General features: G+C 58.0%; 45 protein-coding genes (1 of these 45 running past the window's edge). 30 read left to right on the top strand and 15 right to left on the bottom strand.

Annotated features, from left to right (window positions below; all coding sequences use genetic code 11):
- The 4 genes from BLR44_RS11195 to BLR44_RS11180 all read left to right on the top strand — a co-directional run.
- A protein-coding gene (locus BLR44_RS11195) for a DMT family transporter (protein ID WP_143017239.1) crosses the window boundary here: on the top strand, positions 1 to 813 show its 3' portion. 99 nt of this gene lie to the left of the window's left edge; the window shows 813 of its 912 coding nt (coding positions 100–912); its start codon lies beyond the left edge, outside the window; its stop codon occupies positions 811 to 813.
- A 72-nt stretch (positions 814 to 885) separates the two neighbouring features.
- Complete coding sequence (locus tag BLR44_RS11190) at positions 886 to 3,177, top strand: DUF2339 domain-containing protein (protein ID WP_089681817.1); 2,292 nt, start codon at positions 886 to 888, stop codon at positions 3,175 to 3,177.
- Between the two features lie 457 nt (positions 3,178 to 3,634).
- Entirely contained in the window at positions 3,635 to 5,815 is a 2,181-nt protein-coding gene (locus BLR44_RS11185; protein WP_176955996.1) for a T9SS type A sorting domain-containing protein, read from the top strand.
- Positions 5,816 to 6,343: 528 nt separating this feature from the next.
- Positions 6,344 to 8,536 carry a S8 family serine peptidase gene (locus BLR44_RS11180; protein WP_089681815.1) on the top strand — a complete coding sequence of 731 codons (2,193 nt, stop codon included), beginning with the start codon at positions 6,344 to 6,346 and terminating at the stop codon, positions 8,534 to 8,536.
- Positions 8,537 to 8,619: 83 nt separating this feature from the next.
- Here BLR44_RS11180 and BLR44_RS11175 read toward each other — a convergent pair whose 3' ends face one another.
- Both BLR44_RS11175 and BLR44_RS11170 read right to left on the bottom strand, forming a co-directional pair.
- A complete protein-coding gene (locus tag BLR44_RS11175) occupies positions 8,620 to 11,253 on the bottom strand; it encodes an ABC transporter permease (protein ID WP_089681814.1) in 2,634 nt (877 codons plus the stop codon).
- Positions 11,254 to 11,256: 3 nt separating this feature from the next.
- On the bottom strand, positions 11,257 to 11,592 hold the full coding sequence (locus BLR44_RS11170) for a PadR family transcriptional regulator (protein ID WP_089681813.1): 336 nt from the start codon (positions 11,590 to 11,592) through the stop codon (positions 11,257 to 11,259).
- A 160-nt stretch (positions 11,593 to 11,752) separates the two neighbouring features.
- On the opposite strand from BLR44_RS11170, the gene BLR44_RS11165 reads away from it, so the two are divergent.
- Both BLR44_RS11165 and BLR44_RS11160 read left to right on the top strand, forming a co-directional pair.
- Positions 11,753 to 12,247 (top strand): RNA polymerase sigma factor, encoded by a 495-nt coding sequence (locus BLR44_RS11165; RefSeq protein ID WP_089681812.1) that lies wholly within the window; start codon positions 11,753 to 11,755, stop codon positions 12,245 to 12,247.
- Positions 12,234 to 13,529 (top strand): CPBP family intramembrane glutamic endopeptidase, encoded by a 1,296-nt coding sequence (locus BLR44_RS11160; protein ID WP_089681811.1) that lies wholly within the window; start codon positions 12,234 to 12,236, stop codon positions 13,527 to 13,529. Before BLR44_RS11165 ends, BLR44_RS11160 begins: the two co-directional genes overlap by 14 nt.
- 2 nt (positions 13,530 to 13,531) lie before the next feature.
- On the opposite strand, the gene BLR44_RS11155 is transcribed toward BLR44_RS11160, so the two are convergent.
- From BLR44_RS11155 to BLR44_RS11140, 4 genes are all read right to left on the bottom strand, one after another.
- Positions 13,532 to 14,278, bottom strand: coding sequence for an SDR family oxidoreductase (locus BLR44_RS11155; RefSeq protein WP_089681810.1), 747 nt, complete (start codon positions 14,276 to 14,278; stop codon positions 13,532 to 13,534).
- 7 nt (positions 14,279 to 14,285) lie between these two features.
- Positions 14,286 to 14,633 (bottom strand): cupin domain-containing protein, encoded by a 348-nt coding sequence (locus BLR44_RS11150; RefSeq protein WP_089681809.1) that lies wholly within the window; start codon positions 14,631 to 14,633, stop codon positions 14,286 to 14,288.
- Positions 14,634 to 14,645: 12 nt separating this feature from the next.
- The gene (locus BLR44_RS11145; protein WP_176955995.1) at positions 14,646 to 15,122 is read right to left on the bottom strand and encodes a DinB family protein; all 477 of its coding nucleotides are present in this window, start codon (positions 15,120 to 15,122) and stop codon (positions 14,646 to 14,648) included.
- Between the two features lie 126 nt (positions 15,123 to 15,248).
- Entirely contained in the window at positions 15,249 to 16,121 is an 873-nt protein-coding gene (locus BLR44_RS11140; protein WP_176955994.1) for a helix-turn-helix transcriptional regulator, read from the bottom strand.
- A gap of 181 nt (positions 16,122 to 16,302) precedes the next feature.
- Between BLR44_RS11140 and BLR44_RS11135 the strand changes: the two genes are divergently transcribed.
- The 9 genes from BLR44_RS11135 (at position 16,303) to BLR44_RS11090 (ending at position 23,675) form a co-directional block, all read left to right on the top strand.
- Positions 16,303 to 17,382: a T9SS type A sorting domain-containing protein gene (locus BLR44_RS11135; protein ID WP_176955993.1), complete on the top strand. Its 1,080-nt coding sequence runs from the start codon at positions 16,303 to 16,305 to the stop codon at positions 17,380 to 17,382.
- Between the two features lie 96 nt (positions 17,383 to 17,478).
- On the top strand, positions 17,479 to 18,021 hold the full coding sequence (locus BLR44_RS11130; protein ID WP_089681805.1) for a hypothetical protein: 543 nt from the start codon (positions 17,479 to 17,481) through the stop codon (positions 18,019 to 18,021).
- A gap of 368 nt (positions 18,022 to 18,389) precedes the next feature.
- Entirely contained in the window at positions 18,390 to 19,280 is an 891-nt protein-coding gene (locus tag BLR44_RS11125; protein WP_089681804.1) for an EboA domain-containing protein, read from the top strand.
- A 1-nt stretch (position 19,281) separates the two neighbouring features.
- Positions 19,282 to 19,866, top strand: a complete 585-nt coding sequence (locus BLR44_RS11120) for an LOG family protein (RefSeq protein WP_089681803.1) — start codon at positions 19,282 to 19,284, stop codon at positions 19,864 to 19,866.
- Between the two features lie 268 nt (positions 19,867 to 20,134).
- The gene (locus tag BLR44_RS11110) at positions 20,135 to 21,055 is read left to right on the top strand and encodes a TatD family hydrolase (protein WP_089681801.1); all 921 of its coding nucleotides are present in this window, start codon (positions 20,135 to 20,137) and stop codon (positions 21,053 to 21,055) included.
- Positions 21,056 to 21,079: 24 nt separating this feature from the next.
- Positions 21,080 to 21,667, top strand: a complete 588-nt coding sequence (locus BLR44_RS11105) for an O-methyltransferase (RefSeq protein ID WP_089681800.1) — start codon at positions 21,080 to 21,082, stop codon at positions 21,665 to 21,667.
- Positions 21,668 to 21,724: 57 nt separating this feature from the next.
- A complete protein-coding gene (gene eboC / locus BLR44_RS11100) occupies positions 21,725 to 22,618 on the top strand; it encodes a UbiA-like protein EboC (protein WP_089681799.1) in 894 nt (297 codons plus the stop codon).
- Positions 22,619 to 22,628: 10 nt separating this feature from the next.
- Positions 22,629 to 23,153, top strand: coding sequence for a DUF2628 domain-containing protein (locus BLR44_RS11095; RefSeq protein ID WP_089681798.1), 525 nt, complete (start codon positions 22,629 to 22,631; stop codon positions 23,151 to 23,153).
- Between the two features lie 3 nt (positions 23,154 to 23,156).
- A complete protein-coding gene (locus BLR44_RS11090) occupies positions 23,157 to 23,675 on the top strand; it encodes an alpha-ketoglutarate-dependent dioxygenase AlkB family protein (protein WP_089681797.1) in 519 nt (172 codons plus the stop codon).
- 126 nt (positions 23,676 to 23,801) lie between these two features.
- Here BLR44_RS11090 and BLR44_RS11085 read toward each other — a convergent pair whose 3' ends face one another.
- Positions 23,802 to 25,382, bottom strand: coding sequence for an aldehyde dehydrogenase (NADP(+)) (locus BLR44_RS11085; protein ID WP_089681796.1), 1,581 nt, complete (start codon positions 25,380 to 25,382; stop codon positions 23,802 to 23,804).
- 224 nt (positions 25,383 to 25,606) lie between these two features.
- Positions 25,607 to 26,461, bottom strand: coding sequence for a fumarylacetoacetate hydrolase family protein (locus tag BLR44_RS11080; RefSeq protein WP_089681795.1), 855 nt, complete (start codon positions 26,459 to 26,461; stop codon positions 25,607 to 25,609).
- Positions 26,462 to 27,106: 645 nt separating this feature from the next.
- Between BLR44_RS11080 and BLR44_RS11075 the strand changes: the two genes are divergently transcribed.
- The 5 genes from BLR44_RS11075 to BLR44_RS11055 all read left to right on the top strand — a co-directional run bounded on the left by BLR44_RS11075 (position 27,107) and on the right by BLR44_RS11055 (position 35,361).
- Entirely contained in the window at positions 27,107 to 30,082 is a 2,976-nt protein-coding gene (locus BLR44_RS11075; protein ID WP_089681794.1) for a SusC/RagA family TonB-linked outer membrane protein, read from the top strand.
- 13 nt (positions 30,083 to 30,095) lie between these two features.
- Positions 30,096 to 31,589: a RagB/SusD family nutrient uptake outer membrane protein gene (locus tag BLR44_RS11070; RefSeq protein ID WP_089681793.1), complete on the top strand. Its 1,494-nt coding sequence runs from the start codon at positions 30,096 to 30,098 to the stop codon at positions 31,587 to 31,589.
- Positions 31,590 to 31,631: 42 nt separating this feature from the next.
- Positions 31,632 to 32,906 carry a LamG-like jellyroll fold domain-containing protein gene (locus tag BLR44_RS11065; RefSeq protein WP_176955992.1) on the top strand — a complete coding sequence of 425 codons (1,275 nt, stop codon included), beginning with the start codon at positions 31,632 to 31,634 and terminating at the stop codon, positions 32,904 to 32,906.
- Positions 32,907 to 32,980: 74 nt separating this feature from the next.
- Entirely contained in the window at positions 32,981 to 35,020 is a 2,040-nt protein-coding gene (locus tag BLR44_RS11060; protein WP_089681791.1) for a glucoamylase family protein, read from the top strand.
- A gap of 101 nt (positions 35,021 to 35,121) precedes the next feature.
- Positions 35,122 to 35,361 carry a hypothetical protein gene (locus BLR44_RS11055; protein ID WP_089681790.1) on the top strand — a complete coding sequence of 80 codons (240 nt, stop codon included), beginning with the start codon at positions 35,122 to 35,124 and terminating at the stop codon, positions 35,359 to 35,361.
- 79 nt (positions 35,362 to 35,440) lie between these two features.
- Here the strand turns inward: BLR44_RS11055 and BLR44_RS11050 are convergent, their stop codons facing one another.
- The 3 genes from BLR44_RS11050 to BLR44_RS11040 all read right to left on the bottom strand — a co-directional run bounded on the left by BLR44_RS11050 (position 35,441) and on the right by BLR44_RS11040 (position 39,400).
- Complete coding sequence (locus BLR44_RS11050) at positions 35,441 to 37,144, bottom strand: T9SS type A sorting domain-containing protein (protein WP_176955991.1); 1,704 nt, start codon at positions 37,142 to 37,144, stop codon at positions 35,441 to 35,443.
- A 201-nt stretch (positions 37,145 to 37,345) separates the two neighbouring features.
- Positions 37,346 to 38,797 carry a PAS domain-containing protein gene (locus BLR44_RS11045; RefSeq protein ID WP_089681789.1) on the bottom strand — a complete coding sequence of 484 codons (1,452 nt, stop codon included), beginning with the start codon at positions 38,795 to 38,797 and terminating at the stop codon, positions 37,346 to 37,348.
- Positions 38,798 to 38,998: 201 nt separating this feature from the next.
- A complete protein-coding gene (locus tag BLR44_RS11040) occupies positions 38,999 to 39,400 on the bottom strand; it encodes a GlcG/HbpS family heme-binding protein (RefSeq protein ID WP_089681788.1) in 402 nt (133 codons plus the stop codon).
- A 145-nt stretch (positions 39,401 to 39,545) separates the two neighbouring features.
- On the opposite strand from BLR44_RS11040, the gene BLR44_RS11035 reads away from it, so the two are divergent.
- Positions 39,546 to 40,106, top strand: coding sequence for an RNA polymerase sigma factor (locus BLR44_RS11035; RefSeq protein WP_089681787.1), 561 nt, complete (start codon positions 39,546 to 39,548; stop codon positions 40,104 to 40,106).
- Positions 40,107 to 40,208: 102 nt separating this feature from the next.
- Positions 40,209 to 40,562, top strand: a complete 354-nt coding sequence (locus BLR44_RS11030) for a thioredoxin family protein (RefSeq protein ID WP_089681786.1) — start codon at positions 40,209 to 40,211, stop codon at positions 40,560 to 40,562.
- Positions 40,563 to 40,700: 138 nt separating this feature from the next.
- Here the strand turns inward: BLR44_RS11030 and BLR44_RS11025 are convergent, their stop codons facing one another.
- Together BLR44_RS11025 and BLR44_RS11020 are read right to left on the bottom strand one after the other, a co-directional pair.
- Positions 40,701 to 41,198 carry a toll/interleukin-1 receptor domain-containing protein gene (locus BLR44_RS11025; RefSeq protein ID WP_176955990.1) on the bottom strand — a complete coding sequence of 166 codons (498 nt, stop codon included), beginning with the start codon at positions 41,196 to 41,198 and terminating at the stop codon, positions 40,701 to 40,703.
- A complete protein-coding gene (locus BLR44_RS11020; RefSeq protein ID WP_089681784.1) occupies positions 41,191 to 43,554 on the bottom strand; it encodes a COR domain-containing protein in 2,364 nt (787 codons plus the stop codon). The genes BLR44_RS11025 and BLR44_RS11020 overlap by 8 nt, the downstream gene beginning before the upstream one ends.
- Before the next feature lie 342 nt (positions 43,555 to 43,896).
- Between BLR44_RS11020 and BLR44_RS11015 the strand changes: the two genes are divergently transcribed.
- The 8 genes from BLR44_RS11015 to BLR44_RS10975 all read left to right on the top strand — a co-directional run bounded on the left by BLR44_RS11015 (position 43,897) and on the right by BLR44_RS10975 (position 54,682).
- Complete coding sequence (locus BLR44_RS11015; protein ID WP_089681783.1) at positions 43,897 to 44,226, top strand: PadR family transcriptional regulator; 330 nt, start codon at positions 43,897 to 43,899, stop codon at positions 44,224 to 44,226.
- A gap of 4 nt (positions 44,227 to 44,230) precedes the next feature.
- Positions 44,231 to 46,834, top strand: a complete 2,604-nt coding sequence (locus BLR44_RS11010; protein WP_218127053.1) for an ABC transporter permease — start codon at positions 44,231 to 44,233, stop codon at positions 46,832 to 46,834.
- 148 nt (positions 46,835 to 46,982) lie between these two features.
- Complete coding sequence (locus BLR44_RS11005; protein WP_089682797.1) at positions 46,983 to 48,485, top strand: aminotransferase class V-fold PLP-dependent enzyme; 1,503 nt, start codon at positions 46,983 to 46,985, stop codon at positions 48,483 to 48,485.
- A 241-nt stretch (positions 48,486 to 48,726) separates the two neighbouring features.
- Positions 48,727 to 50,169 (top strand): T9SS type A sorting domain-containing protein, encoded by a 1,443-nt coding sequence (locus BLR44_RS11000; protein WP_089681782.1) that lies wholly within the window; start codon positions 48,727 to 48,729, stop codon positions 50,167 to 50,169.
- Positions 50,170 to 50,480: 311 nt separating this feature from the next.
- Complete coding sequence (locus tag BLR44_RS10995; protein WP_089682795.1) at positions 50,481 to 52,682, top strand: S9 family peptidase; 2,202 nt, start codon at positions 50,481 to 50,483, stop codon at positions 52,680 to 52,682.
- A gap of 105 nt (positions 52,683 to 52,787) precedes the next feature.
- Complete coding sequence (locus tag BLR44_RS10990; RefSeq protein ID WP_143017237.1) at positions 52,788 to 53,111, top strand: hypothetical protein; 324 nt, start codon at positions 52,788 to 52,790, stop codon at positions 53,109 to 53,111.
- 314 nt (positions 53,112 to 53,425) lie between these two features.
- The gene (locus BLR44_RS10980) at positions 53,426 to 53,923 is read left to right on the top strand and encodes a hypothetical protein (protein WP_089681779.1); all 498 of its coding nucleotides are present in this window, start codon (positions 53,426 to 53,428) and stop codon (positions 53,921 to 53,923) included.
- Between the two features lie 6 nt (positions 53,924 to 53,929).
- Entirely contained in the window at positions 53,930 to 54,682 is a 753-nt protein-coding gene (locus BLR44_RS10975; protein WP_143017236.1) for a hypothetical protein, read from the top strand.
- Positions 54,683 to 54,787: 105 nt separating this feature from the next.
- On the opposite strand, the gene BLR44_RS10970 is transcribed toward BLR44_RS10975, so the two are convergent.
- Both BLR44_RS10970 and BLR44_RS10965 read right to left on the bottom strand, forming a co-directional pair.
- Positions 54,788 to 56,263, bottom strand: a complete 1,476-nt coding sequence (locus BLR44_RS10970; protein ID WP_089681777.1) for a DUF1593 domain-containing protein — start codon at positions 56,261 to 56,263, stop codon at positions 54,788 to 54,790.
- A gap of 104 nt (positions 56,264 to 56,367) precedes the next feature.
- Positions 56,368 to 57,249: an alpha/beta hydrolase gene (locus tag BLR44_RS10965; RefSeq protein WP_218127052.1), complete on the bottom strand. Its 882-nt coding sequence runs from the start codon at positions 57,247 to 57,249 to the stop codon at positions 56,368 to 56,370.
- Between the last annotated feature and the right edge of the window lie 422 nt (positions 57,250 to 57,671).

The following is a 57,671-nucleotide window of genomic DNA, read 5'->3' as shown; positions in this document are numbered from 1 at the left end:
AAACTACTGCCGGGAGTGTCGCTGCTGGGCGTCGTGACGGGCCGTCTGTTTGTGGCGTTGCTGGTGATGTTGCCCCTGTGGCTCTGGCAGCGGCGGCAATCGTTCTACCCACAGCACGCGAATCTGCGCCTCACGTGGGGCCTGAGCCTGATGATGGTGTTTTATTACGGACTGGCGGTGGTGGCCTTTCAGGCCGCGCCGGTGGCCGAAGCAACGCTGCTGATCAATTCCTCGCCTTTGTTTGCAGTCGCCTATCAGCTGCTGCGTGGCGTGCCGACCTCGCGGAACGAGAAAGTGGGCGTCACACTGGCGATGATCGGGGTAGGAGTGATTGTACTACCCGAACTGGCAAAGGCCAACGGCGGCGGGCAGAGTCGTCTGATCGGCGATGCGTGTGCGCTGGCTTCGGCCGGGGTGATGGCGGCATACTCGATCCTTTACCGTCGGGGAGCGGAGCGCGGCGAAGATCCGGCGCCGACGGCAGTGGCGACCGGCACCTTTGCGGCCGGAGCACCGCTTCTGGGGATGTGGCTGGCGCAAAACCCGGAGGAGGTAGCGCGGGTGAGTTCGCAGGGACATCTACTGGCGGCACTGCTGACGCTGGGGGTGATCTCGACGGTGGTGCCTACGTTCAGCTACAGTGCGGCGTCGCGGCGCTTGCCGGTGGTGCTGACCACCACGACCCGCCTGATGACGCCGGTCTTTGCGGCCATTTTTGCGCTGGTGGTGCTGGGCGAAGTGCCGTCGGTGTGGCTGGTGCCGGGCGGATTTCTGGTGTTGGGCGGTCTGTACCTTACAACCCGTCGCCGGTAGAGCCGCGTTCGTCGTGTTGAACTTGTCAGGATTCCGGCTATTTTTGAAGGATACCTACGAACCACCGTGCCGATGTCGGACGAATCCTCTCAGGAAGAATTACGCGAAACCCTGGCCAGACTGATCCGGCAACAGGAAACGCTGCAACGCGAGGTGCAGGCGCTTCGGCAGGAAGTCCACCAGTTGAAAAACGGGGCACCCCACCCGGTTGCGCCGGTCACAGGACCTCGCCCCGGGTCGGCTCCTACTCTGCAAAAAGATCAGCCAACTGCCGTTCTGCCTCAGCGCGTCCCCCTGGCGGCGTCGGTAAAGGACCTGACGACTGCCGATCCGCCGCCGTCCGATGCGTTTGCTGATAAGACTTGGCAGTTCAGCCTGAAAAACCTGGAGTCGTTTGTGGGGGGCAACCTGATCAATAAAATCGGCATCCTCATTCTGGTGATTGGCGTGGGCATCGGCGCGAAGTACGCCATCGACCAGGAGCTGATCAGTCCCTGGGGGCGCATCGGCCTGTCGTATGCCGTGGGGGCGGGGTTGCTGGGCGCAGCGTTCTGGCTGAAGTCCAGGTACTTGGCATTCAGTGCGGTGCTGCTCAGCGGTGCCATGGCAATTCTGTATTTCGTCACCTACTTCGCCTTCGACTATTACCACCTGATGCCGCAGGGCGTGGCGTTTGGCCTGATGGTACTCTTTACGGGGTTTACGGTGGGGGCGGCACTGCGGTACGATCAACAGATCATCGCGCACCTGGGCTTGGTCGGCGCGTACGGAGTGCCTTTTCTGCTCAGCGACGGCTCCGGGCGGGTCGTGGTCTTGTTCGTGTACATGACCATCCTGAACCTGGGCGTGTTGGCGCTATCGCTCAAAACGTACTGGAAACTACTCTATTATGCTGCGTTTCTGTTGACGTGGCTGGTGTTTGCGGGCTGGGTGGAAACGCGCTACACCCCGGCCGATTTTGCGCTGGCGTTCGGCTTCCTGACGTTGTTTTACCTGCTGTTCTACCTGACATTTCTGGGGTATAAGCTCCTGCGCAACGAACCGTTTCAGAAAGACGACGTGCTGCTGCTGATGCTGAACTCGTTCGTCTTTTACGGATTGGGCTACCAGTTGCTAGACGTGCCGGCCTATACACAGGGGCTGGGGCTTTTCACGCTAGCGAATGCCGCGGTGCATGCGGTGGTCAGTGGGCTGCTGTATCGCCGCCGGGGCGCCGACACCCACCTGTTTTACCTGGTGACCGGCCTGGGGCTGGTATTTGCCGCCATTGCAGTGCCGGTACAATTCGACGGCCACTGGGTAACGCTCCTCTGGGCGGCCGAAGCGGCCCTGTTGGCGTGGATCGGCCTGAAGCGGGGCGTGACGTTCTACGCCAAACTGGCCTACCCGCTCTACTTCTTTACTTTCGGTAGTCTGGTCTACGACTGGCTGACCTACCTGGGACGTGACCTGATGCCGTTCCTGAACCTGCGGTTTATGACGTCGCTGTGGGTGCTGACCTCTTTCGGCGCGATCACCGCCTTGGTCAGGTCCGCGAAGACGCCGACGACCGGACGAACCTGGTTGCCATACGCGCTGGGGGGCATGGCGCTGGTGGTGGCTTACCTGGCTTTCGAAATCGAACTGACCACGGGCCTGAACCGCTGGCTGCCGTCGGTGGCGGTGTATGCGCCGGATTACCTGGTGTACGAGCACCTGCACGACTTCTGGATTTTCAACTACACGTTGCTGTTTGTGGCCGTTTGCGTAGGGCTGAACCGCCGGTACCTCACGAGCGAACCGCTGCGCGTCGTTACGGTAGGGGCGGGCTTTCTGCTGCTGGTGGGCGTCGTTATAGCTGCTTGGCCCGCCTGGGAACAACTGCGCGTCGCCCTGACCGAACTGCCGGACGGGGAACGGTGGCGCCCGTGGTATTTCCTGACACGGTACACCCTGCTGCTGTTGGTTGTGGGGCTGCTGGTTCTGTTGAGGTCGGCCACCCGCGTTCCCCTCGGGCGGGTGTCGTGGCGACCTGCCTTTGAAGTGCTGCTGCACCTCAGCGTGTTGGCCGCCCTGAGTAGCGAGCTAGTACAGTGGATGTCGCTGGCGGGGTTTGCCGGCCCCCGCCGGTTGGGACTGAGTGTGCTCTGGGGAACTTATGCGCTGGGGTTGAGCGTCCTGGGCATCCGGCAACGCCGTAAACTGCTTCGCATCGGCGCAATCGTGCTGTTCGCCATCACGCTGCTCAAGCTGTTTCTGTACGATTTGTCCAGGGCGTCTACCCTCGGGAAGACCCTGGTCCTGGTCGTGCTGGGCGTACTGATGCTGATGGTCTCGTTTCTGTACAACAAGTACCGCCACGTCATCACCGAAGAAAAACCATAGCGAATCTCGGGGGGGCGGCACGAAATACTGAAAAATCAGTATTGAGGTTGTTAGCGTGTTTCGCTTCATTTGCTTCGACAACCTCCACACGATGAGGTTCCTGGTCGAATCGCAGGCCTGCCGGAGCGTTCCCGACGCCTGATCGTCTTGCTCTGATCTACACGAGCGCTTCTTCGTCGCTTCCTGCCGTGCTGCTTTCAGGGACGTCGTGCACCGGATGCTAGCTCCCGCGGTCTTATCTTCCGTCCGCTCTTCTGCCGAACGAGTTGCCGCTGCACGGTCCGGCCCGAGCGACCCTTGTAAAAACGCAAGTCCCTGAACGTGAGTGTGCTTTTAACAATCATGAATAAATAGGATTTATCGACTAATGTGCCGGGTCGGGTGCCAACCCATACGCGAAACGAGTATATTCCCTCCTGAGAATCTTCAATTTTTTCCTAACCTCACTTCCATCCTCATGCAACAAGCTTACTTCTGGAAGCGCTTCCCGCTGGCCGGGATAGTCGCTTTGCTCGTACTCACCCATGCGCCAGCGCCGTTGCAGGCCCAGACGCTTCTCGGGCCAAAGGCCAAAGCGTCGAAAGTGGCCCCCGCGTTGGTCGATCTGGCGCAGCCGCAAAAACCAGCCGCTCCTTCCCCCAAACAAAGCCTTCGTACGCTACAGGTTGTTCCGTTTCAACCAAAAACAGGCCTCTTGCAGGTGGTAGACGGATACGTGGTGGTCGAAGCGACCGCAGAAGGCTCCGGCGCTGACCTACTGGCCGATCTGCAGGCGAAAGGCCTGAAAAATGGCGTGCAATTCGGCCGGATGGTATCGGGACTGATGCCCATCGAGGCCCTTACGTCGCTGGACGAGGTAACCTCGCTGCGCTTCATGAGTCCTGCCTACAAACCGTCTACCAACGTGGGATCGGTCACGAGCCAGGGCGATGCCGCGCAACGTTCTGCACTGGCCCGCCAACTGTACAGCGTAAAAGGGCGCGACGTGACCATCGGCATTCTGTCCGACAGCTACAACACGCTGAACGGCGCGGCGGCGGGCATTGCCAGCGGTGACCTGCCCGGACCGGGCAACCCGAACGGTAACGAAACGCTCGTCAATGTGCTGGAAGAACTGCCCGGCGCGGGCTCGGACGAAGGACGCGGCATGGCCGAAATCGTGCTGGACGTGGCGCCAGCCAGCAGCCTGGCGTTTAGCTCGGCGTTTCTGGGACAGGCCAATTTTGCGCAGAGCATTCTGAACCTGGCCAGCGCAGGCAGCGACGTAATTGTGGACGACGTCTTCTACTATGCCGAGCCGATGTTTCAGGACGGCATCATCGCGCAGGCGGCCGATGCCGTCAGCCAAAACGGCGTGCCGTACTTTTCGGCGGCGGGCAACAACTACAACTATTCGTACGAGTCGTTTTTCCGCTACGGGGGGACTCATATGTTGAACGATGTGCTGTCTGGCGATACGCTGGGAACCTACTACCTGCACGATTTCGATCCGGGACCGGGTGTGGATCTGTTTCAGCAGTTCACCATTCCGCCGGGCGGCGACATTCTGCTATCGTTTCAGTGGGACCAGCCCTTTGCGTCCGTATGTGAAGGATGCCCCGGTTCGAGCACCGATCTGGACATTTTGCTGGTGCTGGAAGACGGCAACTTTGCCAGTGTCCTTAGCGTGCTTTCCGGCATCAACAACAACCTGAACAGCGATGCGGTCGAGATTCTGTCGGCCGCTTCCGCTTCCGGCGCTACCGGCTATCTGGCCATCGGCAAGTACATTCCCGAGGATGCCGGCTTTGTGGAGAAACTTCTGCTCAAGTACGTGCCCAGCTACATCAAATACATCAACTTCGGGTTTTCGGACGTAGACGAGTACTTCACCAACAGCAGCACCGTGTATGGCCACGCCAATGCCGAACATGCCATTGCCGTTGGGGCGGTGCGCTACGACCGCACCCCCGTATTCGGGGTAAATCCCCCCACGCTGGAGGTGTTTTCTTCGTTGGGAGGCACGCCCACGCTGTTCAACACGCAGGGGCGCCGCATCTTCCCGAAAGTGCGCAAGAAACCGGAGTTACTGGCTCCGCAGGGGGGGAACACCACCTTCTTTGGCTTCGATTACGAAGGCGACAGCCTGCCGAATTTCTTCGGAACATCGGCTTCGGCCCCGCATGCCGCCGGGGTAGCCGCGCTGATGCTGGAAGCCTCCGATTACTCGCTGTCGCCCAAGCAGATTCTGAAGGCGATGCAACTGACCGCCATCGACATGGACAACCCGTTCACGCCTTATCCCGACCCCGGGTTCGATTTCGCGACGGGTTACGGGCTGTTGCAGGCACACCGCGCCGTGGGCGCAGTACTGGCGGCCCGGTCGCCCTGGCAGGCCAGCACCAACGCGTCGCAACAGGTCGAGGGGCTGCTGGTGTATCCCAACCCGGTGCGCAATCAGTTGAACGTAGACTGGCTCGACCTGGAAGGACCGGCTTCGCTCAAAATGTACGACCTGACGGGTAAGCTGCTGTTGCAGCAGGAGACACAGGCTGGGGTGAGTACTTCGTTCGACGTATCGGACCTGTTGCCCGGCATGTACGTGTTGCAGGTGAATACAGCGCAAGCGCAGCATCAGGTGCGGGTGCTAAAACAATAAAAAGACCGCGTCGGCCTGAGGAGCCGCCTCGGTTGCCACAGGTCCACACAGCGAAAAGGGAAATCTCCCTAACCTGCTGAAAACGCCAAACGGAAGTCCTGCAACGGGCTTCCGTTTTTTTATGCGCACGCTTGCGGCCGAAGCGACAGTTCGGGCTGAAATTCAGAAGAATTGTGGCGGAGCCTAATCTTCTCGGCTTTTTCTCCGTAAGAGGTAGAGAGCCCTACAACGCTGCCGCTGAAAAAGGCGCTCAGGGACCAGGAACTACCGTTTACTAACTCAACTCCTCGTAAAAACGTGACGCACCCACTGCACCGGAAAAGCCATGTGATGTTACTCTGATGTGATTATTTCATGATTTTTTTGGCAAAGTGCGGCCTACTTGAGCAAAGGCTCTTTTTTGGTTGCAATTGCTTTGTATTTTTTAAATTAATAATAAAATATAATTTACTTGCTGCGGGTTATTTGTAACTTAGATCCAGATTTTCAGGGGATTAGTCATATTCAAACTCCAGCCAATTTTTCACTATGCTTCAACGCTACGCTACTCCGCATCACTGTTTCGTCTGGCTGGCCGCATTCTCTCTTTTATGGGCGAATGCCAGCGCACTGAGGGCACAAACTACGGTGACCAAGTCGATTAAGATATCGGGCGATTTGTTGCGACTGGCCCAAACCAATGCCGCGCAACGTGGAAAAAACACACCACCGCCCACGGGCCAGCAGCTTTCGCCGTTGCGGCAAAAAACCGATTTGTTACAGGTCGTAGAGGGCTTCGTGGTGATCGATGCGGTGGCCGAAGGCAGCAGTGCCGACTTGCTGGCCGATCTGGAAGCCAAGGGATTGCAAAAAGGAGCGCGGTTCGGACGGCGCGTATCGGGCCTGATGCCCATCGCCAACCTGTCGGCCCTGGAGCGCGTGCAAACGCTGCGGTTTGTGCGGCCTGCCTACAAACCGCTCACCAATCTGGGCAAGGCTTATACGCAGGGAGATGGCGCTCAGCGTTCGAACGTCGCCCGCAGGAAATACGGCGTCATGGGGCGCGGCACCACGGTGGGCATTCTGTCCGATAGCTACAACAACCTGGGCGGTGCCAGCAAGTCGGTGCGCGACGGCGATCTGCCCGGCGAAGGCAATCCGCAGGGCGACCGCACACCCGTCAAAGTGCTGGAAGACTATCCGGAAGGGGGCACAGACGAAGGACGCGCCATGGCCGAAATCATCCACGACATTGCCTTTTCGTCGAAACTTCAGTTCACCACTGCCTTCATGGGTCAGGCCAGCTTTGCCCAGGGCATCATTAATCTGGCCAATGCGGGCAGCACCATCATCGTCGACGACGTGGTGTACTACGACGAACCCATGTTTCAGGACGGCATCATTGCGCAGGCCGTCAATCAGGTGCAGGAGCGGGGCATTCCCTATTTTTCGGCCGCCGGGAACGTAAACGACAACTCGTACGAAAGTGAGTTTCGGTACGGCGCTACCAAGCTTCTCAAAAACTACGACGTCGGCGACATCATTGGCGAGTACTACCTGCACGACTTCGATCCGGGACCGGGCGTAGACCTGTTTCAGGAAATCACCATTCCGCCGGACGGTGACATTGTGTTGTCGTTTCAGTGGGACCAGCCCTTTGCGTCGGCCTGTGAGACCTGCCCCGGGGCAGAGTCGGATCTGGATATTTTTCTGGCCATGAAAGACGGCGATTTCGGGAGCATGTTTTCGATGTTGTCCGGCATGGAATACAACGTAGGCGGCGACGCCGTCGAAATTCTGGCGGCCGGTGCGTACCAGGAAGAACCCGAAACGGCCTATCTGGTGATTGGCAAGCGGATTGAACGCAACATGACGACCGCCGAACGGGATAAGCTGAAAAAACTGCCTACGTACATGAAGTACGTCAACTTCGGCAACGCGACGATCGAAGAGTATCGCACGCACAGCAGCACCAGTTACGGCCACACCAACGCGGCCGGCGCCATCACCATCGGGGCGGTGCGTTACGATCAGACGCCTACCTACGGCGTGTATCCTCCCACCCGCGAGAGCTTCTCGTCTACCGGCGGTACGCCCATTTTGTTCAATTATCAGGGGAAACGCATCAGCCGGACCGTACGGCGCAAACCCGACGTGCTGGCGCCTCAGGGCGGGAACACCACGTTTTTCGGAGAAGATTACGAAGGCGACGGTCTGCCGAACTTCTTCGGAACCTCTGCCGCCGCTCCCCACGCCGCCGCCGTGGCAGCATTGATGCAGGAGGCGAGCAAACATCAGATCACCGGCCAGCAGATCAAAGACATTTTGCGGAACACGGCGCTGGACATGAACGACGAACGCACCAAAGGATTCGACACCGGGTTCGATTACGCCACCGGCTACGGCATGTTGCAGGCAGAACCCGCCGTCAAAGCCGCCAAGGCTCTGGCCCCGCGCGCGCAAGTGAATGCCCAACCGCTGGCCAATGCCAACGTCAGAGGCTTGCAGGCCTACCCGAATCCGACACGCAACCGCCTGACGGTCATGCTGCTGGAAGAAGGTCAGGATCTGTCTCCGATCTCGATCACGCTATTGGACGTGACGGGCAAACGGTTGCGGAGTCATCAGACGGAAGCGGGAGTTCCGCTTGACCTCGACCTGTCACCGCTGCCCGCGGGCGTTTACATTCTGGAGGCGCAATCGCCCCACTACCGCACACAAATGCGGGTCATGAAAGAATAAGATATAACGAAAAAGAATAAGATAATAGACCGTTAGCGTTGGAAAGGCCATCCTCAGGATGGCCTTTTTTGCTAGCCAAACGTTTACTCGTTGCGAAGCGAACGGACCGGATTGGCCAGCGCCGCCCGCAAGCTCTGTGAACTACAGGTCAGCCACACCAGCAGCAGGGCCGATGCCCCGGCCAGCACAAAGGGCCAGGCGGTCAGGTTGATGCGGTAGGCAAAATCGTCGAGCCACTGTCGCATGAAGTACCACGCCAGCGGAACGGCGATGAGAAACGCAAGAAGCACCAGCCACAGAAACTCCCGGGTAAGCAGCAACACAAGATCGGCCAGTGAAGCACCCAGCACCTTGCGGATGCCGATTTCTTTGGTCCGCTGCCGTACGGCAAAGGCCGTCAGCCCCAGAAGTCCCAAACAGGCAATCAGAATGGCCAGCCCGGAAAACAGACTGAATACCTGTAGAAAGCGCGCCTCGGCCCGGTACTTCTCGGCCAGTTCCTGATCGACAAACGAGTAGTGCCACAGTAGCTCGGGATCAAACTGCTGCCAGGTGGTTTCCAGAAAACCCAACGCCTCGCTCACATCCTCGTTGCGGAGGCGTACGGACACCCAGCGCAACGGAAACGTTTGCGTAGTATAAAGACTGAATACCACCGGCTCGATTTTGTTGTGCAACGACGCAAAGTGAAAATCTTTCACCACGCCGATGACAATCCCGTCTTTGCCCGACCATTGTGCCCCGTTGAAAAGTGTACCCTGCAAACTAGCACCGACCGGATCATCCAGTTCCAGGAAGCGGGCGGCTGTTTCGTTCAAAATGTAGGCATTGAGGGTATCGGCGGGGCGGTCGGACGAGAAGCTACGGCCGGCCACCATCTCCGCCTCGATGGTCTGGAAGAAGTCGAAGTCGACATCGATGGTGGGTATGTTGAGGCCACTCTCTGGCGTACGCCCCGCCATGCGGTATTGTCGCCACCCGCCGACGCGTTCGGTCAGGGGGGAATTCGAAGCCGTGACGGACGTCACCCGAGGGTCGCGCTGCAATGCTTCTTTCAGCGCCCCGAAACGCTGAAAACCCTCAGGCGAAAGCGGCATGGTCACCACCTGATGGGTGTTGAATCCCAGGCGTTTGTGATGCAGGAAATGCAGTTGCTGACCGATGACCAACGTAGCGATGACCAACGCAATGGAGAGCACAAACTGGCCCAGCACCAGGATTTTCCGCGTCCCCAGCGACCGCCGCCCGGGAGAGACGCTGCCTCCCTTCAGCACCTGCACCGACCGAAAGGCCGACAGTACCAGCGCCGGATAGCTACCGGCCAGCACGCCGATGCTCACCGCGCAGAGCAGGAGACCTCCCAGAAGCGGGAAGTTCGAAAACGGACGAAACGCCAGTTGCTTGTCGGCAAGCTGGTTGAAGAGAGGCATCGCCGCCCAGACCAGTACGGCCGTCAGTACGGAGGCCAGCAACACAATCAGGAGCGATTCACCCAGAAATTGCCCGATCAGTTGTGACCGGTGCGCCCCGACTACTTTACGCAGACCGACCTCTTTGGCGCGCTCGGTGGCACGGGCGGTCGCCAGGTTCACGTAATTGACGCAGGCCAGCAATAGAATAATCAGCGCCACGGCCATGAACATATACACGTAAGTGATGCTACCGTTGGGCTCAATCTCCTGTCCCAGATCAGAGCGCAGATGAATATCGGCAAGCGGCTGCAGGAAATACTGCGTTTCGTCGACCGCTTCCGGTCCGTCGTGTGTGGCTACGAAGTTTTCCAGTTGTGCCTCCAGTTGCTGCGGATCGGTCCCTTCCTCCAAAAGGACGTACGTATACTGCGTCAGGGCTCCCGTTCGGTAGCGAACTACGTAGTCGGGATAGAGCGGCACTTGCGTTGCCATCGAAAGCACCAGATCGGCGTGGAAATGGGTGTTGGTCGGTATGGCCTCCATCACGCCCGTAACCAGGACAGGTTGGTCGTCGATCTCCAGCGTTTGCCCCATCGGATCCTGGGTACCGAAATACTTCTGTGCGGTAACCTCAGTCAGCACCACCTGTTGAGGACCCGACAGCGCTGTGGCGGGACTTCCTTGCACCAGACGGAAAGAAAACAGTTCGAAGAAGCTGGAATCCGCCACCAGGACATTCGTTTCCTGATGCTTTTGCGCTCCGTTGGCCACCACTTTGCTCATAAAATCCAGCCGTACCCACTGCTCTATTTCCGGAAAATCGTTTTCCAGAAGGGGCGCTAACTGAAAATTAGTGAGGGCCAGTCGCTGCGGTTCATCTCCACCGTGTCGGTAGTTGCCTGCCACGCGGTACAGGCGATCGCCGTGCGCATGGTAGCGGTCGTAGCTCAGTTCATCGGCCACATACAGCGAAATCAGGAGACAGGCGGCCATGCCGACAGCCAGTCCCAGAAGGCTGACGGTGGCGTAAAATTTATGGCGCAACAATTGCCGGAGGCCGACTTTAAAGTAGTTCTGGAGCATGGGTACAAGAAAGAAAGAGAGTGAGACATGACGGATGAGGGACGGACGAAACAGCACCAGCGCATCGCGGACGTAGTACCAGCGGGCCCGCCGCGTTCCCAGCGTGGTGAGCCGTTCTTCGAACAGTTCGTGCAGATCGCCCTCGACGGCTTCCAGCAGTTCGGGACGGCAGAAGCATCGGAGAAACCAGTGGGCGATATGGGGAGGGCGCGGTGTGGACATACCTTACTGACTAAAGTCGAAGGCGAGGCGAGGAATGGCGTTCCAGAGTTGCAGGCGCGTCTCTTTCGTTTCGCGGAGCACCTTGTAGCCCGCCGGCGTCACGGTGTAGTAGCGCTTGCGCTTGCCGCCGCGTTCGGGCGTGGCGTCGCCGAGGCGGGAGGAGAGGTAGCTCTTTTTCTCCATCCGGGCCAGGGCCGATTGCAGGGCGCCGACGCTCACCGACCGCTCCAGCCGCTCTTCCATCTCTTTTTTGATGGCGATGCCGTAGGCCTCTTCGTACAGCACGGCGACGGTCAGTAAAACAAGTTCTTCAAACTCACCCAGGTACGTTCCTTTCATCGGCGGAGGTATAATTTTCCTAAATGTAGTTTTTATGAAGTATCAGACCAAATTCCGCCTCTTCGAAAAGGAAGAGCGGCGTCCTGTGCGGAAGAATGGCAAAAAATTTTCCCTGTTTCTGTAATAATCTCTTCTTTGGGGCGAATCACCGGGTAGCTGCATGACCGAATCCGCTTTTCTCGAACTCCTTTCGCAACACCAGGGCATCCTGCACAAGATCGGCCGGATGTACGCACGTGAGGCCGAGGAGCGGGAAGACCTGATGCAAGAGATGGTGCTGCAACTGTGGCGGTCGTTGCCGTCGTACCGCGCGGAGCTTCCGTTTTCGACCTGGATGTACCGGGTGGCGCTGAATACCGCCATTACCTACGTACGGAAAACGACGCGCCGCCCGGCCCTGGTGCCGCTGGCGCTGCGCCACACCGAAACGTTGCCCGCGCCCCCTTCTGCCGCACTGCCGGATGCCGAAGCGGCGTTGTACCGGGCCATTGCCCAACTCGACCGGCTCGAAAAAGCCCTCGTGCTGTTGTACCTGGAAGAGAAAAGTTACCGGGACATTGCCGCACTGCTGGACCTGACGCCCACGCACGTCGGCGTGAAACTGAATCGTATCAAAAAGAAACTAAAACACCTCCTGCGGCATGAAACTCGATGAGCTGAAACAAGCCTGGCAACAAACCCCTGAACCGGCGGCACTCTCGGCCGACGCCTTGCACGACCTATTGCACACGCGACGTACGCAGTTGCAGTCGCGCAATCGTCGGTTGCGGTGGATCATCGGGGGGGGGAGTCTGGCGGCGCTGGTGCTGTTTCTGCTCGTGTCCAATTTCCTGCACGACCCCGGGTCCGGGCGCGGCTTTCTAAAAATGCTGGGGGTGTTGCTGTTGATCTGGGTGGGGTTCTTCGCGCTCCACTACGATTTCCGGACGACCCGTTATGGAGAGGCGTTGCCGCAACGGTTGCGGCTGCTGATTCGCCGCGTAAAATGGTACCGCTCGCTCGAACTGCTTCTGCTCCTGGGGGTGGTGCCTGCGCTGTTGATGCTGGGCATCCGGTACGATCCCGACAACCTGCCGCTGCTGCTTGTCGGCGTGGGGCTATCGGTGTTGCAGGCGTTGGTGATTCGGCGCCGCTACCAGCCTTACCTGAACGAATGGACCGGCTACCTCCGCCAGTACGAGCCGACAGTTGAGCCGTCCCGCGCTGCAACGGGATTTATACGTTATTCCGGTCGCGATACCGCACTGATCCTCCTGGTGTTCGTCGGCATCTACGGGCTGGTCAATGTCCTGGCAATGGGCTACGTGAAGTACACCATAGGCTTCGAGAAATTTTTTGAAGGGCGAACGTCGATGCCCCTGGCTGTGCATCTGGTGAACCATTTCGGCAAGGCGCTGGGCCTCACGGCGGGTGTTCTGGGCATCAAGGTGCTGTGGCAGAAACACCGCTGGGCGGCGGTGGGTTTTCGGAAGACAACGACGCGCTGGCTGCTGATCGGTGGGGGGGTAGGCTTGTCGCTCACGTGGGTAATGCTGCCGCTGGCGAAAGGAATCGGGGCGTGGCTGCCCGCCTGGCGGCAAACGGCGCAGGGCGTATTTCTCCACAACGGATACCCCGGCTGGGAAAACGGCATCTTGCTCTTTCTGATTGTGGGGCTGGTGCCCCTCTCCGAAGAGTTGTTTTTCCGGGGCTTTCTCTACGCGCGTTTCCGCACGAAATTTCCGGTATGGGGGGCGATCCTGCTCAGTTCCGGCATCTTTGCCCTTACGCACCTGCAACCGTTGCAGGCCAGCAACGCGGCGCTGGGCGGAGCCGTGTTCGCCCTGTTGTACGAGCGTTCGCGCAGCCTCTGGCCCTCCATCCTGGCGCATACGCTCCACAACGGGATGGGGGCGCTACTGGCCTTGGGCGTCGACGCCTGGGGGTGGACCTTCTGAATTTACTTCCCGCCCGTGACGTCGAGAAAGGTGCCGGTGCTGTACGATGCCTCATCGGAAAGAAGCCAAAGAATGGCACGCGCTACTTCCTCGGGTTGCCCGCCGCGTTGCAGCGGAATGTGGGGTTTGATCCGCTCGATCCGATCAGGCTCGCCGCCCCGGGCGTGGATGTCGGTATGGATAAAGGCTGGCCTGACCCCGTTGACGCGAATGCCCTCGGCGGCTACTTCGTGGGCCAGGCCACGCGTGAAAGCCTCGACCGCCGCTTTGGAGGCAGCGTAATCGACATACTCATGAGGCGCGCCGGTTAGCGCCGCCAGCGACGAGACGTTGACGATGGCACCGCCCGCGCCACCCCGCCGGGTCGACATGCGGTGAATCGCCTCCCGGGTGCATAAAAAACAACTCAGGACGTTGGTCTGCCACAGGCGATGCCATCGCGCCGCTTCCATCGCTTCCACGCGTTGCTGCGTTTCCAGCGTGCCTGCATTGTTGACCAGCGCAGTCAGGCGTCCGACCTGCCGGTCCAGGGTCTGAAACAGAGACCGTACGTCGGTTTCGGACGAGACGTCGGCGGCGAAGGCCTCGGCTTTCCCTCCGCGACGGCGGATGGTGTCCACCACGCTCTGGGCCGCGGCATGGTCCTGCCGGTAGTTCACACAGACCCGGTAGCCCCGTTGCGCGGCAAGCACCGCCGTCGCGGCCCCGATGCCGCGACTGGCACCGGTCACGAGCAGCACGTTTTCCATCGGCGGATTAAGAAAGGTGGTTGATCGGCGTGCCGGACTCGCCACCGGAAGGTCCGTAAAACAACACCCACGTGCTGAAATCGGCCGAGAATTCTACAAAACGATGCGCGGCGCCTGCCGGTACGAACAGAAAATCGCCCGTCTGGATCGTGGTAGAATCGCCTTCCAGCACAAACGTGCCGTGCCCCGACGCAATAAGGTAAACCTCGTCGCGGTCGTGTGGCGTTTGCTTGTCGGTACCGTCGGGCTTGTACAGTTCGACCGCGAGCGTACCGTGTTCAAAAAACGTTTTGAATTCCTGACCGGAAGCGTGGAGCGCGTGTCGGGCCGCCAGCAGTGCAATTTTCTGGTGCATGTTCAGATCAAATCAGGAGAGCACGGGCTGCGGGTTTCGCCGCAGAAAGATATAGTCGGTCAGGGGAGGGGCCACGCCGTCCTGGCGAAGCATCAGCGCGAGCTGCCCCCGGTGGTAGGCCGAATGTGCTAGAATCTGGAAGAAAATTTCCAGGATCGTATTTTCGAACCGTTCGCCTTTGGTGTTGGTGTAGGTGATGGGCTTGTGCAGCGAGAGGCCGAACGCACCAGATTGCAGGTAGAGGCGCGTGTCGCGCAACAGGCGGTCGTTCGTGGCAGCAAAGGTGGCCGGATCATTTGCCTGCCAGGGCTGGGGCGCTTCTTTTTCCAGCGGGTGGATGCGGTGGAGCCAGACGCGGTGCGCATTCAGCACGTGTCCCATGATGGACAGCGCCTTGTCGGTGGGGTGGGGTGCCTCCCGCAGGGCGGCAATGGTTTCGACGTTCGCTTCGTGGTTGTAGGTAAACCAGTCGTTTAAATCACGTTCCATGGCGGTAACATTGAGGTAGAAAGCGTGCATTGGGGGTAACGCAGGGGCCTTGTGCAGGCAAAGGTAAGCGGACGACGGAGGGGTGGGTATTGCCCAAGGTCCAAAAAATGTGGCGGGCGGTTCAACTTATGGCGACGGGGCCTGAGCCTGAAACTGCTTGGGCGTGTGGCCGAACGCTTCTTTGAATGCCTGCACGAAATGCGACACGTTTTCGAAGCCTACTTCCAGGCAAACTTCCGACACATTTTTGTCGGTCGTTTGCAACAGGCGCTGGGCTTCCTGCAAACGCCGCGCCCGCAGCCACTTCCGGGGCGGCATACGATAATGTTCCTCAAACCGGCGTTTGAACGTAGAAAGGCTGAACCCGCCCAGAAATGCCAGTTGCGCCAGCGAAAGATTTTCTTTGTAATGCTGTTCGACGAGTTGTTCCAGGCTGCGCTGTTGAGGCAGGTGCAAATGGGCTAAAAAATTGCCGAACCCCATCGCCGGGTCGGCCGCTAAAATCCAGAAAAGTTCCTGCAATTTCAGGCGCAACAACACGTCGGAATTGTGGGTGGGCAGGTCGGAGGTTAGGTACGTTTTGAGCGACTGGGCAAACGACTCCAATGGGGCGCTGGCCGGCAGGGTGCCTACTTCCGGCGGCGGTGCCTGGGGGGGACGTGCTTCGCCAAGCAGTGCCGCGCCCAGGGCGTGTGCCGTGGCATCGTCGAAAAAAAGCATCAGACTTTCGTAGACCATGTCGTTCGCGGGCCGCTCGGTCATCAGGTAATGGCCCTTCTTGATAAAAAAGCCTTCACCCTCTTTCAAAGTCAACGTCTGATGCGGGGTGAATACTTCCTTGCTGCCGTTGCGCAGCAGAACCACCGCATTGTGTGCAAATTGAATGTGCGCCCGTTCGGTGGTGCGGGTCGCCTGGTACTGTACCACTTCGAGGCCGGGGGCCGCAATCCGGCGGAACGTAAACTCCCGCAATGCCGACGGCAGGTTCCAGACAGACATAGGCGTGTTAGATGATGTGGACATGGCATCGAACTGCCGCAAGGTCAGCCGAGCTGGCCGCGGCAGCCAACTCTGCAATGCCCTTCATTTTATTCGACAAGTACAAAAGTAAGGTTATGTACATATGTTCAGCCCTTTTGGCGACGAAAGACCTTTTCTTTGCCCATCATCTTTTTGTAACATGGGTAAATACGCAATTTCACCACTGCTCGTCTTGGTTTCTTTACTGACGGTCGTCCTATCGGTTCCGGGCTTTGCACAGGTCACCAAAACCGCTGCCCAGAACGGTAACTGGCATGCGGCCAGCACCTGGACCCCGAGCGGAATGCCCGGCGACAACGACGTGATCCTCATTCCGGCCGATCGGGTCGTGACGGTCAGGGGCACCAGCCATACGTTGAACAACTCGATCCTCATTGTGGAAGGAACGCTGAACATGAGCAACGGCGATTTCAGTTTCGGGTGCTTCTGCATTCCCTACGGGAACCTGACCTTCACCGGCGAAGACTCGGGCGTTATTGTCGAAGAAGGAGGAACCGTCAACGACAACACTTACTTTGAAGGGGATAACATGTTCATTAGGGTGCAGGATACCAATGTGTGGTCGGGCAACGGCTGCTCTAGCAACTGCGGCACCATTCAGGGAAGTTTCACGCCTACCGCCGGGCGCATGGCCGCGCCGATCGACCTGGCAAATCCGTTGCCGGTCGAACTGGTCAGCTTTACGGCTACGGCCAGTCTGCAGGCGGCGGTATTGCAGTGGGCCACGGCTTCTGAACACAACAACCACTACTTTTCGGTGGAGCGCTCGGTCGACGGCCATGCGTTCGAGGCCATTGCCGAAGTGGCGGGTGCGGGCTCGTCCAGCCAGACCCATCGGTACGAATTTGCCGATCCGGAAGCGGCTTCGCTCCTAAGCCCTGTGCTGTACTACCGCCTCCGGCAGGTGGATTTTGACGGCTCATTCCACTACAGTCCCGTGGTTACGCTCCAGCGCCCTACCGAGCTGGACCGGGTGGAGGTACAGCCCAATCCGTTTCGTGAGCGTCTCATGCTAAGTCTGTATTCGCCTTCGTCGGCGCAGGTGCAGGTGCGTCTGTTCGATGCCCGCGGGCAAGAAGCGTTGGTGCAGGCGTATGCGTTGCAAAAAGGTGCCAACCAACTGGAAATCAACGCTATTCAACAAGTGCCTGCCGGGGTGTATCTTCTGGAAGTACAGGGCCAGACGTGGGTAAACCGTCAGAAGGTTGTGAAGTTCTAACGTCGGGATTCACCGCCGCTACAGGTCGGGTTTTTCCTACGCTGCAGGAGAGCGATGCGCGCAACTTTGCGGTATCAACCAAAATCTCTCACAGCTATGAACCTGAAAACCTGGTCTTTACTGGGGGTAGTGGCCCTAGGCCTGATGCTTTCGTCGTGCATTGAAGACGACCCTGCGCCCCAAACCCCGCGCTCCGAAGTCCCCGCCAAAATGCAGGGACAGTGGATGTACGGCACGTTCTCGATGACCGACTTCTGGAAGTACGACGGAAGCTACGTCGGCAACGCTTTCGAGCTGGCCGTGGCGTTCGATTTCAAGAAAAACGGCGAGATCGAAATGTACTTCATGAGCAGCAGTGCCTACTACAACTGCCGCACACAAGCCTTTACCTACGAAAAAGGCACGGTAGAATTCCACGACAACAACTCCTTTACGATGCACCCGACCGAAGGCAGTTACCGGGGATTTTACACCTGTAGCCCCAGCCAGAACTTCAACCGCAAAGCCAAGCCGGACGAACTGAAAGCCAGCACGTATTACTACACGTTCGAGACGGACGAATACGGCAAAGAGCATCTGGTCATCCGCTTCTCGCCGGACGACGAGGATGGAAGTTATTTCCGACCCATGCAGTGGTAGAAAGTCCTGAGCAAATTACCGAGGTGCCGGCGTACGCGACGGCACCTTTTTTTATGGTAACCGCCTCGTCCCGCCACAAGAGCTCTCCAATCGGGTGAAATGGTACGCCTCCGCGGCCGGCCACGTCTCCTGAAGAACGTCGTGGCATCGGCCGGTGAAGCGCAGCCCGGCAAACCCTGGAGGTTGTAAGTACCATGCTTTGCCGACACCACCGGGCCGTTGGTCGGGCCAAGGCGTGGCGCGTCACGAAGGCCTGCGAAAAACGGGGCGGGGGGCCGGGTGACAAAAATTCTTTTTCGTGGCGAATCCTGTCCGTAACTTGCGTTTTCCGAACCAGTTACATCCATTTGCCTATTTTTACCCGGTCTATGACAGGAACCCTTCACCAAGTCGCACCCGAGCCCGCACGGACGTTCCTCCGGGACGTATTGTCCGCGCATGCTTCGCCCCAGGCGCTGGCCTGGCTGGCACAGCAGCAGGAAAAGTACACCACCGACTACGCACGCCGCACGCTCTACATGGCCTTCAGCATGGTGCCCCGCTTTTTCAGCAAAACGCCGCTGGAGCTGTCGGGAGCGCAGCACGAACGCGCCGACGAACTGCGGTCCGGCTGGGACCCCTCAACCTGGACGTGCGATCAGGCCGCCCGTACGTTTCTGTTACTGCTGATGCCCACGCAGGACGAAGACCAGTATCAACAGACGCTGAAGCAATTGTTCGATACGGCCGACATGAACGAGCAGCGAACGCTCTACGGCGCTTTGCCCCTGCTGGCGTTTCCCGAGCGGTGGGTCGCCCAGACCGCTGAGGGCATCCGGACGAACATAACGTCGGTGCTGGACGCCATCGTGCTGCGCAATCCTTATCCGGCCGAGCACCTCGCCGATCCGGCCTGGAACCAGCTGGTGCTGAAGTCGGTCTTCACGGACCGGCCGCTTTACCAGATCGACGGACTCGACAAGCGGGTCAATGCCGAACTGGCGCACACGCTCCTCGACTACGTGCACGAGCGCTGGTCGGCCGGGCGCACCGTCACGCCCGAGTTGTGGCGGATGATCGGGCCATTTCTGCAACCCGAGTCGGAAGCCGACATCAAACGACTTTTGCAAAGCGACAATCCGCTGGAACGGCAGGCCGGTATGCTGGCCTGCTGGCAGAGCAACGACCTGATCGTCAGCCAGTGGGTCGATCGCGATACCGATCCTTCCACCCTGACGTGGGACGAAATTGGGGCCCGGCATCAGGAAACCAAAAACTGAGATGATCAAACGCGTATGTGTTTATTGCGCCTCCAGCGCCCGGATCGATCCCGTTTATTTTGAGGCCACCGAACGGCTGGCCCGGCAACTGGTCCGGCACAACATTCAGGTGGTGTATGGCGGAGGTGCCGTCGGGCTGATGGGCAAACTGGCCGATACGGTCCTGGCCGAAGGCGGCAGCATCCTCGGCATTATGCCGCAGTTCATGAACGAAGTGGAATGGGCGCACAAAGCGGTGAAGGAATTTGTGTTTGTCGCCGACATGCACGAGCGAAAGAAGCGCTTCCTGGAAGGTGTCGATGCGGTGGTGGCCCTGCCTGGGGGCTGCGGTACGCTGGAAGAACTGATGGAAGTTATCACGCTGAAACGCCTCGGCCTGTTCGCGCAGCCCATCATCATCCTGAACACCAAAGGCTATTACGATCCGTTGGCGCAGATGCTGGAGCGGTGCATCACTGAAAAGTTCATGGCCGACAGCCACCGCGACATGTGGCGCTTCGTCGACGAACCTGAAGCAGTGATCCCTGCCATTCAAAATTCTCCTTCGTGGAATTCCGGCGCGATTCAGGACGCTGCACTCAAATGAGCGGATAGCGCGGGGTGCAAAGCGTAATGAGTGAATGGCGTGACGCGCTTGGCGCAACGTGGGTAGTTAACAGCGAGCAAGAGCACCACGCATGGTCTCCGATGCTCTTTGAGCGTTAAACTGTAAACTCAAAATTCTTAACTCAATACTTCCGATCAACGGATACTTAAAGGACCTGAAACCTGAGACTTGTAACCCATTCAACTTGCCACCGGAGCCACGTGGCCACCAGAATTTGTCATTTGTAATCTTCAATTTGTAATTCGACATGTCAAGCAATAGAATTTTTTTCGACTCCCACGTACACATGGTGTCCCGCACTACCGACGACTACGAAGCCATGCGCAAGGCGGGTGTGGTGGCTGTGTTGGAGCCGGCGTTCTGGCAGGGGCAGCCTCGCACGGAAGTGGGTTCGTTCAAAGATTATTTCAACACGCTGATCGGGTGGGAGCGATTCCGCGCCAGCCAGTTCGGCATCAAGCACTATTGCACCATCGGGCTGAACTCGAAAGAGGCGAACAACGAGGCGCTGGCCGAACAGGTGATGGAAATTCTGCCGCTGTTCCTCTGCAAAGAAGGGGTAGTAGGGGTCGGGGAAATCGGGTACGACGACCAGACCCCCGCGGAAGACAAGTATTATCGTCAGCAACTGGAACTGGCCAAGGAACTGAACCTGCCGGTGCAGATCCATACGCCGCACCGCGACAAAAAACGCGGGACCATCCGCAGCATGGAAGTGGCGCTGGAACACGGCATCGACCCGAGCATGGTGATCGTCGATCACAACAACGAAGAAACCGTGCAGGACGTGCTGGACCGGGGCTTCTGGTGTGCGTTTACGATCTATCCGCATACCAAAATGGGCAGCGAGCGGATGGTGGAAGTGTTACGCAAATACGGTCCCGAGCGCATCATTGTCGACAGTGCCGCCGACTGGGGCGTGAGCGATCCGCTGGCCGTTCCGAAGACCGCCGCGCTGATTGTGGAACGCGGACTGCCGGAAGACTACGTCACCAAAACCTGTTACCAGAACCCGCTCGACGCCTACGGGCAAAGCGGCCAGATCAACGAAGCCGACTGGCAAATCTCTGAGGTAGACCAGCGTGAGCTGTTCCGCGGAAACTCCGTGCTGCGTGGGGGGCAAACGCCGAAAATCGGGAGTTCCGATTCTGACATTGTACCCAACTAAGCACCGCCTTAATCACCTGAATGGATGCCCGAAACCCATCGCACGAATTACCCGGAACAGTACTTGTTGATTGATCAGGCCACGAAAGCGTCCGGCTTTACCATGGCGTCGGATGTGCTGACGTGCAGCCTGTTGCGTACCCTGGCGGCGGCCAAACCGGGCGGCGCCTTTCTGGAACTGGGCACCGGTACCGGCCTGTCGACCGCCTGGATGCTGGACGGCATGGACGCCACCGCTACGCTGGTTTCGGTCGACAACGCCCCGGAGTTTTTGTCCATTGCGCAACGCTACCTCGGCCACGATCCGCGCGTCACCTTTGTGGAAAGCGACGGGGGCGAGTGGCTGACGCAACACGCTCGATCCAAGTTCGATTACATTTTTGCCGATACCTGGCACGGGAAGTACCTGATGCTCGACGAAGCGCTGGCCCTGCTCAAACCCGGTGGGTTTTACATCATCGACGACATGTTGCCGCAGCCCAACTGGCCGGAAGGGCACGCCGAAAAAGCTGCCAAGCTGCAGACCACGCTGGCCGAACGCGATGACCTGTACCTCACCCGGCAGGACTGGGCCACGGGCATAGTCGTCGCCGTGAAAAAAGGAAATGTGTAGCATCCCTGCCTCGGCAGTCTGCCGTTGGTTTCAACCTCATTCTTCAACTCATTGTTTATGCAACGCCGTCTCTGGGCTTACCTGCAACTGATGCGCCCCGCCAATCTGGTGACGGCCGTGGCCGATATTCTGCTGGGCTATGCCGCCTCGGGGGCAGGAGCGGCCCTGGTAGAACAGGAAGTCGGCTGGGGCACCCTGGGCTGGCTGATCGTGTCGACCGTCTGCCTGTACGGCGGCGGGGTGGTGCTGAACGACTATTTCGACGCCGAACTGGACCGCACCGAACGACCGGAGCGACCCATTCCACGGGGTGACGCCACCGAAACGGGTGCGCAACTGCTGGGCGGCGGGCTGCTGTTGGCGGGCATCGTCACGGCGGGACAAGTGTCGTTGTTGAGCGCCGGACTGGCCATGCTCATTTGCGTGCTGGTGGTGCTTTACGACGCCTGGGGGAAACACCAATCGTGGTTCGGACCGCTGAACATGGGCCTGTGCCGCGGCGTCAACCTCCTGCTGGGCATGAGTGCCATCCCCGCCATGCTGTACGAGCGGTGGTACCTGGCCCTGATTCCGATCGTTTACATCGCCGCCATTACCATGATCAGCCGCGGCGAAGTACACGGCGAAAACCAACCCGCCCTGCGTGGTGGTCTGGCGCTGTACGGACTGGTTGTGTTGTCCATTCTGACGCTCGCTTTCACGGAAGATTCCCTCTACACCGTGCTGTTTTTTGTAGTCCTTTTTGGCTACCTTATTTTTCCGCCGCTGCTCCGTGCGCTGCGCGATGCCGCCCCGCAAAACATCGGGAAGGCCGTCAAAGCCGGGGTGATTTCCCTCATTGTGCTCGATGCCGCGCTGGCAACGGTTTTTGCGGGATGGCAATACGGCCTCATGGTGTTGATTCTCCTGCCGCTTTCGATGGGTTTGGGGCGTTTGTTTGCAGTGACTTAATGGTTTAGCGATGGAAGAACAGAAAGATCAGGAGGCCCTGGACCGGGAAGAATACTTTCGGGCGTATTTTGGCCAGAGTGCCGACTACTACTGGCAAAAAGTGGAAGAATATGGCGACGGCCGCACGTACACCTTCAACGTCTTTGCTTTTGTGTTCGGGCTGTCGTGGATGCTGTACCGGAAAATGTACCGCCCGATGGTGGTGCTCCTGGGCCTGATCCTGTTGTCGTCCGCCCTGGAATCGTCCCTGTGGATGCGGTTGCACCTGTCGGAAGCCACCATCGAGTTCATCGGCAATGCTGAAATGGTGGCCTGGGCTTTCCTGATGGGCTTCCTCGGCAATAACCTCTACCTAAAACAGGCCGCACGCACCATCGAATCGGTCACCGACGAGCTGGACGACAAGGAGCACATCAAAGCCCGTCTCGCGCAGTTGGGTGGCGTCACCCTCCGGCCTCACCTCCTCATTTTGCTGTTCCTCATCGGTGCGATGCTCCTGATGAAGTTCGGCGTGTTGCCCACCCTATTTCCATAAACGATGGACGGTATTACGTATCGGGACCGTTTTCTGGATCATCCCGAAGACCTATTCAGGTATTTAGAAACCCAAATTGCCTGGGACGAACGCATGGCGGCTCGTAAGACGGCCAGCTTTGGCGTGGCGTACAATTACTCGCAGGTCCACTATCCGTTTCAGCCCATGCCCCCGGCACTGGCGTCCGTGTGTGACGCATTGGAGAGAACCCTGGGGTTTCGGCCGAACAACTGTTTGCTCAATTATTACCGGGATGGCCGCTCTAAAATGGGTTACCATTCGGACCAGACCGACATCCTCGCGCCCGATACGGGGGTAGCCATCGTGTCCCTGGGCGAATGCCGTACCTTGCGCTTCCGGAATATTGCCGATCCCACGCTCACGCATGACGTTCCGCTGCCTGCCGGATCGCTGCTCTACATGACGCAGCGCGTTCAGCACGAATGGCAACACGCCATCCCGCGCACCGATACGGATCAAGGACGCATCAGTCTGACTTTCAGAAGGATGCAGCCGGAATAAGAAAGTGAATCGCGCGCCGCTTCGAAGCGCATGAAGTCACGCACGTTACCGGAACGGGTCCAAACGCACGCAGCCTGTCGGGAAAGCGATATTCCCGACAGGCTGCGTGGGTACTGTGCGAAAAATTTAAATCGCTTCTTTGCTCCATTCGCCGTTCACCAGGCGCCAGAGGTTGAGCGGGTTGGCGTCCTGTAACGCCTCCGGCAAAGCCGCCGACGGGAAGCCCTGGTAACAGAGGGGCCGCACGAACCGTTTGATCGCCTGCGTGCCGACCGAGGTGGTGCGGACGTCGGTCGTTGCGGGGTAAGGGCCGCCGTGGTTCATGGCATGGCTCACCTCCACGCCGGTCGGAAAACTGTTGACGATCAGCCGACCGACCTTTTGTTCCAGAAGTGCGACCAGGTCACGGTATTCGGCCAGATCCGCTTCGGTCGCGTGCAGGGTCGCCGTAAGGTGCCCGTGCAGTTGCCGCGCAAATTCGTACAACTCTTCTTTGCGCTCGGCCACCAGCCCGACCGACGAAGGCCCGAATACCTCTTCCGTCAGTTCCGGGTGGCGCAGCGCCGTTTGCACCGAAGCGCGCAGCCAGTGGGCCGGGGCCAGGGTGGCGCCATCCGCCACGTTGGCCTGCATAACCGCCACGCCTTCCATCTTCTTGAGGCCTTCAATGCCCTTGTGGTACGCCTGCAACAGGCCGCTGGTGAGCATCGGTGTGGGGGCGACGTTCGCCAGTTGTTCGCCGGTGGTCTTTAAAAAGGCCTCGGCTTCGTCCGACTGTTCGACCACCACGACGCCGGGATTGGTGCAAAATTGCCCGACGCCCAGCGTGACGGATTGGGCCAGTCCCTGGGCCAGTGCCGCGCCGCGCTCTTTCAATGCCCCCGGCAACACAAAAACAGGATTGGTGCTGCCCATTTCAGCATAGACCGGGATGGGCTCCGGCCGGCGAACGGCCGCGTCGTACAGGGCTTTTCCTCCCCGGAACGAGCCGGTGAATCCCACCGCTTTGATGAGCGGATGGCCTACCAGTTTGGTGCCGGGCGCGATGCCCCCATGCACCAGGGAAAAGACGCCTTCGGGCATGCCGGTGGCTTCCGCCGCTTTGCGGATCGCGCGCCCGACCATCTCCGACGTTCCGGGGTGCGCCGGATGGGCCTTTACCACCACCGAACAGCCGGCGGCCAGCGCCGAAGCGGTATCGCCACCCGCCACCGAAAAAGCCAACGGGAAGTTGCTCGCCCCGAACACCGCCACAGGACCCAGCGGAATCAGCATCTGGCGCAAATCCGGGCGGGGCAGGGGCTGGCGGTCGGGCAGGGCCGTATCGATCCGGGCTTCTACCCACGAGCCCTCGCGCAACAGTTCCGCAAACAGGCGCAGTTGGCCGCATGTACGGCCGCGCTCGCCCTGCAGACGGCCGAGGGGCAGCGCCGTTTCCTGATGACACCGCTCCAGCAGCGCATCGCCCAGCGCCATAATTTCGTCGGCAATTTTTTCGAGGAAGTCGGCTTTCTGGGCGCCGCTTTTCCGGCGGTAGGTGGCGAAGGCCCGGTCGGCCAGCACCACCGCCCGGTCTACTTCCGCGTCGGTCGCTTCGTAGAACGTGGTGGGCAGTTCGGTGCCCAGCGTGGCGTCCACGCCCGTAAAGGTGTGAGCCCCTTCGGCTGTATCGATCAACCCGATCAGGTTTTTTCCAGTCAGTTGCATGAGGTAAAAGTCAGATTTCAGATTTTTAAATTACAGATGGAGCGGGCAAATGCTCGGGTAAGCAAGTGGAGGAGCGTTCGGCGTGGTTATGAGTTCAGCGTGCTAAGCTTAAAGATCGAAGGGCGTTGGTGGCGATGTGCCCGCTTCACGGCGATGAACACCTCACACTTCGCTAACTGCCCACGTTGGACCCTGCGCTTTGCGCCACTCACTCATTTTGCTCGCTACACTACCCTGTTCGGCTTACCGACCACCCCCACGGGGTTGACCAAGGTGCCGATCCCCTGAATGCTGATGCGCACTTCGTCGCCGGGTTGCAGCGTAAAGTTGTCGGGGACGATGCCGGTGCCGGTCATCAGAAAACAGCCGTGTGGGAAACGCAGGGAATGAAATAAATAATCGACGAGTTCTGCCGGGGTGCGCTTCATCTGCTCCAGTTTGATCGTTTCGTCAATCACTTTCTCCTGCTCCCGGAAAATCACCAGTTGAATGTCGGTAGACGGCGGAAGCGGCGTGCTGGTGACGAACAAGCAAGGCCCCAGGGCGGCGCTGCCTTCGTACGACTTGGCCTGAGGAAGGTACAGCGGATTTTCGCCCTCGATGCTGCGCGAGCTCATGTCGTTGCCCACCGTGTAGCCCACAATTTTTCCGTTCGAAGTGGCAAAAAGGGTCAGTTCTGGTTCCGGCACGTTCCAGGTCGAGTCGGTGCGGATGTTGACCGTACCACCCGGCCCGACCGTTCGGGCGGCCGTGGCTTTAAAAAACAGCTCGGGGCGATCGGCGTGGTACACGCGGTCGTAAAAACTACCGCCGCCTACGGCCTCCGACTCTTCCATGCGGGCTTCGCGGCTCCGGTAATAGGTCACGCCCGAGGCCCACACTTCCTGTTGCCCGATGGGGGGCAGAAGTTCGCTGGCCGAGGGGGCCTGCGCATCGGCCGGATGTTCGGCAATGTACTGTTGCAGATGGTCAGGAAGGTCGTCGCGGTTGATGAGCGCATCCCACGACGAGTCGGGAAGCTGCCAGAAGTGGTCGTTTTGTTCGAGGATTGCTCCCCGGGTGGTATGGAAAAGACGCATGGGGTAGTGGTTTTGAGCGCAATATAAAGCATCGGGCCGGTTGCGGTTACGTAAACGCTTGCATAGCCGACGCGCCTGCCGCCCGGCGGGGACAGCGCAGGTAAGAAGGGGGTCGGGCGGGGCAACCTACTGGGGCCGGAAATTATTTTTAGCGGAACGGCTCGGCGGTTGCACGAAAAAAACGCCTGGTAAGACTAAAAATGGCCCCTTCCTGTGAGGGGACGCTCTATCTTTGCCGCCGCTTTTTTCGACCTACGTTTTTATGTACCTGATCGACAACACAGGAACTCTGTTGCTTTCGTGCCGCCGGAATACCGCCTGTGACCACATCACCGTGCGTGCTTCGAAGTCCGTGGAGGCTTCGGCCTCAACTTCCTTTCTTTTTCGCGTTTTGCCCCTCCGGGAACAACATTTTGCCGCTAAGCGCCGTACGGGTGCCACAGGGTCTGTCCCCTGTAGGCCGGTGCGTCGACAGCCGTCACGGCCGGCAAATCGGGGAGGCAACTGATTGTAAACGGGTTACGTAATTCAGGTAACGTAGTCTAATTCAATCGTTTGCACATGCTCTTATTGTAACTAGTTCGTCACCAGTTTGGCGGCGTGTTGTGCACCGACCGCCAGGGTGGTATTACCAACCTATCTACCATGAAGTATTTTTTTACGTTTCTCGTGACTTGCCTCTTACCCCTGTCGGTGGCGTTAGCGCAAACCAAGACGATAAGTGGACGAGTTACCACCGCCGAGGACGGTGAAGGACTGCCCGGCGCGAATGTGATTGTCGAAGGAACCAGCAAAGGGACCACAACCGACATCGAAGGCAATTATTCGATTACCCTCACTCCCGAAGAAAATACGCTCGTATTTTCGTTCATTGGCTTTCAGACCCAGACCATTCCGGTGGGCAACCAGTCAACCATCGACGTGGTGATGCAAACCGACGCCCAGACGCTGGAAGACGTGGTGGTGATCGGCTACGGAACGGTGAACAAGTCGGACCTGACGGGATCGGTGTCGTCCGTGCGCGGCGAAGACCTGACCAAAGTGCCGGCCGTATCGCCCACCCAGGCCCTGCAGGGGAAGGTATCGGGTGTGCAGGTGACCAGCACCAACGGCGCACCCGGCTCGGGCACGGTCGTGCGCATCCGCGGGACGGGCACGTTCAACAACGCCAGCCCCATCTACGTGGTCGACGGCGTGATTCTCGATAACATCGACTACCTGAACTCGGCCGACATCGAATCGATGGAGGTACTGAAAGATGCGTCGGCTACGGCCATCTACGGGTCGCGCGGCGCCAACGGGGTCGTGATCGTCACGACGCGGCAGGGCGCGCGCGGGCAGGAAGGCACGACCTTCAACGTGACGGGCGAATTCAGCATGCAGCGGATGCAACGGCCCATCGATCTGTTGAACGGGCCGGAGTTTGCTACGGTCGTCAACGAAATCAAACCCGGAACCTACAACAACGTGAGCGCCGTGCCCAGCACCGACTGGCAGGATCTGCTGTTCCGCGATGCGCCGATCCACAACTATCAGGTTTCGGCCTCCGGCTCTACGCAAAAGATGCAGTACTATTTTGGCCTGGGCTATTTTAACCAACAGGGGATCATTCCGAAATCGAGTTACGAGCGGGTGACCCTCAAGTTCAACAACACGTACAACCTGGCCGACTGGGCGCGCATCGGGAGCAACCTGAGCTTTACGCCCTACCGCCAGCAGAACACGCGGGGCAACTCGCCCTTTGTGGCTTACCGCTCGCAGCCGGTGGTGACGCCCTACCAGGCCGACGGCAGCTACTCGGTGGTGCCGGGTGTGGGCAACTTCCTGGCCGACATCGAGTACAACAACAGCTTTGAGCGCGGCATCCGTACGGTCGACAACATTTACGGCGAACTGGATCTGCTGGAAGGCCTGACCCTCCGCACCAGCTTCGGGGTCGACATGCAATACACAAAAACCGAGAGCTTTACGCCCGTGTTCTTCGTGTCGCCGCAGCAGCAGAACGACCTCAACGACCTGAACAAGTCGTACAGCGACCGCGTCTCGTGGCTGTGGGAAAACACGCTGAACTATCGGAAAGAGCTGGGGCGGCACCGCATCAACGCTGTGGTCGGCTATACGATGCAGGAGTCGAGTTCCGAGCGCTTCGCGGCCGCCGGGCAGGACATCCTGCGCAACGATCCCGATTTCTGGTACCTGAACCCGAACAACATCGTCTCGACGTCCATCGAAAACACGGTCGATCTGAGTCAGAACTACGCGATCATGTCGTACCTGGCGCGGGCCAACTACACGTTCGACAACCGTTATCTGTTTACGGCCACGTTCCGGCGCGACGGTTCTTCCAAATTCAGCGACAACAACCGCTGGGGGAACTTCCCGTCGTTTGCCGTGGGCTGGAACGTGATCAACGAAGCGTTTATGCAGGAGGTGCCTATGCTCTCGAACCTGAAAGTACGGGGAAGCTGGGGCATCATCGGCAACGAAAAGATCGACTACAACCGGCAGTATTCCCGGGTCGAAAACGGCCTGGCAGCGGTCTTCGGGCGGGGCGACATGATGTATCCCGGCTCGACGTTCGGCGAAACCGGCAACCCTGACCTGAGCTGGGAAAACACGTACCAGACCGACATCGGGATGGAATTTGGCCTGTTCAGCAACCGCCTGAACGTGGAGGTCGACTACTACAACAAACGTACGGAAGGCATCCTGATCAACCTGCCGGTGCCCGGGTACCTGGGCAATGGCGACGGCGCCACCATTACTTACAACGCCGCCGAGGTGCTGAACCGCGGGTTCGAGTACAACGTGGTCTGGAGCGGCGCGGCGAACGAGTTTACCTACCGGATCGGGACCGTCGGGACCACCATCCACAACGAAGCGCTAAAAGTGTTCGGCACGGGTGGCTCGGGCGATCGGCTGTTCAACGGCGGCATCACCACGGCCACCGGCCCCGGCCTGCCGCTGGGTGCGTTCTACGGCTACCAGGTCGATGGCGTGTTCCAAACCCAAGAGGAACTCAACGCGTATCCGCACCTGTCGACTGCGGGCGTGGGCGATCTGCGTTTCGTCGATACCAACGCCGATGGCGTGTTGAACAGCGACGACCGGACCTACCTGGGTTCACCGATTCCATCGTTCATCTACGGCCTGAACATGGAATTCGGCTGGAAAGGCTTTGACCTGACGGCTGATTTTCAGGGACAGACCGGCAACAAGATTTACAACATCAAGGAAACCGTTCGGCCCGACCTCTACAACTTCGAGCAGCACGTGATCAACCGCTGGACCGGCCCCGGTACCAGCAACACCGAACCACGGGCTACGGCCGGTGGCTACAACTGGCTTCCGTCTTCTTACTTCGTGCAGGACGGGTCTTACCTCCGGCTGCGGACGCTGACGCTGGGGTACACCCTGCCGGAGGCCATCGCCCAACAGGCCAAAATGCGCTCAGCGCGGGTGTACCTGCGCGGCACAAACGTGTTTACCCTGACCAAATTTACGGGCTACTCGCCCGAGGTGGCCAGCAGCAGCTCGATCGACAACGGCATCGATTCCGGAGGCAACGATTCGTATCCCGTCTCGTCCATCTATTCTGTGGGTCTGAACGTCACTTTCTAAACGCATTTCCATCATGACTATACTGAAAAACTTCTTCTCGACGGGAATCAAGGTTGCGGCGTTTGTCGTGCTGGCGGGCTGCTCCGACTTCCTGGAGAAACCCCTTCAGGGCGAACTGACGCAGGAAAACTTTCCGGTTTCGCAGCAAGATGCCCTGCTGGCCACCAACGCGATCTACAACGTCCAGCGGCAAAGCGGCTTCAACCAGGGACTTTTCCCGATTCTGGACATTATGTCGGACGACGGCCTGAAAGGCTCCAATCCCGACGACGGCGCTTCATCGGCCCTGCCGTACGATAACTTTACCTACCTGCCCACCGAAGGCAACCTGAGCCGCTGGTGGAACACCCTGTACGAGGGTGTGAAGCGGGCGAACGTGGTGGTGGAACTGGTGCCCGGCATCGCAATGGACGCCGGGTTGCGCGACCGTTACGTGGGCGAGGCCCGGTTCCTGCGGGCGTTGTTCTACTTCGATCTGGTGCGGGCCTGGGGAGGCGTGCCGCTGGTGACCACCACCGCTCCGGAAACTAACCTGCGCCGCGCCTCGGCCGACGAGGTCTACGCGCTGATTGAACAAGACCTGCTGGCGGCCATCAACGCGCTGCCCGAAAAATCGGACTACAGCGACGCGGACCTGGGTCGCGCCACCAAAGGAGCAGCCAAAGCGCTGCTGGCGAAGATGTACCTGTTCCGTAACGACTTCGCCAACGCCGAGAAGTATGCGCTGGAAGTGATCAACTCGGGGCAATACAGCCTGGAGCCTAACTTCGAAGATGCCAACGGAGTAAACGGAGAGCACGGCGTGGAATCGGTCTACGAAATCGGGGCGATGCCCTTCGCGACCGAAAACGGCGGCAACCAGTACGGCAACGTGCAGGGCGTACGCGGCACCCCCAACCGGGGCTGGGGCTTCAACCGTCCGTCGCTCGACCTGCAAAATTCGTTCGAAACGGGCGATCCGCGGCTCGACGCAACGGTCATTTACCTGGGCGAAGTGCTCGACGGCGTCACGATCCAGGGCGACGGTGGCACACCGGACGAAACGTACGATGCTAACGGCAATCTGGTGCAGATCGAATGCTACAACCAGAAAGTCTGGACACCGGGCACCAACACCCAGACGCAGTTTGGCTACAACCGCCGCGTGATTCGCTACGCGGACGTGCTGCTGATGGCGGCCGAAGCGCTGAACAAGAACAACAAGTCGGCCGAGGCGCTGACGTACCTGAACCAGGTGCGGGCCCGCGCACGGGGCGGCAATTCCGGCATCCTGCCCGACATCACCGAAACCGACCCCGCTACGCTGGACGACCTCATCTTCACGGAGCGTCGCCACGAACTGGCGATGGAAAGCCACCGTTTCTTCGATCTAGTGCGGACCGGCCGTGCGGCCACGGTATTGGGGCCGTTGGGCTACGTGGAAGGCAAGCACAACCTGCTGGCCATTCCGCAGACCGAGATTGACCTGTCGCAGGGAACCATCGAACAGAACCCAAACTGGCAATAAGCAAGTAACCTATCTACCAAAATGTATAATCGTTTCTATTGTATGAATCACCTACATTGGATTTCCACACGCCTTCTGGCGTTTGCTCTACTGGCCGTTGTGCTGGTGAGTTGTAAAAAAGATGACGAGCCGACCGCCTTCACCCTCAGTTCGCTGATGGCCGGCGACGCCGATCTGAACGCGGCCACCAGCCCGAGCGACGTCGCACCCGATGCCGACATCGTGGCTACCTTCTCGACCAACGTCGACCCGGCCACCGTCGACAGCACTAACATCACGCTGACCCGAAATTACGACAACGCCAGCGTACCGCTGACCATTACGCCTTCCGGCAGCACGATCACCATTTCGCCCACCGAAGAGCTGGGAACCGGTACGCAATACGCCCTGAAACTGGGCGCGGGCCTGATGTCGACCGACGGACTGGCCTTGACCGAAGTAACCCGTTCGTTCACCACCGAGGGCACCTTTGCGCCGTCGGGCGTGGTGGCGCACTGGACGTTCGAAGGCAACGCCAACGACGAAATGGGCAGCTACAACGCTTCCGATGCGGTAGCCATCACGTACACAGATTCCCGTAACGCCGCTGCCGGTCAGGCCGCTACGTTCGACGGCGACGCCAGCATCATCGAGGTGCCCAACGGCGACCAACTGATGAACACCGAAGATTTCACACTCAGCATGTGGGTGAAGACCAATTCGGATGGCCACGTGGATGCCAGCGGTAACCCGGCGGGTCACTTTGTGATCGGACTGGGGGCGTTTTATGGTTTCCAGATGGAGATTCCTTCCAGCTACGGATCGATTCAACTGCCGGTACAATACCTGTATGGTGATGGCACTACCGGTACAGGCGGCAACCTTTCGTTCAATGGTGAGGGCAAAACCAAAGACAACGGAGGTTGGCAGGGTACAGAAGTTAGCAAAGATTTGAGCGGTTCGGGTGGCGTATCGTCGCTGGTAAAAGACAAGTGGGCGCACATCGTCTATACGTATACTCAGGCGGAAAAAACGCGTCGTCTCTATATTAATGGACAGTTGATGCAACAAGATAACTTTAACCTGTGGCCTGACGATGCGAAAGAAAGAACTGTTCAAGGATTGAAATACGGCGGTTCCGAGCCCGATGTTGAGCCGGTGCTAGCGTTTGGTTTCATCCAGTCGCGGGGCGGCACGCTGTGGGATGCCGAACCGTGGGGCGGGTACGACATTCCTACCTCCAACCACTTCAAAGGACAAATGGACGACGTTCGAATTTTCCATACGCCCCTGACTGCCCAGGAAATCGAGCTGATGTACAACTCGGAAAAACCTTAATCCGGCCTCTTTTGTCATTTTTCACAAAAGGTTTCTGGTGCAGACCGGAAACCTTTTTTTTACGTTCTACCACCATGACGCTTTTTACTTACCCAAAACCCTGTTTTCATTCGTTACGCTCCTCGCTGTTGTACGCAGGGCGGGGGGGCTTGCTGTGGCTCTTGCTGCTGGCTATGCTGGTGGGCTGTAAAGAAGAGGAAGAGCCCCCGGTGGCCCCCGGTACGCTGCAACTGTCGGCCATTCGGGTGGGAACGCGCTCCCTGGTGCTGGACGTTGGTGCGGAAACCACCGGCGCCCCTACCGACCAGCCGGTCATTATCGCCTTTTCGAGCGCGCTGAACACCCAGACCGTACCGACGGCGGTGGCGCTGGCGGAAGGGGCCACGCCGGTCGAGGGCACATTTGCGTACCTGGACAACGACCGGACCGTTTCGTTCCAACCCGATTCGGCGTTGCAGGAGAATACGGTTTATACGCTGGTGGTTTCCGAAGCCATCAAAGGGGCGAATGGCGAAACGTTTCAGGGGATTGCCGTACAGTTTCGTACCGAACAGGGGGCGTTGACGTTGGAATCGCTGTTCATCAGCGAACGGAAGGTGGAAGGCAGCGCTCGCTTTGTAGACGTGCCGCTGCAACCCGAAATTATCCTGAACTTTTCGCGCCCGCTCAATCCGGCCGGTCTGACGCCCAACCTGGTCTACCTCAACGGTCCCAAAGTAGGGGCCTCTACCTTGTCGCTGACGAACGACAACCAGACGCTGACCCTGACCACCAGCGCGCCCCTCGATCACCTGAACCGTTACCAGTTGGTGGTGACCAATCAGTTGAAGGGCGAAAAAGGGGAAGCCTTTGCCGGTTTCAGTCGGACGTTCTACACCACCAAGGCCGCCGAGCCGCAGTTTCCGCTGCTCAGCGACGACGCGCTGCTGACGCTGGTGCAGGAAAAGACGTTCGGCTACTTCTGGGAGTTTGCGCACCCGGCCAGCGGCATGGCCCGCGAACGGAACACGTCGGGCAACACGGTCACGTCGGGTGGGTCGGGCTTTGGACTGATGGCGCTCATCGTCGGCATCGAGCGAGGGTTCATTACCCGGCAGGAAGGCCTCGACCGGTTTGACCAGATCCTCACCTTCCTGGAAGGGACCGACCGCTTTCACGGTGCGTGGTCGCACTGGATCGACGGCAACAGTGGCCGTGTGCAGCCTTTCAGCACCAATGACAACGGCGGCGATCTGGTCGAAACCGCGTTCCTGGTGCAGGGACTCCTGACGGTCCGACAATACCTCGATGCGGCTGACGCGACCGAACAGGCGCTGATCGACCGCATCAACACGCTCTGGCAGGGAGTCGAGTGGGACTGGTACACGCGCGGTGGGCAGGACGTGCTGTACTGGCACTGGTCACCCGACAAAGAATGGGCCATGAACATGCCCATTGCGGGCTATAACGAAGCACTGATCGTCTACGTGCTGGCGGCGGCTTCGCCCACCCACACCATCGAAAAGTCGGTCTACACGAACGGTTGGGCGCGCAACGGCGGCATCGTCAACGGGAAATCGTTTTACGACATCACCCTCCCCGTCGGCTACGACTACGGCGGCCCGCTGTTTTTTGCCCACTACTCGTTTCTGGGGCTTGACCCGCGGAACCTAAGCGATCCGTACGCGGATTATTGGACGCAGAACGTGAATCACTCGCGGATCAACCACGCCTATGGTGTGGACAATCCGCAGAATTTTGTAAGCTACAGCGACTCGTGCTGGGGCCTGACGGCCAGCGACAACCACCAGGGATACTCGGCCCACTCGCCGACGAACGACCTGGGCGTCATCACCCCGACGGCGGCGTTGTCGTCCTTTCCCTACACGCCGGACGAATCGATGAAGGCCATGAAGTTTTTCTACTACGAAGTGGGCGATAAACTCTGGGGCGATTACGGGTTTTACGATGCCTTCAACGTAACGGAAGGTTGGTACGGCAATTCCTATCTGGCCATTGACCAGGGGCCCATTCCGGTGATGATCGAAAACCACCGCACCGGCCTGTTGTGGGATTTGTTTATGTCAGCGCCGGAAGTCAAAAACGGCCTGGACAAGCTGGGCTTCAGTTACTAAGCGGGCCGACCGGGAAACCTAAGGCACGTTGCGGCAGTAAAAGAAAGAGAGGTCCCGCCGTTAAAGGTGAGCCCGCCGTCCCATGATAACGAAACATGCTTATGGAACTTCTGAAATTTAAAACGAACCTGACCAGTGAAGAAAACGTGGCGACCGTCACGCCGATGCTGGATAAGAAAGAAAATATCAGCCAGTGGAACGTCGATACCGACGATGCCGACCACATTCTGTCGATTACCGGCAACGACGTTGACCCGCAACAGGTCGAAAATCTGTTGCAGGAAGCCGGCTTTTCGGCCGAGTTGCTGCAAGTGATCGGCATGGGCGGTTCCGACCTGTAGCCGATACAGAAACGGATTATAAAAAAGGCGGGAAGTTCACGACTTCCCGCCTTTTTTGCGTAACGAGCGGTTGGGTCGGTTACAGCACGACCAGTTTTTTGGTGGCTTGTCCTTGGTCGGTCGTCAGCACGACGTAGTAGAAGCCGCGTGCCAGGCGGGCCGGAATGTCGATCGAAGCCCGGTGCAGCCCCGTCTGTTCGTAAAGCACCTGCCCGTTGGGCCGCAGAATCCGCACCGTCCGAATCCGGTTGGTAGCGCCCACCTCGACGGTGAATTGCTGGCCTGACGAAGGATTCGGGTAGAGCGTGATGGTACGTGCGTCGAGCGTGTTGCGGGCCGCCGATGTCACAAAGTCGTCGACGTAGTTGGGCGTGCCGGCCTCGTTTTGCAGGGCCGTGAGGTCTTCCACCAGGCTATTGAGGTACATTTCCAGGTGGGTGTAAGCGTTGCCGACCGCGTAGGTGGCACCGTCGGCCGGATCGTCTTTGTCCAGTTTGTGCGCTTCTTCCCAGGCATCGGGCATGCCATCGCCGTCGCTGTCGGTCGGGGCTTCGGTGCTTTCGTAGGTGGGCCATCCGCCGACGTCGCTTTGCGTGTCGATCAGGCCGTTGGTGCTGCCGTTCGAGCCTTCAAACGTATACGAGCCTTCTTCCACTTCGCGGGCAATGCGGCGGTCGACGGTGTCGCGGCTGCGGCTGGCACCGGCGTAGGCCAATACCTGCGCAAACGCGTCTTCGGCCGGATGGGTCGTGATCTGCCCCTTGGCAAAGGCGGTATCCGACTTCAGTTCCGCCTTGTCTTTGCTCGACGGATTCGGGTCGATGCCCAGCCAGTTGTCGGCCGTGGTGGCGGGTGTGCCGAATACGTAGTTGCCGTCGACGTAAAACGTGCCCCAGACGCCTTCGGCCTGGGCGTTGCCGCCGTTGTCGGGATTCGGAGAAAAAATGCGGTCCGCCTTGCTCGAGCTGGTAGCCGGGCCGGGCTTGTAGTAGTTGTTGACGAAGTTGTAGCGGCCGCCTTCGCCGGCATAGCCGCTGTTGCCGCTCCAGTTGTAAACCACGTTGTTGCGGAAATCGACCAGTTCCAGGTCGGCGCGGTTCGAGTAGCGCGCGCCGTTCATGCGGGGATTGCGGCTGTCGTGGTGCGCCAGCAAATTATGGTGAAAACTCGCGCCGTGGCCTCCCCAGATGCCGCCGTAGCCGTGTGTGCCTTTGTCGTGGACCGAATTGCGCAGGCTTTCGGAGAGGATGCACCACTGCATGGTGAAGCGGGCGTTGTCGTAGAACGAAGCTGTCTCGTCCGTGCTCCAGCTCAGCGAACAGTGGTCGATGATGATGTCGCGCCGGTTACGGCCCCAGATGGCGTCGCCCTCGTGTTGCGCTTCGTCGCCCATGCGCGAGCGCAGGTAACGGATGATGACGTTGTTGGCGTCGACCGTCACCGAATAGTTTTTCAGGCAGATGCCGTCGCCGGGGGCGCTCTGCCCCGCGATGGTCACGTCGCCGTTTTTGATGCGCAGGTCCGAGCGCAGTTCGATGATGCCCGACACCTGGAAGAGGATGGTGCGGGCACCACTCTGCCCGATGGCGTCGCGCAGGCTGCCCTCGCCGGAATCGTTGAGGTTGGTGACGTAGATCACCCGCCCGCCTCGCCCGCCGGTGGTGAAGCGGCCGAACCCTTCGGCACCGGGAAAGGCGATGGGGGTGGTGTTGACTTCCTGCGCGTACGTGTGCCAGGACAGCAGCAACAGGAGTAAGAGAGGTGAAACTTTCGGGAAATGCATAAAAAAATGGGTCAGTAGACAAATAGAGTTGCACCGAGAAAGAATCGCTCCGGTGCAGGTTTATACCTTACAAGAGCGCTCTTTTTTCAGGAACAACCCAATCGGCCGACGGAAATGCGAAAATAAGCGCGAGCCGAGGCGCTGCGTGTGATGCGCACGCGTTACACTAAACCCGAAAGGAAGTGGACGGTGGCGTCAGGCTCAGGTCGGATCGGCGTGGGTCGCCTGATCCAGTTCCTGTAACGCGGCCTGAAACTGTTGTGCGAGTTGGTGCAGTTGCGCGACCACCTGCTGCTGTTCGGACGGCTCGGCGGCGTGTGCGTAGCGGGCCAGCAGCGTGTCCAGTTGCTGTGCGTGCTGGTGAAGCTGGTGCGTGGCGTCGGCCAGCTGGCCGTTACGGGTGGTCAGGCGGGTCACGTGCTGTTGCAACTGAAGCTCGTTTTGCTTTTGCCGGTCGATGTCCTGAAATACGCCGCGCACTTTCACGGCTTTGCCCCGCGAGTCGAATACCGGTTCGCCGATGGCTCGTACCCAGCGGTGCTGCCCCTTGGCGGTGACAAACTCCAGCTCCAGATCGTAGCGCTCGCCGTGCGTAATGGTACGCGAAAACGCCCGTTCCAGCACCGGACGCGAGGCCGGCGCAAAAAACTCGAACGCTTCTTCGAGGGTCGGATGGTAGGAGGTGGGCAGTTCGTGAATCTTGTATACTTCGTCGGTCCAGAGGATTTCGCCGGCGAGCACGTCCACTTCCCACGCCCCGATGTGCGCAATGCGGCTGGTCTCCTGCAACTGAAACTCGCGCTGCTGCAACTGCTGTTCCTGCTGCTTTTCGAGCTGAATGTTGCGGATAAGGCCCACGATGTGTTTTGGCGTGCCGGCGTGGTCCCATTGCGCCTGCCCCGAGAGGTCGAACCACTCGTACTGGCCGTCCTTTTTGCGGATGCGCAACTGCAGGTGCAGTGGATCTTTGTACTCGTAATGCCGGTGGAGGGCGTGCAACAGCTTCTCACGGTCGGTCGGGTGCACCATCAGGTAAATAAAGTAGTCCTGACTGGCCTTCAGTTCTTCGAACGAGTAGCCGAGCAGTTCGTAGAAGTGGGGCGACCACCACGCTTTTCCGCTCGAAATCTGGAAGTCCCAGAGGCCCACGTCCACGCCTTGCATAATCAGGTTGAGGCGTTCGGTCTGCGCCGTGACGTGATGCCGCGTCTGGGTCGAGGTAGACGTCAGGTTGATGTAGTACCCCCTCATGCGCAGCGGCTGGCCCTTGGCATCCCACTGGTGGACGGTGCCGTGACAGAAAAGCTCGATGTGCGAACCGTCTTTGCGGAGGTAGCGGCACGTGTGGCTGTAGGGGTGTCGCCCGTGGGTGTCCACATGTTTCTGAAACGTTTCGACCACCACCGGGTAGTCGTCAGGATGAATCAGCTTCCGCCAGGCATCGGGGTCGGTGCCCAGTTCGTGCAGTTCGTAGCCCAGCAACGTGCGGAAACGCTGGTCGTCCTGCCGCCACTTGTGTGCAATTTCCCAATCCCAGAACCCCGCAAACGTATCGTCGAACAAAATGTCGGCCACGTCCATCGGCCCGACGTGGATGCGTTTTGAGTCGGCAACGCGGCGCGGCTGAACGGGGGAGAGGTGGTCTTGCATCATCTGGTAAAAAATGAGGAATGGGTTTCCGGAAAGCCTCCCGGCGGGAGCGTCCTCTGTAAAGGTACACCACACGCAGGGTTTATACCCCACCTCCCGCGGGGGAAAAGGGAAGAAGCGGCGGGAACCGAAGCGAAAAAGGAGCCGTAGTCGGCAGCATCCGACCACAACTCCTTTCGCATACAATCCCTTTCGGAAGGCCGTTTACCCGAGGGCCTCTACACCGGCCTGCGCCACGGTATGGTCGTCCTCAACGGTGCTGCCCGATACGCCGATGGCCCCGACGATGGTGCCTTCGCCGTTTTTGATCGGAATGCCGCCCGGAAACGAAATCAGGCCGCCGTTCGAATGTTCGATGTGGTACAGCGAGCCGCCCGGTTGCGAAAGCTGGCCGATGTCGCCGGTCGGCATGTCGAAGAAGCGGGCCGTCTTGGCCTTTTTGATCGCAATGTCGATCGAGCCGAGCCAGGCGCCATCCATCCGGGCAAACGCCACCAGGTTTGCGCCGCTGTCGACGACGGCAATGTTCATTTTCAGATTCAGCGATTGCGATTTTTCCACCGCGGCCTGAACGGCCGCCTGCGCGTCTTGCAAAGAAATGTTCATGAGAGGTAAAGGTGTGATGACTAAACTGCTCTATGTACGCACCTGGTCCGGTTGGGTTCCTGCATACAGGGTACCGTAGGGCACAACCGTAAATTTATTTACCTTGCCCGGGTGATTCTCAGGTCCGTTTGGGTATAAAGCAGGTATGATGGAAAGACCGCATCCTCCTTGTCAGACGCAATTGCTGGCCGACCTCCGTGCCGGAGAGGCTGCCGCGTACGAAGCGCTGTACGCGCAGGCGTATCCGGCCATTGCCCGGTTGGTCCGGCAAAATCGCGGGCAGGACGACGACGCGCAGGACCTGTTTCAGGAAGCCATGCTGGTGCTGCATCAGAAAATGGCCCGCCCCAATTTTCAACTTGCTGCTTCGCTCCACACGTTTCTCTACGCCATTGCCCGCAACCTGTGGCTTAAGAAGTTGCGCGACGAAACGTGGATTACGACCGACGACGCCGAACGGCTGGCGGCGCTCCACGACCAGCAGGCGTGGCAGACCCCCGAACCGGCCGAGCCAGAACGCGAAACGGCCGTTCACACCTGGCTCACGCACATCACCGACCATTGCCAGCAGGTGTTGCAGTCGCTCTATTTTCAGGAGCAGCCGATGGAGGAGTTGATGCACACGATGGGCTGGAAAAACAAGCACACGGCCAGCAATCAGAAGTACAAGTGCATCCAGCAGATCCGGAAGGTGGCAGAGCGATAACCCCTGCACCTGGCTGCTGCGTCTCCGCAACTTTTTTCTTTCCCTCCGGGTGATTTTCGGCGCGTTTCGGTATCAAGAAGTAGAAACTCAACTTTCAAACTCATGAAAACCGAATCGCACGGGTTGGTGGAACTGACCGACCAAAACTTCCAGGACATAAAAAATCAGAACGGCGTGTTGCTGGTCGAGCTGGGTGCCGAGTGGTGCGGCCCCTGTAAAATGATGGCTCCGATCATGCAGGAACTCGCCCGCGACTACCAGGGCCTCGCCACCATCGCCGAACTCGACGTCGACATGAATCCGGAAACCACGGTGGCCTTCGGCGTGCGCGGTGTGCCGACGCTCCTCGTCTTCAAAGACGGCGAACTGGTGCAGCGCTTCAGCGGCGCGACCAACAAGCGCATCCTGAGCCAGACCCTCAATGGCCTCGTGAACGTCACCGACACCGCATTCTAAGCAGTCGTTTGTAACCGCCAGCTACGTTCTAACTGATTTACCTTTCACTGTCATCTCGAACGATAGCGGTCCGCCGCAGCGGTGAGAGATCTTTTAACTTTTGGAAAGAGATCTCTCACGTTGGTCGGGATGACAGTTTTATTTTTTGCTGTTGGCCAACGCTTTCAACTGCGGTTCCAGCTTCTCTACAAAATCCATCATGTAGTTTCCCCGATCCGGATTGGGTTGGGGAATTCTAACGCCATTCACGGAATCAAGGCGAACTAGGTCCGCATAGCAAAAGCGTTTTTTAGGATCACGGTCGGCTCGACCATAATCGGCCCCGAGCGGTTTGAAAAGTTGATTTTTGCTCAATACTTTCCAATCGTAAAAGCGGCAGGAGTAAAAGTAAACCGGCACGACCAAGATGCCTTCCTTCTCCTTTCGCGTAAACAACTTTGCTACCTCTTCTTCCTTGATGTATTTCGAGTGCATGAACTGATCGCTGACCAGCAGAATGGCAAAGTCGCAGGCATGAATTTCCGTTTGCAGCGCCTCGTGCCAGTTTTCTCCAAGCGGAATTTGTTCGTCGGTGTAGACCTGGATGTCGGCGAAAGGAAGGTTGCCTACGTTCGCTTCAAAATCTTTTTTAAACACCTGGAAATATTCCGGGTAGGCGTGTGCATAAGAGATAAAGCATTTGCGTTTGGTTGATTTCGTAGAGTGTTTGTGTAAACTCTGATGGAGCTTGCAGGTAAACCGTCAAATCCTTGATCAAAACAGGCTTATTGTGTTCGTCGGGTACTTTGTCCCAATCTATTTCTTGAGTGTAATCACGCAATACTTTTAAATCCACGTATCGCTTGCCATCGACTGAAACCCATTCGGTAACGAATTGCTTCGCTTCGTGCATGTTGTCAAATTCCTTTCGGATCAGGTCGAGCAGCAGCTGGGCTTGCGGTCCACGAACGAGGATGTTGATGGTTTTATCATCGGGTCGTGCTTCTACCAATGCTTCATTGCCGTCCCACGAAAGCTCAATACCATTTCGCCAGAGCAAATGCTGCTTTGAAAGGCGGCCTGTACGTACAATAAATCGTTGGATGAGCGCCGAATGTAAAAACTGATGCCGATACTGAAAATAAAGATCAGCGGGAGCAAAGTGGATTACAGAGGGGCGTGTTTTTGGTAGTAACGCAGGAGCTAGGTAGGTAGCATTTGGATCGTAAGGGCTATCCAGGCAAAAACAGATTTCACAGCTCTCCATGAAAGAAATAAATAATTCACACTCTTCTTTGGAGAACTCTTGCCATGCTCGTTGTTGAAGATAGGCCAATGTGAATCGACCTTGCTTGCCTAGCAACTCATGATAAACCTTTTCTCGGTCGAAAAGGGTGTAAACCGCATTGATAGCCCATTGTTGGTCGAGAATGATCTGGTCATGAAATATGCCCTTACGATGAAAAAAGACGCCTGTTTCGTGGAAAAAATAGAGTAGTGTGGGGACTTCCTCTTCAGGCACGCCTTGTGATGTACAAAGTTCTGTGAACCGAGCTACTGAGATTTGCTTATCTGACAGTACGCGTACTTGTGCACGAGCATTGTACCACGACTCCGGCATTTTTTGTTGCAACTCCGGCATTTCCGCAAGTGTTTCCACCATGGTTTCCTTCAACTGCGACAAGCCACGACCCGTGGCAGCACTCACGTTTCGAAAAAATTTGAGGTTAGGGTACTTTTCTTGTAGATCGCGCGACGCATACTGTTCGCCATCGCGATCCGTTTTATTTTGCACCACGATGACCGGACTTCCATCGCCCAGTACCCACGTATACTCAAGCCAGTACGCGAGTGGCTCATGCTGGAAGGGAATCAGGGTGCCGCCAATTTCCTCTGCGTAGCGGTGTCTTTGTTCGGTTTCAGCATCCCATACCAAGAGAAAGAGGGCCTTTGTACGTAAGAACAAGCGGTGAGTTGCATGATAAATATCTTGTCCTCCAAAATCCCAAAACCATGTTTTTACTTGACTATCATCAGCAAGGGAGATCGACCATGAATCGATTTCAATACCATGTGTGGAAGGTAGACCGGGGGCAAATGAATCATAAAGTAAGCGCTCCATGAGGCTTGACTTTCCAACTGTGCCATTTCCAATTAGCACAATCTTGACTTCGTTATTCAGAACTTCGCCACGTTCTAAGGCCTTGAACCAATTGCGAACATTGGATAAGCAGTGTGCTTCGTCCTCTATATCGTGAAATTCATCAGGAATATCACCTACTGAACAGCCTAAAAGTTCCAAGCCTTCCAGCTTTTCAAGTTGAAGAATGAAACGGGGAAATTTGTTGATTTTGCCGCCTAAAGAAAGAGAGCGTAATTCTTTGAGATACCAGATGGGTTGGAGATCATGCACTGGAGTGCTTGCAAAATGGAGGCCCTTGAGTTGTGTTAGTGTTGACAGGGGCTGAAGATCAGTGATAGGGTTCTCGTAGAAAAAAATGGCTTCTAATGACGAAAGATTCGTAAGTGGAGAAAGATCGTGAACGTTAGTGCAATCGAAACATAGAACCTCCAGCTTAACTAGGCCTGAAATAGGTGTCAGGTTTGATACCTCCGTAGAGCTAAAACTGAGTGATTTTAAACTTTTTAACTCAGTTAATGGTGTTAAATCGCTTATAGAAGTCTGAGATACATCTAAATATTCGAGCTCTGTGAGAGCTTGAACAACATCTATATCTTTAAGGGGAACTCCCAAACAGTCTAGGTGTGTCAAGCCGTTTAGGTATCGAAAGCCGTTTGGCAAGCAAGTGAACATGTTCTTCTCCTTTCTCTGGAAACCATTGCCTACGAATCCTTTCCAAGAGATTACATTTTCTCCCAAGTTTAGCGCCTCTAACCAAGTCAATTCAAACAGGGATTCAGGAAGCTCTGTGATACCACAATTCCCTAAATCCAGACAAAGCCAGCGTTCTTCTTTGGCCTGCTGGATCAGGCGGAGGGCTAATTCGCTCATCGTCAATTGTTTGGTTAGGTAAACTAATCATTCCTGCAGAACTGTGAAAAGGAGGAGAAGCGACGAGTCTAAGTTTTACTTCTTTCTCATTATCATCACGCTATCCTTTCGAACGGACGTGAGCGATCTATGGAGTAGGGCCAAAAGATCTCTCCCTTCGGTCGAGATGACAATATGAGTAGATGATTCTTCCTATTGCGCACAGAACCGGACACCGGGCGTTCGTTTTCGGGCAATGTTGGACAGCACCGGCTTGCAACAAGGCCGATTCTGCCGAAATGGAAGGGTTTGTTTTTTCTGGCGAGGGATTTGTTTAGCAAATAGTAATCAAATCCCTGTCGCATGCGAAAAGCCTACCTCGGTGAGTTTGAAGAGCTGGTGCTGCTGACCACCGCCGTCCTCGCCGGACAGGAAGCCTACGGCGTCACGGTTGCCAACGAATTGGAGCAGCAGACCGGCCGGGCGGTGAGCATTGCCGCCGTCCACGTGGCGCTGCACCGGCTGCTGGAGAAAGGCTACGTCCGCTCTGAACTGGGTGGCGCCACCGCCACCCGCGGGGGCCGACGCAAGCGGCTCTTTGCCGTGACGCCTGCCGGGCAGCACGTGCTGCGCGAGATGCGGACCACCCGCAACCGACTCTGGGACCTGATTCCGAAAACCGCCTTTTCCTGACCCCATGCCCCATTCGTCACACCCCCCGCGCTGGGCCGAACGCCTGCTGGCCTGGTGCTGTCCGCCGCACCTGCGCGAAGAGATGCAGGGCGACCTCCTGGAGCGGTTTGAGGAGCGCCTCCTGACGATGGACGTCCGCGAAGCCCGTCGGCGGTACGTGCGCGATGTGCTGGGATTCCTGCGACCTTTTGCCTTCAAACGCCCTCCAACTGAACCTTTACCTTTTTTCGATCCTGCCATGTTCCGGAATTACCTCCTCGTGGCCGCGCGCAACCTGCGCCGGCACCGTGTCTTCTCTTTCATTCACGTGGCGGGCCTCTCGCTGGGGCTGGCCTGTTGCATGCTTATCCTCCTCTATACCAAAGACGAGGTGAGTTTCGACCGTTTTCACGAACGGGGGTCGAGTATTTATCGCGTCACCGCCACCATGAGCGGGCCGGACGGCATCCATCAGCTTGGTAGCACCAACGAAGTGGTCGGGCCGTCGTTTGCCGAGGCGATTCCGGAAGTGGCGGCGGCGGTGCGGATCGAATCCAATCCCCGCATTGTGCGGCGCGGCGACGCAACCTTCGAGGAGGAAGTGCTCTACGTGGATGCCAATTTCTTCTCGGTCTTTTCGTTCCCCTTGCGGGCCGGAGCGCCCGAAACGGTGTTGTCGGAACTACACCACGTGGTGCTGACCGAAGCGGCGGCGGAGAAGTATTTCGGGACGGACGAAGCGCTGGGCAAAACGCTGGAGCTGGGCGATGGCGACACGTTCGAGTCGTTCGTGGTGGCGGGCATTGCCGAAAATCCCCCGCAAAATTCTTCCCTTCAGTTTTCGGTGCTGATGCCGTTTGCCTACCGCGAGTCGCAGTTCACGGACCTGTCGTGGATCGGTTTTTACATCAACACCTTTCTGCTGTTGCAGCCCGACGCTGACCGTACGGCGGTCGAACCCAAACTCGACGAGGTATTTTTGAGTCGGGCGTACAGCGAGCTGGAGCGGATGAAGGCCGAGTTCAATTTTCAGGAGAAAGTGCATTTTGGGTTGCAGCCCTTTGAACAGATTCACCTTGACCCTACGTACGGCGACATCCGCAACGGCCTCCACGACGGCAGCGATCCGATGTATACGTACCTGCTGAGCGGCATCGCGGTGTTCATCCTGCTCATCGCCTGCATCAACTTCGTTAACCTCACCGTGGCGCATTCGCTGAAGCGGGGCAAAGAGATCGGGGTGCGGAAGGTGATCGGCGGGCAGCGGCGGCAACTGATCCGGCAGTTTTTGAGTGAGTCGTTCGTGCTGTGCTTCCTGGCGTTTGTGGCGGCGTTGCTGCTCGTGCAGGCGGTGCTTCCCTTTTTTAACGAATTGGCAAACAAGCGGCTGAGTGTGTCGTTCCTGTTCGATGCTGAGCTGGTGCTGAGCTACGTGGCGCTGTTTGTGGTGACGAGCCTGCTGGCGGGCTTCTATCCGGCGTGGGTGTTGTCGGGCTACAGTCCGGTGCAGACGCTTTATCACCGCCACCGGTTCGTGGGAAAACAGGGGCTGACGAAGGGACTGGTGGTGTTGCAATTCGCGCTGGCGACGTTTCTGCTCATCGGCATGGCGGCGCTCTACGCGCAAATGCAGTACCTGACCACGAAAGAGTTGGGGTACAACGACCAGAACCTGATTCAGGTGTACCTGGGGCGGGGCCGGCACAACGACCTGGTGCAGCAACTGAAAGAGACCCTGGCCCACGAGCCTGCGCTGCAGGCAGTGGCGACCAAAAGCGGCGGACAGAGCTACACCCGCGGTACGATCGGCGACCGGGACATCGACTTTGCCATCAGCTGGATCGACGATCAGTACCTGCCTGCGTTGCAGATTCCCCTTGTGGCGGGGCGCAACTTCTCCCCGGCCTTTCCGACCGACACGACCCAGGCCGTGCTGGTCAACGAAACGTTCGTGCGGGAAGCGGGCTGGACCGACCCCGTCGGGCAGGTGGTGACCTACGCCAACAAACCGTTCACCGTGGTAGGCGTGGTGAAAGACCATCACTTTGTCTCCCTGCGCGAGAAAATCACGCCCCTCTTGTTTCAGGTCGGCACCGGCGATTTGTGGGTGAAACTGGCACCGGGCCAACGGGCGCGCGGGCTGACGGCCGTTCGGGAGGCGCACCACCGCCTGCAACCCTACCGCCCCTTCGACTACGAATTCACCAGCACGATCAACGCCCGGCACTACGAAGCCGAGCAGAAATGGAAACAGATGATCACGGTCGGCGCGGGGCTGTCGCTGTTCATCTCCTGCATCGGCCTGTTCGGGCTGGCGATCCTCTCCATCGAACGACGGACGAAGGAAATCGGCATCCGCAAGGTGCTGGGTGCGGCCACGTCGCAACTGGTCGTGCTGTTGTCAGGCGATTTTCTGAAACTGGTCGCAATCGCGTTTGTCATGGCCATTCCGCTGGGTTACTGGGCCGTGCAGCGCTGGCTCGAAGCGTTTCCGTACCGTATTGCGTTGGGGTGGTGGCTCTTTGCCGTGCCCTGTGCGGCAACCTTGCTGATCGCCTTGCTGACCGTCGCGACCCGCACGCTCCACGCGGCAGTGGCCAATCCGGTGAAGGCGCTGAGAAGCGAATAGGCGTCCGGAAACGGAAACTACGTGGCGGAACGGAATGGAGTAGTGGACGGTGATGGCGCAGGAAAAAGGGTGGGAGTTTATGTTCGCGTAACGAAGAAGCTTATCTTTGTCTGGCTTCGTCATCTTCACGCCCGGCTTACCCCATCCCATGGAAGCACATTTTACGCCCTTTCGTACGCAGATCATCGGCATCGACCAGGAGTTTTCCAGCCCTTACGGTGCGCACCAACCCATCGTTTACGCCGACTGGACGGCCAGCGGACGCCTCTACCGTCCCATCGAGGCGCGGCTGTGCGAGGCGATTTACCCGTTTGTGGCCAATACCCACACGGAAACCAACAGCACCGGCCGGGGCATGACGGATGCCTACCACCAGGCACTGCACCTCATCAAACAACACGTCCATGCCGGTCCTGACGACTGCATTCTGTCGTGTTACTCGGGCATGACGGGCGTGGTGAACAAATTTCAGCGCATTCTGGGCCTGCGCGTCCACGAGCGTTACAAAGGGCTGATCCAACTGGCGGAAGAGGACCGCCCGGTGGTGTTCATCACCCACATGGAACACCACTCGAACCAGACCTCGTGGCTGGAAACCCTGGCCGACGTGGAAATTATCGGTGCCGATGCCGACGGATTGGTCGACCTGGACGACCTGGATCGCCTGCTCGAAAAATACGAGCACCGGAAACTGAAAATGGCGGCAGTGACGTCCTGTTCGAACGTGACGGGGATCTTCACCCCTTACCACGACATTGCCGCCCGGATGCACGCCGCCGGGGGCTACTGTTTCGTTGACTTTGCCTGTTCGGCCCCGTACATCGACATCGACATGCACCCGCCGCAGGAGGGACACCACCTGGATGCCATCTACTTTTCGCCGCATAAATTCCTGGGTGGACCGGGCACGACCGGCATTCTCATCTTCCACAAAAGCCTGTACCACAACGCCGTACCTGACAACCCCGGCGGCGGCACGGTCGACTGGACCAACCCCTGGGGGGAGCATAAGTACGTCGACGACATCGAGGCGCGCGAAGACGGCGGCACGCCCGCATTTTTGCAGACGATCAAAGTGGCGCTGTGCATCAAGTTGAAAGAAGAGATGGGCGTGGAGAACATGCTGCGCCGGGAGAAAGAGCAACTCGACTTGTTGTGGGAACCGCTGAGCCAGATTCCGAACCTGCACCTTCTGGCCCCGCAGCATCGCGACCGGCTGGCGGTGGTTTCGTTTTACATCGACGGGCTACACTACAACGTGGGCGTCAAAATCCTGAACGACCGTTTCGGCATCCAGGTGCGGGGCGGCTGTTCGTGCGCAGGCACCTACGGCCATTACCTGCTGAACGTGGAACGCGAGTACTCGCGGCGCATTACCGAACTGATCAACCAGGGTGACTACTCGCAGAAACCGGGCTGGATTCGGTTGTCGTTGCACCCCACCACCTCCGACGCCGAGATCCGCTACCTTGTGGAAAGCCTTCGGCAACTGGCCGCTCATCACCCCACATGGGCGAAAGATTACTGCATCGATCGGCACAACGAAGTGGCATTCTGTCGCCCGGAGGAAGACGGGTACATGCAGCAGCAGGTCAGCGCTTGGTTCAATACCCCGCTGACGCCGGTTTCGGAGCGAGTCGCCTTGCCGTAAGGGAGGCATCGATCAAGTTTTAATTCCTTTCTCTTGTTGAGAGGTTACTTTTTAGACGCGTTGCCTATGCGTGTCGAACAATCCGTGCAAGAAGGAAATTTTTAGGCGCAGGTGAGTAGGTGTGGGCCCTCGACCCCATTGTTTCCCAGGCAGGGAGCATACCCCTTTCGGGTGGCATGTTCCGGCTGCAAAAAACAACACCATTACTTTTTATAAACCTCAAACCTACATTGACACTCTCATGAAGCGTTTTCTACTCTTTTCTTTACTCACGTGCGGCAGCATGTGCGGTGCCGCTGCCCAGGGCATTTTGCTCGAAGATTTCGACGGCGCTGCGTCGGTCAACAGCTGGAAGAACAGCACGGAGGGCGACTACACCCTGATGGGCTCGACCGACAAAGTACAGGGCGATAGCTCGTTGGTACTCAACTACAACATCGTGGCCGACCAGAGTTGGGGCGGCAGCGTCGATCTGCAATCGCAACCCGAAGGCGGCACCGTGTTTCCTGATTTGCGTGGCGAAACAGGTCTGCGCTTTTCCTACAAAGTCACTACGCCGCTGAACGATCCGGTGGCGAGCCTGACCATCAAGCTGTTTGTCAACAGCACGGGCGGGACGGAAGAGTGGCACACCAGCCTGACCAATGTGCTGACCGATCCGTCCGGCGAATGGCAATCGGCATCGGTGCCGTTTTCTGCGTTTGCCATCCCGAGCTGGATGCAGTCGTACGACGGCATGCTGTACCTGAACGAGATCCGGGAGATCCAAATGCAGGTCGTGGTAGGTTCAGAAGGCATCGGCAATACCTTCACCGGCGAAATTTTGTTCGATAGCCTCGCCTCGTATGGCCTGGAAGTGGAACCGGGCGACCCCATTATGGTGGGCGAGTTGCTCGAAGACTTTGAAGGAGCGGCGTCGGTCAGTAGCTGGAAAAACAGCACGGAGGGCGATTACACCCTGATGGGCTCGACCGACAAAGTACAGGGCGATAGCTCGCTGATGCTCAACTACAACATCGTGGCCGACCAGGGCTGGGGCGGCAGTGTCGATCTGCAATCGCAGCCGATGGAGGGAGAGGTCTTTCCCGACCTGACCGACGAAACCGGACTCCGGCTGGCGTACAAGGTGCTCACGCCGCTGAACGATCCGGTGGCGAGCCTGACCATCAAGCTGTTTGTGAACAGCACGGGCGGGACGGAAGAGTGGCACGCCAGCCTGACCAACGTGCTGACCGACTCGTCCGGCGCGTGGCAGGAGGTGCTGGTGCCGTTTGCGGAATTTGCCATTCCGAGCTGGATGCAATCCTACGACAGTGTACTCTACCTGAATGCAATTCGGGAGATCCAGATGCAGGTGGTGGTAGGTTCGGAGGGCATCGGAAATACCTTCACCGGCGAGATCCTGTTCGACGAACTGGTCAGCTACAGCCTGGTGATTACATCGAGCGAGGCGGTGGTTCAATTACCACAACTGCGGCTCTATCCCAATCCGACGGCGAGTCTGTTGTACCTGGACGGCCCTGACCGGATCGACCGGATCGACGTGGTCGGCCTGAACGGGCGTGTGCTCAAAACGGTGCAGGGAGATCGGCGGGTAGACGTGAGCGATCTGTCTGCCGGCTTCTACGTCGTGCGGGCTTACGCCGACAAAACGACCTACGTGCGCAAGTTCATCAAACACTGACACGCACGTGTTGCGTCTGAAAAGCCCTCGGAAACGTTCGAGGGCTTTTTTTATGCCGGGGGATGGGGCCAACCGACGTCTTTTTGCAAGCGGACTTCTCCTAGGCCGACGCGTCGCCCGGCGCGCGTTACGCTCTAGCCTCCATCCCTGCCGCAGGAAATGTAGCCGCACCAGGAAGTTGTGCAACCGGACGCCCCGCGTGGAACGCCCCGCGTGGAACGCCTCCTCAGGAAGGCCGGTGTCGTGTGCGCATCCCGCGTAAACTTGGTATCTTTCGGAATTCGATTGAGACGCTTTTCCTGGATTTTTTAATGAAACACACACGCTTGCTTCTGTTCCTGATCTGCCTCTTGGGCGGAACGTTTGTGCATGGCCAAACGGCTCCCACGCTGACCGAAGCCGATTACGAGCGGGCCGCTGCCATGCTGGACGGAAACCTGGCCCGGTTTGTCGATGGCGACATCGACCCGAAATGGCTGCCCGACAACCGGTTGTGGTACCAATTGCTGACGGAAGATAAGGCCGAATTCAAATTGTTCGATCCAGCGACGAAAAAATGGGTCACCGCCGATACCAAAGCCGCACTGTTTGAAAAGGCTGCTGCCCAGCCGGAACCGAAACGACCTTCGCGCGACGAAGTGGTGTCGCCCGACGGAAAATACATCGCCTTTATCCGCGATTGGAACCTCTGGGTGCGCGACTCGACTTCCGGCAAGGAGATGGCCCTGACCACTGACGGCGTGAAAGACTTCGGCTACGCGACCGACAACGCCGGATGGAAGCACAGCGACCGTCCCATCCTCAGCTGGTCGCCCGACTCGAAAAAGATCGCCACTTTTCAGCAGGACCAGCGGCACGTGCAGGACATGTACCTGGTTGAAACCAAAGTCGGCGCACCCGAGCTTCAGGCGTGGAAATACCCGCTGCCCGGTGATTCGGCCATCATCCAGATCCACCGCGTGATCATCGACCTGACCACCGGGAAACCGAAGATGGTTCGCCTGAAGATGGGCCCGGACGCCCGGCGCGGTACCCTCTGCGACGACATCGCCTGCGACGGTACATTGGGTGACGTGGAATGGAGCGAGGACGGAAAGCAACTGGCGTTTGTTTCGACCAGCCGCGACCACAAAGAAGCCCATGTGCGCATCGCCAACACCGAAACCGGCGCGGTGCGCGACGTGTTTGAGGAGATCGTCGATACGCAGTACGAATCGGGGCAGGGAACGGCCAACTGGAGCTACCTCTCGGGCAGCAACGAAATCATCTGGTATTCGGAGCGGAGCGACTGGGGCCACCTCTACCTGTACGACGCCACCAGCGGTCAGTTGAAAAACCAGATCACTTCCGGCGACTACGTGGTGCGGCAGGTGCTGCACGTCGACGAGAAGGCGCGGGTCGTGTACTTCATCGCCAGTGGCCGCGAAGGGGGCAATCCCTACTACCGGTACCTCTACCGCGTCAACCTGAACGGCCGGGGCCTGACGCTGCTGACGCCCGAAACCGGCGACCATGCCGTGCAGTTCTCACCCAACCACCAGTACTTCCTCGATGCGTATTCGCAACCCGACGTGCCGCCCATTTTCCAAGTGAAAAACACGAAAGGCAAGCAGATCGCCACGCTGGAAAAGACCGACCTTTCCCGCCTGCAGGCCACCGGCTGGCAGCCGCCCACGCCGTTCTCGGTCCGCTCGGCCGACGACCGCTGGGACCTCTACGGCCTCCTCTACACGCCGACCGACCTGGACAGCACGAAAACCTATCCGGTGATCGTCTACATCTACCCGGGACCGCAGGGCGGTAGCGTGCGCTCCTGGAGTTTCCAGGCCGGACGTCGCGACAACCAGGCGCTGGCCGAGCTGGGCTTCGTGGTGATGGAACTGGAAGGTAGCTGCAATCCGAACCGCTCCAAGTCCTTCCACGACGCCTGTTACGGCGACATGAGTCAGAATACCCTGCCCGATCAGGTGGCGGGCTTGCGGCAACTGGCCAACCGCTACGCCTTTCTGGACCTGGACCGCGTGGGCATCTGGGGCCACTCCGGCGGCGGATTCGCGACGGTGTCGGCCATGTTCAAGTACCCGGATTTCTTCAAAGTGGGCATTGCCGAATCGGGTAACCACGACAACCGCAACTACGAGGACGACTGGGGCGAGCGCTACGTCGGGCTGGAAGTGCCCGCCGAACAGGGCAACACCAACTACGGCCTGCAGGCCAACCAACTCTACGCGAAAGACCTGAAGGGCGACCTCTTGCTGGTCCACGGCGGCCTGGACGACAACGTGCCGCCCTACAACTCCTACCTGGTGGCCGATGCGCTCATCAAAGCCAACAAAGATTTCGACATGCTGGTCCTGCCCAACGCGCGCCACGGCTACGGCAAGGACAGCTACTACATGATGCGCCGCCGCTGGGACTACTTCGTGGAGCACCTGATGCACGCCACCCCTCCCGACGCCTTCGAGATCACCATCCAGGACGACCCACGCATCAAAAGCGAGGAGAGCGAGTAGGTCAGAAGGAATCTTATCTGAGAATTTTGTTAAAACCGAACTCAGAAGTAGCGCATATCCACCGATTGGGTGGGATATACACTACTTAGCGTACATAGGCGCGTTGTGCTCCATGTAAAAACAACTAAAAGATTGGATTGCAAGAGAGAAATTTCTGTTTTTTGGAAATGGGCTGGTATGGGTCCAGATCAGTACGCATCCAATAGAGGGGGTGGTGAGTGGGAGACCGACTATCCTAATTGGGAGATTCTGTACAAAGCGGTTGATCAAATTATCGATTCTTTGAATCTCGGTTACAATGAAGAAGTAGCAGAACTGCTGATTCAGATTCTTGCTATTGATAATGAATCAGAAACAACTCTAGAAAAAATAGAGAGCAGCTTGGTACCTACCCAAAGGCAAATTTATAAGCGATGTTGTAAAATCTAATCAGGGACAGGCTAGATGGCAAATTGCCGAATTGCTAAGCAGGATTGATATCCCAGATAGAAGAGAGTTACTAATGAATCTAATCTGCGATGACGAGGATAACTATGTTAAACGCAGTGCTTTGCTAAGCTTGAATAGGATTGACGTTACTGAATCAAAAAAACAAGCCGAAATATTCATCAACGATACAGATGAATATTTAAGATTGGTATCCGGAAAGATATTAAACGAAAAAAAATAATGGGATATAGCTTGATGAGTTATCTGTGTTTCTATAATTCCCCTTGTGTCCAAACCTGCTCTTCGCAAACAGTATGAGAATAAAAACTAAGGCAGATGTTACTATTCCTTATGTTATCATAGGGTATAGCTGTTGCTTTACGATCCCTTTACTGATTACATATGGCTTTGCTTTAACAAACTTTGGTTGGCTCTGGATAGGTATGTGGTCTTTGGTCGCTTTATACGGAATTTGGAGGATCGAGAATTACCAATTAAACGACAATGTCTTGATTAAAAAAAACTTCTTAGGCGTGTTTAGTAGAGAAAGGAATTTACATTCACTGATTAAGTACACTAAGAGAAATATTAATACTGATTTTCCAAGCAATCCTCTCAACATCGTAAGGTTATTCACAAATAGGAATAAGTATTTAAAATTTCAACGGTTAAAGCTAGAGTTTAAAGGTAAAGCCGCGTTAAGAATAGATGAAATGACTGTGGACAGTAAGGATTATTCTCTTTTTTATAGAGAGTTGAAAAAGAAGCTAAAACAGGTACGTAAAAGAAAATATCGCGCTGACATAGCCTAATCTTCAATGCTTCAATTTCTCCGTAGGGTCCGGCAAAACGTAGTGGGTGAGGGAAAGTTCAGGAAATACCTGCTGTACGCCGTCGGGGAAATTGCGCTGGTGATGATCGGGATTCTGCTGGCCCTGCAGGTGAATACCTGGAACGCCAACCGACAAAACGACAGGGAACGAGATCGGATTTACCGAGCCCTGGAAACGGAGTTCCGTGCGGCGAAAGAGATGCACGCCAGCAACGTTGACCAGAGCATCGCCACGCAGCGGGCCATCATCCAGATTCTGAATCATACCGGCACCTCTCCGGAAGCCTTTGGCATCCACGAATTCGATAGTCTGCTCAATCGTTCGTTAGCTACCTTATCGTACAATCCCTCGTTCATCGTCTACCAGGAAGTCATCGAGTCCGACAAAATCGAGCAGATCGACAATCCTGACATCAGGTCACTCTTGTTCCAGTACAAAACGGTGAGTGGGGGCTACTACAAACTGGAAGACGCGCTCATTACTATCTTTTCCAGCGAGTTTATTCCCTACCTCAACCGGCGCATCGCGTTCAAAAATATCGATCAGTTCAACCAGGCGCCGTTCCCCGCTTCGACGATCGTGCAGGACAACCGGGCCGTGCTGATGGAGCTGGAATTTGAAAACCTGCTGGACAATCACCTGTTCCTCTATTCTGAACTGGTGCGGAGTTTTGAGGAACTCGGCGCCATCGTGGATGCCCTCATCGTGGAGTTGGAAAACGTAAACGAGGATAGATGACTCATACGTGGCCCTCCCCGCCAAGAGTCGTGTGCAGGCACCTCGTCCCAATAGTAACTTTCAGCGCACCAGGGCCGGCGCAGCGTGAAAGCGCGTCCCTGCCCGCTACCGGGGCGACACCTCGACGATCACCCGCTTGTAGCGCGTTAAGGCAGGCGTGCCCTTATCTGTCACTTTCAGGATAAAGTGAAGGGTTTGTTTTGAGGTCACCTCGGGAGCCACAACCGTGTGGAGGTTCGCTAAGTTGGGGGAGAACGGAGCCAGGCTGACGAGTCCTTTGTACGTACCCACTTCCGGGTACTGAAACCAGTAGTAACTCAAGCCATCCCCGTCCGGATCGGTGGTGCCGGTGGCATTCAGGCTAAAGATTTCGCCGGATTTGACCTGCAGCACGTCGGGGTGCGTCAGTCGGGGCACGGGCGGATGGTTGGCCTCTGCGTAGTCCATGACCATCCAGTCCATACGGGCAGCGAAGTCGTGTTGAAAATCCTCCAGCCAGCGCCAAAGTGTCACTTGGGGCGACGTGTAGGTGATCGTATCGGCCACCACCGGCCTTCCCCAGGGGGAGGAGCGCAAGGGCGTGTAGGTGTCGTCCGCGTTGGTCCAGATCGGCCGCGTTTCCGGACCCGCCTCAGGACCGGTGACCATGGCCCCACCCTGCGTGCGACCGGGCTGAGGGGCGGTGGCAGGCGCTTCGTAGGCGGGTGTATACAGCTCGTAGCGGCCGCCCCAGCCGCCGTAATTTGGATGTTCCGGATCGTTCAACCCATTGGGAATCAGGCCTAAAAACGAGGGCGTGTCGCCTTCCATGCCGTAGGCCACGTCCGGATACGCCGCCCCGAGCGGACCGTGCCCCTGTTGAATGTGCTCTTCAAGCCACGCATTGCTGTTGACCTCCTGTTGAGCTTCGGGAATAAAGCCGGTGATGCCCACCCAGGTCGCATGGCGGTAACTGCCCGGACTGACGATGTAAAACACGTCGGGAAAGGTTTTCCGTATCCAGGGACCGGCGTCGTCCTGATCGGAGATGGTGTAGACGCGCAGCTTCTGGTAAAGAGTCCTCGCCTGTGCCTTGGACTTCGTGTGCTGAATTTTCCACAGGGCCTGCGCCAGGCAGTTGACGCCACCCCACACGGCGACATATACCGGCCGGGCATCCAGTTTTTCGAGCACCCGGATGATCCAATCCGATCCCTCCGAATCCTGGCCTTCGCCCACGCCCTCCATGCCGTAGCGGGGTAGCCCCTGTTTGATCATGCCTTTCAGGGCCTTGGCGGTCGGAAAGCCGTCGGCGTGTCGGGCCAGATTAGGCTGTACCTGCCCGTAGGCGTCGACCAACTGGTGAAGGCTTTCCGGTACCACACGTATCCGCTGGTGGGTAGAAGTCGTCGCGATCAGTCCTTCTATATCGAACTCGTTGGCGTAGGCGAGAAAGCGCACCATCGATTGGGCATCGTCCGGATCGGCTTCGATGTCGGTCAGGACCAGGACGCGGGGGCGGGTAGACGATTGCGCGAGCGCACACAGCGAAAGGCAAAACACGCACAAGCAGAGGGCGGCGGACCGCAGCAGGTTTTTCATGAGGTTACGTGAGTGGGAACAAAAACCGTGGAAGGCAGGGGCTTCGGGACGACTACGGAGGTAAGATAAAGGCGGCTACGTGACTCACCGCCTTCCGTATGGCGTTAAGGTTGCGGCGCCAGGAAGCCCTGTTGCGCGAGCCACTCCGCAAAGCGCTCGATCCAGTGATCCGAAGGCAGGTGTTGCGTGTTCATCCCGAACCCGTGACCGCCTTTGGCGTACATGTGCAGTTCGGCGGGGCGTTCGGCGGCCAGCCACTTGCTGTACAGACTTACACTGTGCGGAGCCAAGTGCAGCTGATCGTCCGAAGCGCAGACCACAAACAGGGGCGGGGTATCGGACCCGACAGACCCTTGCAACGAGTCGGGCATGTAGGCGTACACCGGGGCCACAAACGCCGGTCGGTTGGCGGCCGTGTAGTCAAACGCTGCCGCCGCGGTCACCGTCCCCCCGGCCGAAAAGCCCAGGATGCCCACCCGGTCGGGATCGACGCCGAAGTCAGCCGCGTGTTGCCGGACGTAGGCGAGGGCGGCCCGCCCGTCGGCAATTGACAGTGGAATGGTCGCTTCGTTTTCTGCGTGCCAGGCGGCCTGCCGCGGTCCGTTAAGGCCCGCCATCATGTCCGCAAACGGATCGTCGGTGTCGATGTGCGCCGTCCGGTACTTTAACACAAACGCCGTAATGCCTTTTTTCGCGAGCCACCGGGCCGCGTCGTTCCCCTCGTTGTCGATCGCCAGGAAGTGAAAACCGCCGCCGGGGCAGATGATGACGGACGCCCCGGTGGCAACACCAGGATCGGCCGGAAACACCGTCAGCGTAGGGTTAACCACGTTGAAGACCGTCATCAACTGAATGGCATTCCGGTTGTTTTGCTTCTCTTTCCAGTTCCATTGTTCGGAACCAGGCGCCGGACCTGGATAAATCCGGACTTCCCGCGATTGGGCCAGGAGGACCTGTGAACACAGAAGCAAAGCAAGCAAGGGCATGGTGGTACGCATGGGTGCAGGGAGAAAATAGGTTGCTAGATTTCAACGCGTTCCCGGCACGCGCTTGCGATGGCTCACCAGAAGCCGGCCGGGAAGGGAACGAAAAATAGCGGATCTCCCGGAAAAAGAAAATAAAAGAAGGGGAGACCTTACGCACCAACCTCCGGCCGCGTACGCCCTGCCTACCGACGGGTTCCGTTGGCGGCAAGCACCTCTTTGCACTCCTTTGCCTATGGTGGTCCCCAATGTTAGGACAGCGTTCGTTAGAATTTAAGTTGGTTCAAGCGGCTAGGTTGTAGATAGTTTCGGGCGTCTTATACCCAAGCGTGAACTTCCTAGCTTTCGACGGACAGAAAATAGAAGCCCCTAATTCCTATCTTGTCCTCTATGAAACCACGAAGAAATTTTGACCTGACTTACAA

This window comes from Catalinimonas alkaloidigena, assembly GCF_900100765.1.
GTDB classification, from domain to species: Bacteria; Bacteroidota; Bacteroidia; order Cytophagales; family Flexibacteraceae; genus Mooreia; species Mooreia alkaloidigena.
The sequence above is the reverse complement of the archived record's forward strand: the minus strand, read 5'-3'. Positions and strand labels throughout refer to the sequence as shown.

Bases quoted from the DNA above. Each gene is read 5' to 3' on its own strand.
- BLR44_RS11190 (WP_089681817.1), top strand. From the start codon at position 886: ATGTCGGACGAATCCTCTCAGGAAGAATTACGCGAAACCCTGGCCAGA.
- BLR44_RS11185 (WP_176955996.1), top strand. From the start codon at position 3,635: ATGCAACAAGCTTACTTCTGGAAGCGCTTCCCGCTGGCCGGGATAGTC.
- BLR44_RS11180 (WP_089681815.1), top strand. From the start codon at position 6,344: ATGCTTCAACGCTACGCTACTCCGCATCACTGTTTCGTCTGGCTGGCC.
- BLR44_RS11175 (WP_089681814.1), bottom strand. From the start codon at position 11,253: ATGTCCACACCGCGCCCTCCCCATATCGCCCACTGGTTTCTCCGATGC.
- BLR44_RS11170 (WP_089681813.1), bottom strand. From the start codon at position 11,592: ATGAAAGGAACGTACCTGGGTGAGTTTGAAGAACTTGTTTTACTGACC.
- BLR44_RS11165 (WP_089681812.1), top strand. From the start codon at position 11,753: ATGACCGAATCCGCTTTTCTCGAACTCCTTTCGCAACACCAGGGCATC.
- BLR44_RS11160 (WP_089681811.1), top strand. From the start codon at position 12,234: ATGAAACTCGATGAGCTGAAACAAGCCTGGCAACAAACCCCTGAACCG.
- BLR44_RS11155 (WP_089681810.1), bottom strand. From the start codon at position 14,278: ATGGAAAACGTGCTGCTCGTGACCGGTGCCAGTCGCGGCATCGGGGCC.
- BLR44_RS11150 (WP_089681809.1), bottom strand. From the start codon at position 14,633: ATGCACCAGAAAATTGCACTGCTGGCGGCCCGACACGCGCTCCACGCT.
- BLR44_RS11145 (WP_176955995.1), bottom strand. From the start codon at position 15,122: ATGGAACGTGATTTAAACGACTGGTTTACCTACAACCACGAAGCGAAC.
- BLR44_RS11140 (WP_176955994.1), bottom strand. From the start codon at position 16,121: ATGTCTGTCTGGAACCTGCCGTCGGCATTGCGGGAGTTTACGTTCCGC.
- BLR44_RS11135 (WP_176955993.1), top strand. From the start codon at position 16,303: ATGGGTAAATACGCAATTTCACCACTGCTCGTCTTGGTTTCTTTACTG.
- BLR44_RS11130 (WP_089681805.1), top strand. From the start codon at position 17,479: ATGAACCTGAAAACCTGGTCTTTACTGGGGGTAGTGGCCCTAGGCCTG.
- BLR44_RS11125 (WP_089681804.1), top strand. From the start codon at position 18,390: ATGACAGGAACCCTTCACCAAGTCGCACCCGAGCCCGCACGGACGTTC.
- BLR44_RS11120 (WP_089681803.1), top strand. From the start codon at position 19,282: ATGATCAAACGCGTATGTGTTTATTGCGCCTCCAGCGCCCGGATCGAT.
- BLR44_RS11110 (WP_089681801.1), top strand. From the start codon at position 20,135: ATGTCAAGCAATAGAATTTTTTTCGACTCCCACGTACACATGGTGTCC.
- BLR44_RS11105 (WP_089681800.1), top strand. From the start codon at position 21,080: ATGCCCGAAACCCATCGCACGAATTACCCGGAACAGTACTTGTTGATT.
- eboC (WP_089681799.1), top strand. From the start codon at position 21,725: ATGCAACGCCGTCTCTGGGCTTACCTGCAACTGATGCGCCCCGCCAAT.
- BLR44_RS11095 (WP_089681798.1), top strand. From the start codon at position 22,629: ATGGAAGAACAGAAAGATCAGGAGGCCCTGGACCGGGAAGAATACTTT.
- BLR44_RS11090 (WP_089681797.1), top strand. From the start codon at position 23,157: ATGGACGGTATTACGTATCGGGACCGTTTTCTGGATCATCCCGAAGAC.
- BLR44_RS11085 (WP_089681796.1), bottom strand. From the start codon at position 25,382: ATGCAACTGACTGGAAAAAACCTGATCGGGTTGATCGATACAGCCGAA.
- BLR44_RS11080 (WP_089681795.1), bottom strand. From the start codon at position 26,461: ATGCGTCTTTTCCATACCACCCGGGGAGCAATCCTCGAACAAAACGAC.
- BLR44_RS11075 (WP_089681794.1), top strand. From the start codon at position 27,107: ATGAAGTATTTTTTTACGTTTCTCGTGACTTGCCTCTTACCCCTGTCG.
- BLR44_RS11070 (WP_089681793.1), top strand. From the start codon at position 30,096: ATGACTATACTGAAAAACTTCTTCTCGACGGGAATCAAGGTTGCGGCG.
- BLR44_RS11065 (WP_176955992.1), top strand. From the start codon at position 31,632: ATGAATCACCTACATTGGATTTCCACACGCCTTCTGGCGTTTGCTCTA.
- BLR44_RS11060 (WP_089681791.1), top strand. From the start codon at position 32,981: ATGACGCTTTTTACTTACCCAAAACCCTGTTTTCATTCGTTACGCTCC.
- BLR44_RS11055 (WP_089681790.1), top strand. From the start codon at position 35,122: ATGGAACTTCTGAAATTTAAAACGAACCTGACCAGTGAAGAAAACGTG.
- BLR44_RS11050 (WP_176955991.1), bottom strand. From the start codon at position 37,144: ATGCATTTCCCGAAAGTTTCACCTCTCTTACTCCTGTTGCTGCTGTCC.
- BLR44_RS11045 (WP_089681789.1), bottom strand. From the start codon at position 38,797: ATGATGCAAGACCACCTCTCCCCCGTTCAGCCGCGCCGCGTTGCCGAC.
- BLR44_RS11040 (WP_089681788.1), bottom strand. From the start codon at position 39,400: ATGAACATTTCTTTGCAAGACGCGCAGGCGGCCGTTCAGGCCGCGGTG.
- BLR44_RS11035 (WP_089681787.1), top strand. From the start codon at position 39,546: ATGATGGAAAGACCGCATCCTCCTTGTCAGACGCAATTGCTGGCCGAC.
- BLR44_RS11030 (WP_089681786.1), top strand. From the start codon at position 40,209: ATGAAAACCGAATCGCACGGGTTGGTGGAACTGACCGACCAAAACTTC.
- BLR44_RS11020 (WP_089681784.1), bottom strand. From the start codon at position 43,554: ATGAGCGAATTAGCCCTCCGCCTGATCCAGCAGGCCAAAGAAGAACGC.
- BLR44_RS11015 (WP_089681783.1), top strand. From the start codon at position 43,897: ATGCGAAAAGCCTACCTCGGTGAGTTTGAAGAGCTGGTGCTGCTGACC.
- BLR44_RS11010 (WP_218127053.1), top strand. From the start codon at position 44,231: ATGCCCCATTCGTCACACCCCCCGCGCTGGGCCGAACGCCTGCTGGCC.
- BLR44_RS11005 (WP_089682797.1), top strand. From the start codon at position 46,983: ATGGAAGCACATTTTACGCCCTTTCGTACGCAGATCATCGGCATCGAC.
- BLR44_RS11000 (WP_089681782.1), top strand. From the start codon at position 48,727: ATGAAGCGTTTTCTACTCTTTTCTTTACTCACGTGCGGCAGCATGTGC.
- BLR44_RS10995 (WP_089682795.1), top strand. From the start codon at position 50,481: ATGAAACACACACGCTTGCTTCTGTTCCTGATCTGCCTCTTGGGCGGA.
- BLR44_RS10980 (WP_089681779.1), top strand. From the start codon at position 53,426: ATGAGAATAAAAACTAAGGCAGATGTTACTATTCCTTATGTTATCATA.
- BLR44_RS10975 (WP_143017236.1), top strand. From the start codon at position 53,930: ATGCTTCAATTTCTCCGTAGGGTCCGGCAAAACGTAGTGGGTGAGGGA.
- BLR44_RS10970 (WP_089681777.1), bottom strand. From the start codon at position 56,263: ATGAAAAACCTGCTGCGGTCCGCCGCCCTCTGCTTGTGCGTGTTTTGC.
- BLR44_RS10965 (WP_218127052.1), bottom strand. From the start codon at position 57,249: ATGCCCTTGCTTGCTTTGCTTCTGTGTTCACAGGTCCTCCTGGCCCAA.